The 57,671-nt window shown below is 50.5% G+C and carries 50 protein-coding genes and 1 tRNA gene (1 of these 51 running past the window's edge); 19 read left to right on the forward strand and 32 right to left on the reverse strand.

All coding sequences use genetic code 11. The annotated features are described in order from the left end of the window. Positions 1 to 183: 183 nt before the first annotated feature. The 3 genes from ACYVAD_RS16180 to ACYVAD_RS16190 form a co-directional block, all read right to left on the reverse strand. Positions 184 to 750, reverse strand: coding sequence for a 50S ribosomal protein L25/general stress protein Ctc (locus ACYVAD_RS16180; RefSeq protein WP_461140549.1), 567 nt, complete (start codon positions 748 to 750; stop codon positions 184 to 186). Between the two features lie 73 nt (positions 751 to 823). Next, positions 824 to 1,765, reverse strand: a complete 942-nt coding sequence (locus tag ACYVAD_RS16185) for a ribose-phosphate pyrophosphokinase (RefSeq protein WP_461140550.1) — start codon at positions 1,763 to 1,765, stop codon at positions 824 to 826. A 78-nt stretch (positions 1,766 to 1,843) separates the two neighbouring features. Further along, entirely contained in the window at positions 1,844 to 2,425 is a 582-nt protein-coding gene (locus ACYVAD_RS16190) for a phosphatase PAP2 family protein (RefSeq protein ID WP_461140551.1), read from the reverse strand. 229 nt (positions 2,426 to 2,654) lie between these two features. Between ACYVAD_RS16190 and ACYVAD_RS16195 the strand changes: the two genes are divergently transcribed. Next, positions 2,655 to 3,572, forward strand: coding sequence for a ketopantoate reductase family protein (locus ACYVAD_RS16195; protein WP_461140552.1), 918 nt, complete (start codon positions 2,655 to 2,657; stop codon positions 3,570 to 3,572). A gap of 121 nt (positions 3,573 to 3,693) precedes the next feature. Here the strand turns inward: ACYVAD_RS16195 and ACYVAD_RS16200 are convergent, their stop codons facing one another. The 4 genes from ACYVAD_RS16200 to ACYVAD_RS16215 form a co-directional block, all read right to left on the reverse strand. Further along, a complete protein-coding gene (locus ACYVAD_RS16200) occupies positions 3,694 to 4,608 on the reverse strand; it encodes a sugar phosphate isomerase/epimerase family protein (protein ID WP_461140553.1) in 915 nt (304 codons plus the stop codon). A gap of 114 nt (positions 4,609 to 4,722) precedes the next feature. Further along, complete coding sequence (gene trpS, locus ACYVAD_RS16205) at positions 4,723 to 5,700, reverse strand: tryptophan--tRNA ligase (RefSeq protein ID WP_461140554.1); 978 nt, start codon at positions 5,698 to 5,700, stop codon at positions 4,723 to 4,725. A 118-nt stretch (positions 5,701 to 5,818) separates the two neighbouring features. Next, positions 5,819 to 8,086, reverse strand: a complete 2,268-nt coding sequence (locus ACYVAD_RS16210; protein WP_461140555.1) for an NADP-dependent malic enzyme — start codon at positions 8,084 to 8,086, stop codon at positions 5,819 to 5,821. Positions 8,087 to 8,216: 130 nt separating this feature from the next. Then, positions 8,217 to 8,636: a hotdog fold thioesterase gene (locus ACYVAD_RS16215; protein ID WP_461140556.1), complete on the reverse strand. Its 420-nt coding sequence runs from the start codon at positions 8,634 to 8,636 to the stop codon at positions 8,217 to 8,219. 68 nt (positions 8,637 to 8,704) lie between these two features. Here ACYVAD_RS16215 and ACYVAD_RS16220 point away from each other — a divergent pair, with 68 nt between their 5' ends. The 5 genes from ACYVAD_RS16220 to ACYVAD_RS16240 all read left to right on the forward strand — a co-directional run bounded on the left by ACYVAD_RS16220 (position 8,705) and on the right by ACYVAD_RS16240 (position 12,619). Further along, positions 8,705 to 9,340, forward strand: a complete 636-nt coding sequence (locus ACYVAD_RS16220; RefSeq protein WP_461140557.1) for a histidine phosphatase family protein — start codon at positions 8,705 to 8,707, stop codon at positions 9,338 to 9,340. Positions 9,341 to 9,547: 207 nt separating this feature from the next. Further along, complete coding sequence (locus ACYVAD_RS16225; protein WP_461140774.1) at positions 9,548 to 10,642, forward strand: sensor histidine kinase; 1,095 nt, start codon at positions 9,548 to 9,550, stop codon at positions 10,640 to 10,642. A gap of 36 nt (positions 10,643 to 10,678) precedes the next feature. Beyond that, complete coding sequence (locus ACYVAD_RS16230) at positions 10,679 to 11,413, forward strand: LytR/AlgR family response regulator transcription factor (protein WP_461140558.1); 735 nt, start codon at positions 10,679 to 10,681, stop codon at positions 11,411 to 11,413. Between the two features lie 91 nt (positions 11,414 to 11,504). Then, positions 11,505 to 12,302, forward strand: a complete 798-nt coding sequence (locus ACYVAD_RS16235; RefSeq protein WP_461140559.1) for a DUF3298 and DUF4163 domain-containing protein — start codon at positions 11,505 to 11,507, stop codon at positions 12,300 to 12,302. A gap of 26 nt (positions 12,303 to 12,328) precedes the next feature. Then, complete coding sequence (locus ACYVAD_RS16240; protein WP_461140560.1) at positions 12,329 to 12,619, forward strand: hypothetical protein; 291 nt, start codon at positions 12,329 to 12,331, stop codon at positions 12,617 to 12,619. Positions 12,620 to 12,686: 67 nt separating this feature from the next. Here ACYVAD_RS16240 and ald read toward each other — a convergent pair whose 3' ends face one another. Continuing rightward, positions 12,687 to 13,817, reverse strand: coding sequence for an alanine dehydrogenase (gene ald, locus ACYVAD_RS16245; RefSeq protein ID WP_461140561.1), 1,131 nt, complete (start codon positions 13,815 to 13,817; stop codon positions 12,687 to 12,689). 171 nt (positions 13,818 to 13,988) lie between these two features. On the opposite strand from ald, the gene ACYVAD_RS16250 reads away from it, so the two are divergent. After that, positions 13,989 to 14,459: an Lrp/AsnC family transcriptional regulator gene (locus tag ACYVAD_RS16250; protein WP_461140562.1), complete on the forward strand. Its 471-nt coding sequence runs from the start codon at positions 13,989 to 13,991 to the stop codon at positions 14,457 to 14,459. 61 nt (positions 14,460 to 14,520) lie between these two features. Here the strand turns inward: ACYVAD_RS16250 and ACYVAD_RS16255 are convergent, their stop codons facing one another. The 5 genes from ACYVAD_RS16255 to ACYVAD_RS16275 all read right to left on the reverse strand — a co-directional run bounded on the left by ACYVAD_RS16255 (position 14,521) and on the right by ACYVAD_RS16275 (position 20,838). Further along, a complete protein-coding gene (locus ACYVAD_RS16255) occupies positions 14,521 to 15,291 on the reverse strand; it encodes an endonuclease/exonuclease/phosphatase family protein (protein WP_461140563.1) in 771 nt (256 codons plus the stop codon). 383 nt (positions 15,292 to 15,674) lie between these two features. Further along, positions 15,675 to 16,718 carry a fasciclin domain-containing protein gene (locus ACYVAD_RS16260; protein WP_461140564.1) on the reverse strand — a complete coding sequence of 348 codons (1,044 nt, stop codon included), beginning with the start codon at positions 16,716 to 16,718 and terminating at the stop codon, positions 15,675 to 15,677. 284 nt (positions 16,719 to 17,002) lie between these two features. Next, a complete protein-coding gene (acs, locus tag ACYVAD_RS16265; RefSeq protein WP_461140775.1) occupies positions 17,003 to 18,928 on the reverse strand; it encodes an acetate--CoA ligase in 1,926 nt (641 codons plus the stop codon). 48 nt (positions 18,929 to 18,976) lie between these two features. After that, the gene (locus ACYVAD_RS16270) at positions 18,977 to 19,231 is read right to left on the reverse strand and encodes a DUF6814 family protein (protein ID WP_461140565.1); all 255 of its coding nucleotides are present in this window, start codon (positions 19,229 to 19,231) and stop codon (positions 18,977 to 18,979) included. Positions 19,232 to 19,269: 38 nt separating this feature from the next. Then, a complete protein-coding gene (locus tag ACYVAD_RS16275) occupies positions 19,270 to 20,838 on the reverse strand; it encodes an MFS transporter (RefSeq protein WP_461140566.1) in 1,569 nt (522 codons plus the stop codon). A gap of 363 nt (positions 20,839 to 21,201) precedes the next feature. On the opposite strand from ACYVAD_RS16275, the gene ACYVAD_RS16280 reads away from it, so the two are divergent. Together ACYVAD_RS16280 and ACYVAD_RS16285 are read left to right on the forward strand one after the other, a co-directional pair. After that, positions 21,202 to 21,417 (forward strand): hypothetical protein, encoded by a 216-nt coding sequence (locus tag ACYVAD_RS16280; RefSeq protein ID WP_461140567.1) that lies wholly within the window; start codon positions 21,202 to 21,204, stop codon positions 21,415 to 21,417. A gap of 69 nt (positions 21,418 to 21,486) precedes the next feature. Then, positions 21,487 to 22,110, forward strand: coding sequence for a hypothetical protein (locus ACYVAD_RS16285; RefSeq protein ID WP_461140568.1), 624 nt, complete (start codon positions 21,487 to 21,489; stop codon positions 22,108 to 22,110). 3 nt (positions 22,111 to 22,113) lie between these two features. Here ACYVAD_RS16285 and ACYVAD_RS16290 read toward each other — a convergent pair whose 3' ends face one another. The 3 genes from ACYVAD_RS16290 to ACYVAD_RS16300 all read right to left on the reverse strand — a co-directional run bounded on the left by ACYVAD_RS16290 (position 22,114) and on the right by ACYVAD_RS16300 (position 25,691). Continuing rightward, on the reverse strand, positions 22,114 to 22,512 hold the full coding sequence (locus ACYVAD_RS16290; RefSeq protein ID WP_461140569.1) for a response regulator: 399 nt from the start codon (positions 22,510 to 22,512) through the stop codon (positions 22,114 to 22,116). An 818-nt stretch (positions 22,513 to 23,330) separates the two neighbouring features. After that, positions 23,331 to 23,414 (reverse strand) — tRNA-Thr (locus ACYVAD_RS16295). Between the two features lie 144 nt (positions 23,415 to 23,558). Then, a complete protein-coding gene (locus ACYVAD_RS16300) occupies positions 23,559 to 25,691 on the reverse strand; it encodes a DUF349 domain-containing protein (RefSeq protein ID WP_461140570.1) in 2,133 nt (710 codons plus the stop codon). A 95-nt stretch (positions 25,692 to 25,786) separates the two neighbouring features. Here ACYVAD_RS16300 and pdxH point away from each other — a divergent pair, with 95 nt between their 5' ends. Further along, entirely contained in the window at positions 25,787 to 26,428 is a 642-nt protein-coding gene (gene pdxH, locus ACYVAD_RS16305; protein ID WP_461140571.1) for a pyridoxamine 5'-phosphate oxidase, read from the forward strand. An 88-nt stretch (positions 26,429 to 26,516) separates the two neighbouring features. Here pdxH and ACYVAD_RS16310 read toward each other — a convergent pair whose 3' ends face one another. From ACYVAD_RS16310 to ACYVAD_RS16325, 4 genes are all read right to left on the reverse strand, one after another. Beyond that, a complete protein-coding gene (locus ACYVAD_RS16310) occupies positions 26,517 to 26,750 on the reverse strand; it encodes a hypothetical protein (RefSeq protein ID WP_461140572.1) in 234 nt (77 codons plus the stop codon). Between the two features lie 245 nt (positions 26,751 to 26,995). Beyond that, entirely contained in the window at positions 26,996 to 27,361 is a 366-nt protein-coding gene (locus ACYVAD_RS16315; protein WP_461140573.1) for a hypothetical protein, read from the reverse strand. Positions 27,362 to 27,588: 227 nt separating this feature from the next. After that, a complete protein-coding gene (locus ACYVAD_RS16320; protein ID WP_461140574.1) occupies positions 27,589 to 28,461 on the reverse strand; it encodes an N-acetylmuramoyl-L-alanine amidase-like domain-containing protein in 873 nt (290 codons plus the stop codon). Positions 28,462 to 28,523: 62 nt separating this feature from the next. Then, on the reverse strand, positions 28,524 to 30,248 hold the full coding sequence (locus ACYVAD_RS16325) for an alpha-amylase family glycosyl hydrolase (protein ID WP_461140575.1): 1,725 nt from the start codon (positions 30,246 to 30,248) through the stop codon (positions 28,524 to 28,526). A gap of 135 nt (positions 30,249 to 30,383) precedes the next feature. On the opposite strand from ACYVAD_RS16325, the gene ACYVAD_RS16330 reads away from it, so the two are divergent. The 5 genes from ACYVAD_RS16330 to pgmB all read left to right on the forward strand — a co-directional run bounded on the left by ACYVAD_RS16330 (position 30,384) and on the right by pgmB (position 36,953). Continuing rightward, positions 30,384 to 32,252, forward strand: coding sequence for a glycoside hydrolase family 13 protein (locus tag ACYVAD_RS16330; RefSeq protein WP_461140576.1), 1,869 nt, complete (start codon positions 30,384 to 30,386; stop codon positions 32,250 to 32,252). A gap of 142 nt (positions 32,253 to 32,394) precedes the next feature. Beyond that, complete coding sequence (locus ACYVAD_RS16335) at positions 32,395 to 33,987, forward strand: sensor histidine kinase (RefSeq protein ID WP_461140577.1); 1,593 nt, start codon at positions 32,395 to 32,397, stop codon at positions 33,985 to 33,987. Between the two features lie 439 nt (positions 33,988 to 34,426). Next, complete coding sequence (locus ACYVAD_RS16340; protein WP_461140578.1) at positions 34,427 to 35,458, forward strand: sensor histidine kinase; 1,032 nt, start codon at positions 34,427 to 34,429, stop codon at positions 35,456 to 35,458. Further along, positions 35,448 to 36,200 (forward strand): LytR/AlgR family response regulator transcription factor, encoded by a 753-nt coding sequence (locus ACYVAD_RS16345; protein ID WP_461140579.1) that lies wholly within the window; start codon positions 35,448 to 35,450, stop codon positions 36,198 to 36,200. Before ACYVAD_RS16340 ends, ACYVAD_RS16345 begins: the two co-directional genes overlap by 11 nt. Positions 36,201 to 36,278: 78 nt before the next feature. Continuing rightward, the gene (gene pgmB, locus ACYVAD_RS16350) at positions 36,279 to 36,953 is read left to right on the forward strand and encodes a beta-phosphoglucomutase (protein ID WP_461140580.1); all 675 of its coding nucleotides are present in this window, start codon (positions 36,279 to 36,281) and stop codon (positions 36,951 to 36,953) included. A 61-nt stretch (positions 36,954 to 37,014) separates the two neighbouring features. Here the strand turns inward: pgmB and ACYVAD_RS16355 are convergent, their stop codons facing one another. The 3 genes from ACYVAD_RS16355 to ACYVAD_RS16365 form a co-directional block, all read right to left on the reverse strand. Next, entirely contained in the window at positions 37,015 to 39,492 is a 2,478-nt protein-coding gene (locus tag ACYVAD_RS16355) for a DUF5686 and carboxypeptidase-like regulatory domain-containing protein (protein ID WP_461140581.1), read from the reverse strand. Positions 39,493 to 39,810: 318 nt separating this feature from the next. Further along, entirely contained in the window at positions 39,811 to 42,558 is a 2,748-nt protein-coding gene (locus ACYVAD_RS16360; RefSeq protein WP_461140582.1) for a TonB-dependent receptor domain-containing protein, read from the reverse strand. 243 nt (positions 42,559 to 42,801) lie between these two features. Continuing rightward, positions 42,802 to 43,179 carry a RidA family protein gene (locus tag ACYVAD_RS16365; protein ID WP_461140583.1) on the reverse strand — a complete coding sequence of 126 codons (378 nt, stop codon included), beginning with the start codon at positions 43,177 to 43,179 and terminating at the stop codon, positions 42,802 to 42,804. A gap of 260 nt (positions 43,180 to 43,439) precedes the next feature. Between ACYVAD_RS16365 and ACYVAD_RS16370 the strand changes: the two genes are divergently transcribed. Continuing rightward, positions 43,440 to 44,408 carry a sterol desaturase family protein gene (locus tag ACYVAD_RS16370; RefSeq protein WP_461140584.1) on the forward strand — a complete coding sequence of 323 codons (969 nt, stop codon included), beginning with the start codon at positions 43,440 to 43,442 and terminating at the stop codon, positions 44,406 to 44,408. A gap of 62 nt (positions 44,409 to 44,470) precedes the next feature. Here ACYVAD_RS16370 and ACYVAD_RS16375 read toward each other — a convergent pair whose 3' ends face one another. After that, positions 44,471 to 45,583 carry a carboxylate-amine ligase gene (locus ACYVAD_RS16375; RefSeq protein WP_461140585.1) on the reverse strand — a complete coding sequence of 371 codons (1,113 nt, stop codon included), beginning with the start codon at positions 45,581 to 45,583 and terminating at the stop codon, positions 44,471 to 44,473. A 293-nt stretch (positions 45,584 to 45,876) separates the two neighbouring features. On the opposite strand from ACYVAD_RS16375, the gene ACYVAD_RS16380 reads away from it, so the two are divergent. Beyond that, entirely contained in the window at positions 45,877 to 47,307 is a 1,431-nt protein-coding gene (locus tag ACYVAD_RS16380) for a Gfo/Idh/MocA family protein (RefSeq protein WP_461140586.1), read from the forward strand. Between the two features lie 72 nt (positions 47,308 to 47,379). Here ACYVAD_RS16380 and ACYVAD_RS16385 read toward each other — a convergent pair whose 3' ends face one another. The 6 genes from ACYVAD_RS16385 to ACYVAD_RS16410 all read right to left on the reverse strand — a co-directional run bounded on the left by ACYVAD_RS16385 (position 47,380) and on the right by ACYVAD_RS16410 (position 52,808). Continuing rightward, positions 47,380 to 48,231 carry a hypothetical protein gene (locus ACYVAD_RS16385; RefSeq protein ID WP_461140587.1) on the reverse strand — a complete coding sequence of 284 codons (852 nt, stop codon included), beginning with the start codon at positions 48,229 to 48,231 and terminating at the stop codon, positions 47,380 to 47,382. 189 nt (positions 48,232 to 48,420) lie between these two features. Further along, complete coding sequence (locus ACYVAD_RS16390) at positions 48,421 to 48,828, reverse strand: DUF983 domain-containing protein (RefSeq protein WP_461140588.1); 408 nt, start codon at positions 48,826 to 48,828, stop codon at positions 48,421 to 48,423. A 130-nt stretch (positions 48,829 to 48,958) separates the two neighbouring features. Further along, positions 48,959 to 49,828 carry a helix-turn-helix domain-containing protein gene (locus ACYVAD_RS16395; protein WP_461140589.1) on the reverse strand — a complete coding sequence of 290 codons (870 nt, stop codon included), beginning with the start codon at positions 49,826 to 49,828 and terminating at the stop codon, positions 48,959 to 48,961. 2 nt (positions 49,829 to 49,830) lie between these two features. After that, on the reverse strand, positions 49,831 to 50,751 hold the full coding sequence (locus ACYVAD_RS16400; RefSeq protein WP_461140590.1) for an RluA family pseudouridine synthase: 921 nt from the start codon (positions 50,749 to 50,751) through the stop codon (positions 49,831 to 49,833). 115 nt (positions 50,752 to 50,866) lie between these two features. Further along, a complete protein-coding gene (locus ACYVAD_RS16405; RefSeq protein WP_461140591.1) occupies positions 50,867 to 51,640 on the reverse strand; it encodes a LytR/AlgR family response regulator transcription factor in 774 nt (257 codons plus the stop codon). Positions 51,641 to 51,677: 37 nt separating this feature from the next. After that, entirely contained in the window at positions 51,678 to 52,808 is a 1,131-nt protein-coding gene (locus ACYVAD_RS16410) for a sensor histidine kinase (RefSeq protein ID WP_461140592.1), read from the reverse strand. 201 nt (positions 52,809 to 53,009) lie between these two features. Here ACYVAD_RS16410 and ACYVAD_RS16415 point away from each other — a divergent pair, with 201 nt between their 5' ends. Then, positions 53,010 to 53,852 (forward strand): SdiA-regulated domain-containing protein, encoded by an 843-nt coding sequence (locus tag ACYVAD_RS16415; protein ID WP_461140593.1) that lies wholly within the window; start codon positions 53,010 to 53,012, stop codon positions 53,850 to 53,852. A gap of 49 nt (positions 53,853 to 53,901) precedes the next feature. Here ACYVAD_RS16415 and ACYVAD_RS16420 read toward each other — a convergent pair whose 3' ends face one another. Next, a complete protein-coding gene (locus ACYVAD_RS16420; protein WP_461140594.1) occupies positions 53,902 to 54,264 on the reverse strand; it encodes a hypothetical protein in 363 nt (120 codons plus the stop codon). 156 nt (positions 54,265 to 54,420) lie between these two features. Between ACYVAD_RS16420 and ACYVAD_RS16425 the strand changes: the two genes are divergently transcribed. Continuing rightward, on the forward strand, positions 54,421 to 55,416 hold the full coding sequence (locus ACYVAD_RS16425; RefSeq protein WP_461140595.1) for a YhdH/YhfP family quinone oxidoreductase: 996 nt from the start codon (positions 54,421 to 54,423) through the stop codon (positions 55,414 to 55,416). Between the two features lie 84 nt (positions 55,417 to 55,500). Here ACYVAD_RS16425 and ACYVAD_RS16430 read toward each other — a convergent pair whose 3' ends face one another. Continuing rightward, positions 55,501 to 57,671, reverse strand: the 3' portion of a protein-coding gene (locus tag ACYVAD_RS16430; protein ID WP_461140596.1) for an MGH1-like glycoside hydrolase domain-containing protein. The gene runs 505 nt beyond the window's last position; only the last 2,171 of its 2,676 coding nucleotides appear in the window; its start codon lies beyond the right edge, outside the window; it ends in the stop codon at positions 55,501 to 55,503.

Genomic DNA, 57,671 nt, shown 5'->3' on the forward strand with positions numbered 1-57,671 from the left:
TACTCAATTACTAGCTATACGTTACCAAATCTTGTTCTGTTGCAAAAATGCGAAAAAAAGTTAGAAATCATGTAGCGACATCAATTAAAAGATAATTAAATACAATCTTATAAAAGAAGAATCCCTTTCGTCTCATGAGACGAAAGGGATTCTGTCGTAAAAAAAGTTGATCAGCGGTTATTATTAACCTTTGACCGTACCACGCAGTGCACGTGGGATTTCGATGCTAGCCACTGGGTTAGAAGCGGCTTCTAATAGTTCGATGTTTGATACTGGAATCTGACCAACACGAACCGACTTACCCAGGTCCAGGCCAGATACGTCTACATCAATGTAATTAGGGATGTTCTCAACCGTACCTTTCACGCGCAGTTTCCGAACGCGGGTAACCAGTTTACCCCCTTTTTGTACGCCAGGAGCCGTACCGACCAGACGAACGGGAACAGCTACCTTAACCATTTTGCCATCAGTTACCAGCAGGAAGTCAGCGTGCAGCAGCACGTCGCTTACTGGGTGGAACTGGGTTTCCTGAAGAATCGCCCGATACTCAGTGCCTTCGATGTTCAGCAGAACTTCGTACACGTTTGGCGTGTAAACCAGTTCCCGGAACAGGATAGCCGGTGCGTAGAAGTGGATTTGTTCGTCACCACCGTACAATACGCATGGAACATTACCCTCGGCCCGAATAGCTTGTGACTCCGTACGGCCGAGATTCGCTCGTTGATACCCTACAATCTCGATTTTTTCCATTTTACTTGGTTGCCCGGTAGCCCACTACCGGCCTTTGTTTTAGGAGAACCGGGCGTGGGCGCCCGGTATATCGTTATGACCGTATGAACAGTGAGCTAATGGATTCGTGATCGCGAATCCGGCCAATGGCCTTAGCAAACAGTTCAGATACAGATAAGACTCTAATTTTTGGATTCGTTTCCCTGATTGGTAGCGAGTCCGATACAACCAGTTCTTCCAGGACGGAGTTGGCAATGGTTTCGTGGGCTTTCCCCGACATGATGGGGTGCGTACACACCGCCCTCACCGATTTGGCTCCTTTGTCCAGAATAATCTGGGCTGCTTTCGCCATCGTACCACCGGTGTCGATCAGGTCGTCGACCAGTACGACATTGGCCCCTTCAACGTCCCCAATAACCTGCATGGAGGCAATTTCATTAGCCCGTTTGCGGTGCTTATCGCAAAGGACGATGTCGGCGTTAAAATGCTTGGCAAACGTGCGCGCCCGGTTAGCGCCACCTACGTCCGGCGATGCGATAACGAGATTGTCCAGTTCCAGACTACGAATGTACGGAACGAAGACAGAGGTACCCTCCAGATGATCGACGGGAAAGTCGAAGAAGCCCTGAATCTGTCCCGCGTGTAAATCGATCGTCATCAACCGGTCAACGCCCGCAGCAGCCAGCATATTGGCTACCAGCTTAGCGGCAATTGCCACCCGTGGTTTGTCTTTCCGGTCCTGCCGGGCGTATCCAAAGTAAGGAATAACGACCGTTACGTAGTGGGCTGATGCCCGACGGGCAGCGTCCACCATCAACAGCAACTCCATCAGGTTGTCGCCCGGAGGGGGTGTCGACTGAATCAGAAATACGTCGCAGCCCCGAATTGATTCCTCGAAACTGGGCGACATCTCGCCGTCGCTAAATCGGCGACAGGTATAACCGCCCAACTCCTTTCCGTAGTGGTGAGCAATCTTTTCGGCCAGGTAGTTAGACTGGCTACCTGAGAAAATTTTTACTGGATTGAATGACGCCATTGATGCCAGGCAAATTTCCCGCAAAGGTACGGAAAAAAGCGTAGGGTTGCCGAAACTGCTCCAAAGATTCTTTCGAGATTAAATTGCCTCCGGCGATGCAATCCGAAAACGAGGGGGTATTCGATGATAGAGCCGCATACAAACCCAGGCTGAAAAAACGCCGACTCCGGTGCCTGCCAGTATGTCGAGCGGGTAATGCACACCCACGTAAATACGGCTGTAGGTGACCAAGGCAGCCCACAGAAAAGTCCAGCGAAGCCAGGTGTACCGGTCGCCTAATAGGAGCCAGAGGATAGTGGCTAAGGCGAACGTAGTAGCCGCGTGCGACGAGACAAAACCAAACTGCCCTCCGCAGCCGAGGATGTGATGGATTTTTTCCTCAACGCCTGGTGTGTGGCAGGGGCGCAGCCGGTGAATCCAGGGTTTGAATAACGATGAGGATAACTGATCGCCTAGAGCCACAGCGGCAACAATCGTCAGAATTAACCCGACGGATAATTTCCGGAAGCGATAGATAAGCCAGAAAACCAGCACGGCGTAGAACGGAAACCAGTGGTTACGTTCCGTAACCCAGATCATGATTGTATCGAGCCAGGGAGCATTAATGCCATTCAGCCACAGAAATAAGTCCGTATCGAGTTGATTGAGTGTTTCGCGCATGGAGCGCAAAGATAAGCGGGAAAGGGGTAGAGGAAAACGAGGCAGATATCAGTAGGACAATGCTTTTAGGCGTCCAGGTAAAGTCGGTGATTTGTTCAGTAATCGTCGAGTCATTGGCAACGGAAAGATTTTTAAAAGAGGATGTTCTGGTCAAAACTGGAGGCAGGTAACCGTCGTTGGTTTTATAAGTAGTAGTTTTCGCCGATCAAGTTTATCACAAGTAATAGGCATGGAATACGTAATTGTCGGCGCAGGGGGGACAGGAGGGCTTATCGGTGGTTATCTGGCCAGATCAGGTAAGGACGTAACATTGATTGCGCGAGGAAACCATTTGCGGGCTATTCAACAGAAAGGGATAACCATCAAGACATACGGTGAGCTACCATTTACGGTCGATACGATAAAAGCCAAGGCTGAAGCGGAAATCGGCAAGGAGACCTTCGACGTGATTTTTGTTTGCGTAAAGGCATATAACTTGCCCGATATCATCCCGATGTTGCGTAACGCCAGCCGTAACGATACGCTGATTGTTCCCATTCTAAACTCACTCGAAGCGGGCAACTTCCTACGAGCTGCGTTGCCAGACCGACAGGTGTATGATGGCTGCGTGTACGTAACGGGCTTTCTTTCGGGACCGGGCGAGGTAAGTCAGAACAACAAAATATTCCGGATTGTATACGGACTGAATCATCCTGACGACAGTTGTCAGTCAATACGCGAACAGATGGAGGCCGACGTTCGGGAGAGTGGTATCGCAATCCAATACAGCTCAACGATCACAAGCGAGATCTTTAAAAAGCTGACCTTTACGTCGGCTTTTACCTGCGCGGCCGCTTACGATGGCAAACAAGCCGCTGACTTGCAGCAGCCGGGTAAATACCGGGAACTGTTCAAGGCCTTGCTCTTAGAATTGGATGCGCTGGCAAAAGGGGCAAACCTGAATATAAAAGCTGATATAGTCGCCGATAATTTCGCTATTCTGAACAGTCTGTCTCCCGACTTCACCACTTCTCTCCAAAAAGACCTAAAGCGAGGGAGTCCTGATGAACGCGAACAGCTCATTTTCGATATTGTCCGGCTTGCTCAGAAGCACAACGTTGACGTGCCGGCATATCGTAGGATTGCGGGGTACTTTGGGTTTGAGTAAAGAGCTAGAAGTCAACGTCTATAATCTGTTTTTGTTAATAACTAACGATTATAGACGTTGACTTCTAGCTCTTTACTGGGTTTATTTGGCAGGATCACTGAAAGCCTTGATCGATAAGTATCTACAAAACCAGAAATTGCCCCAAATAATTACGAGCCGTCAGGATCGCCGTTTGGACATCTTCAGGGCTACCTTCGTAGGCTTTGTCTTCCACTTCAATACAAACCGGGCCACGGTAGCGAACGTCAGTGAGGGCGGCAAAGAAGTCGCGCCAGCGCACGTCGCCGAGACCGGGAAGCTTGGGCGAGTGGTATTCCAGCGGGTTCGCCATGATACCCACGCGGTTCAGCTTATCGCGGTAGAGCTTTACGTCCTTCAGATGAATGTGGTGCAGCCGGTCGCGGTAGTCGTAGATGGGTTTTACCTCGTCCATCATCTGCCAGATCATGTGGCTGGGATCGTAATTCAGTCCCAGAATAGGCGAGGGGATAATTTCGAACATGCGGTCCCAGATGGCCGGTGTCGTAGCCAGATTTTTGCCGCCCGGCCATTCGTCGTCCGTAAACCACATCGGGCAGTTTTCGATGCCGAGCTTTACGTTATTTTCTTCGGCAACCTTTACAATCGCGGGCCAGTGTTCAGCGTAGAGCTTGAGATTATCCGTGATACTCAGCGACGGGTTCCGGCCAATGAACGTATTCACGACGGGCACATTCAGTTTGGCGGCTGCCCGAATGATTTTCTTGATATGTTCCCGAAAAAATTCAGCCCTTGCTGGATCTGGATCGAGTGGATTAGGATAGTAGCCCAGACCGGAAATCGACACGCCGTGTTGCTGAACCAGGGAGTTTGCCTGCGCTACATCCAGGTTGTCCACATCAATGTGGGTAACTCCGGCGTAACGGCGTGCGTCGCTACTATCAGCGGGCCAGCACATCACTTCAACGCATTTGAAGCGGTTTTCGGAAGCAAATTTTAATACGCCGTTTAAATCATAGTCTGCCAGGATCGCCGACGCAAAGCCAAGATTGAGCATAGGAATAGAAACAACGGTCAGTTTGACCAGGATATGGTTTAAAAATAACCGGTCGGGTGATACCTCTTATAAAAACAGCACCCGACTGGCTAGTACAGCTATTGACGAATAGGGCTAATTGTAACCCAGCTTCTCGCGAACCCGCTGGATGGTCTTTTTCGCTATAGCACGGGCTTTTTCTTCGCCAGCTTGCAGTTCGGCTTCCAGCGCATCGGGATTTTCGTGCATGTAGTAATTGAAACGTTCGCGCTCGGTAGCGAAGCGATCAATAATCAATTCGTAGAGGGCTTTTTTGGCCATACCGTAACCGTAATTACCACTTTCATACAACCGACGCATCTCAGCCACCTGCTCGTCTGATGCCAGTAGTGAATACAGCTGGAACGTAATATCGGTATCCGGATTCTTTGGTTCTTCGAGCGGGGTCGAGTCGGACTTGATCTTCTTAACTACTTTCCACAGTTCATTCTCGGGCAGAAATAGGTCGATGTAGTTATTATACGACTTACTCATCTTCTGGCCGTCGATGCCTGGAATGGTCATCAGCCGATCGTCTATCCGGGCTTCGGGTAGAACAAACACTTCGTCGTTGTACTGGTGATTAAACGCGCTGGCAATATCGCGGGTCATTTCGATGTGCTGCCGCTGGTCCTTGCCAACCGGAATAATTTCGGCATCGTACAGCAGAATATCAGCCGCCTGCAATACGGGGTACACGAACAGGCCTGCATTGACGGCACTGTACTTGTCCGACTTCTCCTTGAACGACGTTGCGTTATTGAGCATTGGAAACGGCGTAAAGCAGTTCAGGTACCAGCACAGTTCTGTGTGCTCCGCAACGCGTGACTGCCGCCAGAACGTATTCCTTTCAGTATCGAGACCAAAAGCGAGCCAGGTAGCGGCTACGGCGCGGATAAACTCCCGACGCTGATCACCGTCTTTGATGGTGGTTAATGAATGAAGATCGGCGATGAACAGAAACGACTCATTGCCGGGCTGTTTCGAGAGATCGATCGCGGGTTTGATAGCCCCCAGGATGTTCCCAAGGTGCGGTCGCCCGCTACTCTGAATACCAGTTAAAATGCGTGACATAGTTTGAAAAGGAGGAAAGGGAGGAGAGGAGGAAAGGGAGGAAGAGTGAAAAAAATAGATATTGTTACGTCTATTCCCTTCCCACATCCTCCCTTTCCTCCTCTCCTCCCTAATTTTTCTATTTCCCCTGCGCTTCCACGACGGCGATGGCAACCATGTTGACGATTTCGCGCTCGGACGAACCAAGCTGGAGCACGTATACCGGTTTGTTGATACCGAGCAGGATGGGGCCAATGGTATCGAATCCCGCCGTTTCGGACATAAGGTTATAGGCAATATTCGACGCCGAGAGGTTCGGGAAGATCAACGTATTCGCACCTTCGTCGGCTAGTTTGCTGAACGGATGATTCTGCTTCAGCAACTCCCGGTCGAACGCCAAGTGAGCCTGAATTTCCCCGTCGACGATCATGTCCGGGTGTTTCCGTTGCAGGATCTCGACCGCTTTGTTCATCTTCTCCGCATCTTCGCCTTTGGCGCTGCCAAAGTTGGAATACGTCACCAGTGCGATGCGGGGCTTGATATTGAAACGTTCTACGGCCCGAGCGGTCATCTCGGTGATTTCTACAATCTCTTCCGCCGTTGGATTGAAGTTAACAGTGGTGTCGGAAAAGAACAGCGGACCGCGTTTGGTCAGCAGAATGTACATCCCAGCGACTTTCTTTACGCCCGGTTCTTTGCCGATGATCTGCAGCGCTGGACGGATCGTATCCGGATAGCTGCGGGTCAGACCCGAGATCAGCGCGTCGGCCTCGCCCGTTTCGACCATCATCGCGCCGAAGTAGTTGCGGTAGTACATCATTTTCTCCGCTTCGGTGGCGCTGACGCCTTTACGTTGCCGCTTGGCAAAGTACACATCACCGAATCGCTTGATGAGTTCGCTTTGCTCGGGAGCGCGCGGATCAATAATCGAAATATTGCCCAGGTCAAGGCTGTTGTCCAGAATCAGCTTCTGAATCGTTTCAACGTTACCCAGCAGAATGGGGTGTGCAATGCCTTCATCGCGAACCTGTTGCGCAGCTTTCAGTACTTTAATGTTTTCGGCATCGGCAAAAACAACCCGTTTTGGATTCGCTTTCGCCAGGTTCAGGATACCCCGCGAAATCTGGTTGTCCTGGCCGATTCGCCGGGCGAGCTGCTGTTCATAAGCATCCCAGTCTTCAATGGGTTGCCGGGCTACGCCTGATTGCATGGCGGCTCTGGCAACGGCTGGAGCAACGCACGTCAGCAGCCGCGGATCGACAGGTTTGGGCAAAATGTAGTTACGACCGAACATCAGGTTGGCGTCGCCATAGGCCCGGTTGACGATGTCGGGAACCGATTTTTTTGCCAGTTCCGCCAGGGCATACGTAGCGGCCAGCTTCATTTCCTCATTGATCTCCGTTGCCCGAACGTCCAGCGCCCCCCGGAAAATATAGGGAAAACCGAGTACGTTGTTCACCTGATTGGGATAGTCCGAGCGACCCGTTGCCATAATGATGTCAGGCCGGGCGGCCATCGCATCGTCGTAACTAATTTCAGGGTTCGGGTTCGCCATGGCGAAGACAACCGCGTCTTTGGCCATCGACCGGATCAGATCCTGACTAATGATATTGCCCTTCGATAAGCCCACAAATACGTCGGCTCCTTCAAACGCGTCAGCGATGGATTGAATGTCGCGAGTCGTGGCAAAGGGACGGGTGATGTCGGTCAGGTCAGTGCGGTCAGCGCGCAGGGGTCCATTGACGTCGAACATCACAATGTTCTCCAGCTTCGCTCCCAGGGCTACATATTGCCGCGCGCAGGAAATAGCAGCCGCACCGGCTCCCATAAAGACAATCTTCGTTTCCTCGATCTTTTTGTCGACAATCTCCAGCGCGTTCAGCAGGGCTGCACCACTTACGATAGCGGTACCGTGCTGGTCATCGTGCATGATCGGAATGTTCAGCTCCTTTTTTAGCTTCTCCTCAATGGCAAAGCATTCCGGTGCTTTAATATCTTCCAGATTGACGCCCCCGAACGTTGGCTCCAAAACCTTGACGGTACGGGTAAATTCGTCGACGTCTTTGGTATTCAGCTCAATGTCAAATACGTCGATGTCGGCGTAAATTTTGAACAGCAGACCTTTCCCTTCCATAACGGGTTTACTGGCCTGAGCACCAATGTCGCCCAGCCCTAGCACCGCTGTCCCGTTACTGATAACAGCAACCAGGTTGCCCTTGGCCGTATACTTAAACGCGTCATCGGGATTGGCTTCGATGGCCAGACAAGGCTCCGCTACGCCTGGCGAATAGGCCAGAGAGAGGTCGCGCTGTGTACTATATTCTTTCGTGGGAACTACTTCAAGCTTCCCCGGACGTCCCTTAGCATGGTAGTCGAGAGCATCTTCGCGCCGGATTTTCTGTTGCATAAACGGTTTGTTTGATGCACTGCAAAAGCAGTAGTGCAATCGCTTTGTTAAGAGTGCGAAGGTAAGGAAAAGTCAGGGACTCAAGCCATCGTCACTCGGTTTGATGATGGTAGGGTAAACAAAATCAGTTTTACTGGCGACTAACGATCGCGACCGTTAGCCGGCTGATGCACACGAGTTTGTCGGCTTCGTCAGTGATGCGCACATCCCAGATATGAGTCGTTCGGCCTACATGAATAGGGGTACAACGACCGTAGACCCAGCCGCTACGTACCGGACGGATGTGATTGGCGTTAATCTCCAAACCCACCGCCTGCTGTGTTTTCGGATCGTCAAGCAGCATCCAGGAGGCTACACTCCCCAGCGATTCGGCCAGTACAACGGAAGCGCCACCGTGCAGAATGCCAAATGGCTGGTGCGTGCGGCCATCGACTGGCATACGGGCAATGAGATAGCCTTCGCCTGCTTCGGTAAACTCGATGCCCAGATGTTTAACGAGAGAGTCGACGTGCGTAAAGGCCAGGTTGGTTAGATCGAAATCGGCTTTCATTATGAGCAGGTTTTGCGTAATTTTGCGGTCAAATTTGGGAAAATTTGCCAATCGGCAATGTTCTACGGTTGATGCAAAAAACAATTTATCTAATTCGCCACGGAGAAACCGATTACAATCGGCGGGGTGTTGTCCAGGGAAGCGGTATCGACGCTGATCTGAATGATATGGGCCGTGCGCAGGCTATGGCTTTCTTTCAGGCCTATCAGCATGTTCCTTTCCAGAAAATATATACCTCTGCTCTAAAACGCACGGTGCAAACTGTCGAACCATTCATCGAGCTGGGAATCCCGTACGAGCAGTTGCCGGGGCTCAACGAGATTAGCTGGGGTATTATGGAAGGTAAAGTGCCGGGCAACGCAGACAACGCCTACTATCAGGGGCTGATGGAAGCCTGGTCGTCGGGGAACACCGCCCTGCCAACCGATAATGGCGAAAGTCCTGATCAAGTGATGGTACGACAGAAAGTAGCCATCGAACACATTCTGTCGCGTACCGACGAGGAGCTGATTCTGATTGCTATGCATGGACGAGCCATCCGAATTCTGCTTTCCTGGATGGTTAACCGGTCTTTGTCGGCCATGGATCAGTTCGAACATAGTAATGTTTGTCTCTACAAACTCCGTTATGATTACGATAGTCAGGAGTTTACCATTGAGCTTGCCAACGATACCTCGCACCTGCTTTCGCTGGCGATGGCGTAGGGGAGAGGAGAAAAGGAAGGAGGAGAGGGAGTAAAGGAAAAGAGAAGCGCGGTTGCCTGTCTCTTTATTTGTTCCCTCTTCTTTTTTTCCTTCCTCCCTTTCTTCCCTTCCTCCTTTCTATTCCCCTTTAATGTAGTATCCCATCCGTTTGCCGGGGAATGATGTATATTCGCTAATCGTACGAAAATGTGCGCTTAGCAAATGGGGATTGCCAAACAGAAAATATATTGGTTTTGTCAGCTGTTTGGCTGGACGCTTCTCATTCTGGTGGAGTATCTGGCTTACCTGCTGGAGTATGGCTTTGACGCGGATACGTTTTACCTCGCGCTGGCCAATATCTTCCTGGGGATTACATTAACGCACCTGTATCGGTTGATGATCAAGCGGTGGCGGTGGGTACAGCTTCCGTTTGTGCAACTGGCTCCACGGGTGCTTTTCTCCGTGTTTGTGCTATCGATCATTATGACGATGATTAACATGCCGGTCGACTGGCGAATTGTGCCCGATAAATTCGTTGAAGAACCCTGGCCGGTCATTGGCTACATTCTTAGCTGGGGAAAAACGATGCTGGCTTGGGTGCTTAGTTATACGGTGTACAATTACCTGGAACAGAACCGCAACGCAGAAATCGAAAAGATCCTGTTGAAAACCAGCATCCGCGAAACGGAAGCTAAAGTGTTACGTTCCCAATTGAATCCACACTTTGTCTTCAATGCGCTGAATAGCATCCGGGCGCTGGTTTACGAAAATCCAACCAAAGCACAGCAGGGTATTACGCAACTATCCAATCTGCTCAGAAACTCGCTGTTAGCCGACCGCCGGAAAACTGTTGAACTGCGCGAAGAAGTCAAAACGGTTGAGGATTACCTGGCTCTCGAAAAAGTACGGTACGAAGATCGGCTACGGTCGGAGATTGAACTCGATGGTCGGACGCTCTACTGGCAGGTGCCGCCCATGATGCTACAGACGCTGGTTGAAAACGCGATTAAACATGGCGTGTCGAAGGCCGTTGGTGGCGGATTTGTGGCGGTACAGTCATCCATCGAAGCGGATAAGCTGCGTATCGTTATCCGGAACACGGGCGTGCTGGGTGACAAAGGTGCGTCGGGCGGCTTTGGTCTAGCCAATACGGCTCAGCGACTCGAATTGCTTTACGGCCCCGAGGCCCGGTTCAACATTGAGCAGGAGGACGAGGGCGAAAATGGAGAACCCATAGTTTGTGCTGAAATTATCATTCCTGCGCAGTCCGAGACTCTTTTTCGGCGTCGTTCCAGCGCTGACCTGTTGACCGATCAGCGTTAAGATCGGAGATTTGCCTTTTCTAGTAACCATTCCCATATGAAAACCCTCATCATCGACGACGAACGGCTGGCACGTAACGAACTGCGCCGATTACTCGAGAACTTCCCTAAGATTCAGATTATCGGCGAAGCCGCCAATGCCGATGAAGCTCTTCCCATGATTGACGAACTGGATCCCGATCTCCTGTTTCTGGATATTCAGATGCCGGGCAAAAACGGGTTCGAACTGTTGCAGTCGATCGAAGGAAAAGCGCCGGAAGTGATTTTTACAACGGCCTACGATGAATATGCCATCAAAGCCTTTGAGTTTAATGCCCTGGATTATTTGCTGAAACCTGTCGAATTGGCGCGTTTGTCCGAAGCGATTCACCGGGTTGAGGAAGAACACGCAGCGCCCGAACCGTCTGGTTCGTCGACCGGTACAGCCGCTAAAGTGCTGGGCGAAAATGACCAGGTATTCGTAAAAGATGGGGAGAAATGCTGGTTTGTTAAGCTGGGAAAAGTGCGGCTTTTTGAATCAATGGGTAACTACGTGCGATTATACTTTGATGACCAGAAACCGCTTGTCCTGAAGTCGCTGAACGCACTCGAAGACCGGCTTGATCCCGCAACATTCTTCCGGGCGAACCGCAAACACATTATCAACCTCCAATGGATCGAGAAGATCGAACCCTGGTTCAGCGGGGGCTTGCTCGTTACGTTACGTGGGGGCGACAAAATCGAAATAAGCCGGCGGCAAGCAATTCGCTTTAAAGATTTGTTAAGTTTGTGATAGACAGTCGTGGGCAGGTCGCCATATCTGCCCGCCACTATTGCTAACTAACGATCTTTGGGTAACCAGGCTTGCCCGGTTACCGGCTTACATGAAATCAATTCTTTCGACTTTATTTATAGGTTCATTGTGCTTATTGGCCGCTTGTCAGAAAGAGCATGACAAAGCGCCAGCATTGAACCGCCAGGAGTACGCGTTTACTGGTGAAGCCCATTGCGATACGACAACCAACCAGGGCGTTGGTGTATCCGTTTCCTACTTCCTGCTGAATGATTCTGATGCGGGTACGCAACGAATAAACGACAGTCTACAGCGGTTCGCTGCCGGTACTATTGTTGACTGGCTGGACAGCACGACCATCGCCAACAACCCAGGCGTACGAACTGATTTGAAACAGGCAGCCAACCTCTTCGCGGCTGATTACCGGGCGGTAATGGAAGAGATGCGTCGGCTCAGTGGCTGCTGGGAACTAGAAACGAAGGCGGACACGGTGTACTGCTCTGCCAAGACGCTCACTGCTAAATTTGAGACCTATGCCTACACGGGCGGGGCGCACCCGAACTCGAATCTGTTCTACTACAACTTTGATCGTGACTCTGGCCGCTTACTTAACCTGAGTGAACTGGTGACCGACACGACGGCCCTGTTAGGTATAGTCGAAAAGGAATTTCGGCAGCAACAAAAACTCTCCCCCAAAACTAATCTGGAAGAGGAGGGCTACTTCCTACACGAGGGGAAATTTTTCCTGCCCGTTAATGTCGGAATGTCCCGCGAAGGCCTGTCGTTCTACTACAATCCATACGAGATTGCGGCTTATGCCGTTGGGCCAATCGAAGTAGTCGTCCCCTATGAGCGACTTAATGGCATTCTGAATAAAGAATGGTTTTGAGGGCAAAGGATTCTAATACGTAGTTTATGACATTCGAGGAGTTTTCTCAATCGCTGGCGCAGCCTCAGCCGCCAGTGGATATTCATCCGGTTGCGCAGGCGCTCTGGTACGACGCTCAGGGAGACTGGGAACATGCGCACGAAGTAGCCCAGAGCCGCGAAGGTACCCAGGCCTACGACCACTTGCATGCGTATCTGCACCGGAAAGAAGGCGACCGCTTCAACGCGGGGTACTGGTATCGCCGGGCTGGCGTTCCCGTTTACAGCGGTAGTCTGGATGAGGAGTGGGCTGCTCTGGTTAAGACCTACCTGAATTAAAAAAGCCGCACCCAGTAGAGTGCGGCTGACCTGTTGCTGATGAAGCTGAGTGTAATATCGGTACCGCTTACGCGGCAAATTCTTCTTTTAATACTTCGTTGACATTCGTCAGTGGCAAGCCGAATGCTTCGGCAACACCTTTGTACACCACTTTTCCGTCGACAACATTCAGACCCAGTTGCAGGTCCATGTTATCACGGCAAGCCTGCTGCCAGCCTTTGTTGGCGAGTTGCAGTGCGTAAGGGAGCGTTGCGTTCGTCAGTGCTACTGTGCTGGTATAAGGCACGGCACCCGGCATGTTAGCCACGCAGTAGTGCACGACGTCGTCAATGATGAACGTTGGATTTTCGTGCGTAGTTGGGCTACACGTTTCGATGCAACCACCCTGATCAACGGCCACGTCAACCAACACCGTACCCGGACGCATCTGTTTCAGCATCGCACGGGTAATCAGGTGGGGCGCTTTCGCACCTGGGATCAGAACGGCACCTACAATCAGATCGCAGACTTTAATCATCTCCCGAATGTTGTATTCGTTCGACATCATCGTCTGTACGTTCGGTGGCATAATGTCCGATAGATAGCGAAGTCGGGGCAGGCTGACGTCCATGATCGTGACGTGTGCACCCAGACCGGCCGCCATTTTTGCAGCCTGCGTACCAACGATCCCACCGCCCAGCACGAGTACGTTAGCAGGTTTTACGCCCGGTACGCCACCGAGTAGAATACCACGACCTTTCAGGGGTTTCTCCAGATATTTAGCGCCTTCCTGAATAGCCATCCGACCGGCTACTTCCGACATTGGAACCAGCAGAGGGAGGCTACGGTCGGGCCGTTCGACGGTTTCGTAAGCCAGACAAACAGCACCTTTCGCCAGCATGACGTTGGTTAGTTCTTCGGAAGAAGCAAAGTGGAAATACGTAAACAGAAGCTGGTTTTCTTTGATCAGATCGTATTCTGCCGCGATGGGCTCTTTTACTTTCATGATCATTTCAGCAATACTATACACTTCCTCAATGGTAGGAAGCATCGTAGCACCAGCTGCAATGTACTCCTCGTCTGGAAAACCACTGCCTTCTCCGGCGTTTACCTGAACGTAAACTGTGTGGCCAGACTTAACCAGTTCTGTAACACCGGCCGGGGTCAGCGCGACGCGATTTTCGTTGTTTTTTATCTCCTTGGGAACACCAATAACCATACCTGTTCGGCGCTAATAAAGATTCTGAATTGACGAGGTAAAGGTAGTGGTCCTCTACTTATTTTCTATCAGATGGACTAAATTTGGGAAAAAAGTCTACAGTATATATTTACGTAGGATTTTAGTCTAAACGAAATCCTGTAGTAAGTCAAATTCCGAACAAATGCCGCTATGGAAAATCTTGATAAAACAGACCTCGCTATTCTCGATCTTTTACAAGCCGACGCACACCTGACAATTCAAGAAATTGGACACCGGATTAACCTCTCGAAAACCCCCGTTCATGAGCGAATCAAGCGGCTTGAGCGTATGGGAGTGATTGATCGATACGTAACGTTGCTCGACAAAAAAAAGACGGGAAATCAACTGACGGCCTTCTGTCAGGTGACACTTGATCGCCAGACTCGCGACGCCTTTACGGACTTTGATGCGGTGATTAGTCAACTTCCCGAAGTGCTGGAATGTAATCGCGTATCAGGCATGTTCGATTACCTGATTAAAATCGTTAGTCGCGATATGGAGAGCTACAATCGGTTTTATCAGGAACATTTATCGGTGATTCCAGGGGCGCTTCAGATCAACAGCTTTTTCGTAATGTCCGAGATCAAGAACACAACCGTCCTACCACTGGAAGGGCGATAAAAATTCCTGCATCGACTGATGCAGGAATTTTTGTTACGTGTTTTTAGACTATAGCAGCGAGTCAGAAAGGACTTTCGAAATTGCGGATGCGTAGATCCGTGACGATTGCCCGATGATCGGAGCCCGGTTGATCGAGCGTCCACATAAAGATGGGTTTGCATAATGTGTTGCCAAATACGTGATCGAGTGGCAGGAGCGGGAACGGCAGAAAACTGGGCCAGGTCGGCTGGGTCATTGTCCGGCGGCCGGCTTGCAGGAGTTGATTGTTACGTATGTCGGCGGGCGAATCCAGAAAAACATCCTTGTAGATCGGCGAAAACATGGTGATGTTGAAGTCGCCGATGAGTACGGTTGGCAGCGCGTTGTGTCGGGTAATCCGGGCGGCTTCGGTAAGTTGCTCGTTTCGTTCATTAAACCAAGACGGTAGCACCGGCGTACGTGGGTGAACCGTTACCAGTGACAACGTCTTGCCCCGAATCTCTGTAGTCAGGTTGATGATACGCCTGATTTTTGCCAGTTTCTGATCGACACGGATTGGCGTCTTGCTACCCACCAGCGTCCAGCAGGGGCCTTTTGACCAGCAGGCAAACCAGTGAGGAAACTCTTGTCCTAATTTTGTCGTGACCAGTCGAATGGTGTGCGGCTGCATTTCCTGTAATACGTACAGATCAGCCCCCTGATTATGAATCAGATCAACAGTTGTCTTGTATTCATCACGGGTGAACAGCACGTTCGCGTGAACGATACGGGCATCGCCCAGCGGTGCTTGTGGTCGTGTCGATAAGTCGCCTGATAACCAGTTTGGGTTGAGTGGGATCAGATAGACCAACATTAAGATCCATGTACGGAGTGATGATTGTGCAAATTGGTTACCATAAAAAAATTTGGGTACAGCGCTTAAAAAAACGAGTCCTATGGCCAGCCATTTGTACTGCATATAAAAGTGGCTGAACAGCTCAAAAAAATAGTACCGACCTAGCAGGAAACCAAGCAGCCAACAGGTTAGTAATCCAAAGGTAAGCCAGTTGAACCAGCGGTTAACGCGATCGGGGTTAAGCCAGAAAGTTCGTTTGGGGGAGGAAAATTCGTCTGGTGTAGAGGATGGGAGCATTCCGAAAGGAGACATAACCGATATGTCTATCGATGGTGCCCAAACATACAAAAAACGCCGGACAGTCCCGCCCGGCGTTTTTATTAGGATTCAACAGACTTATTTTATTGTGGCAATAGCACTCGGTCGATGATATGAACGACCCCATTCGATGCTACCTGATCGGCAGTCGTGACGTTAGCCACTGACGTACCATTGCCTTTACCCAAGAGGGTAACTTTACCGTTCGAAACGTTCGTCCGGATGGTCGTTCCCTGGGCGGTAGCCAGGTCAGCTCCGTTCTGGAACGTCTGCGAGTAGGCGCTGAACTTCAATACGTGATACAGCAACAGATTCGAAATTGTCGACTGGCTGGCTGCCTGAATGGCGGCTACGTCGGCATAACCGGCTGCTTTAAACGCATCGTTCGTTGGCGCAAACACCGTCAAGCCATTTTGCGTAGCTGCATTAATGGCAGACTGGGTTGAAGCATCCGCGCGAGCAATGGCTGCGGCCAGGTAAGACAGATTTGTATTCGCTTTAACCAGGTCGGTAATATTTACCGTGGCAGGCATTAGTATGGTATTGATAACATGGACGACACTGCCTGTTGTCGGATTGTCGGGCTGAATGATCTTGCCTTTGTTGACGCTAATGTCGTCAGCACTGGCTTTATAAACTGAGATTGTGCTGTTTGAGAGCGCCGTCTGATAGGTCGTGTTAACCCCCGTTGGAATAGCCCCGCGGTCAATCCGGGAATTTACAATGTGGTTTCGTATAATCTGTTGCAGAGTGGTTACTGGCAGCGCGTTGATAGCCGAAGCATCGCCGTAACCAGCCGCTTTAAATGCATCGTCAGACGGAGCAAAAATTGTAATATTCGACTTATTGATCTCATCTGTCAAGCCTGCTCGTGCAATAGCTGCTTCCAGCAAATTCAGGCTGTTGTTCTGAGCGATAAACGAGACGGAGGCCACTACTGTAGCAGTGCCCGAACCTGGCGAAGCGGTTGTGCTGGTGCCCGGCGTAGTGGCTGTTCCTGAACCCGGCGGAGTAGTCGGATTAGGATCGATAGTGTCGTTCTTGTTGCAACTGGCCAGGAAGGGAGCGGTTGCTATGAACAGGAGCGCCGAGGCCCTGTATAATCCGGAACAAAGTGATTTAAGCATGTGTCGAGTAATGTTAAAGTAAACAGAATTTGAAAACTTTTGTACTAAACTTAGTTTTGCGGGAGTTGTTTAGCCGATTCCCTTATAAGTAGCTGATGGATCGATTATTAATTTTGTTAATGTCTGATTATACGATCGTTAGCCTTTTAATAGAAATGGCCAAAAAATGTTGATTAAGCGGTAGGAATGATGGCAAAAAAAGAGAGTCGAATCGTGTTTACAACGATTCGACTCTCTAGTAAATGGAGTAAGGTAATTACGTTTTTAGCGCGCTCCTTTACTGGTCAAAGTGCTCCTTCTTTGATTTCGTCAACAACAGCTGGATCGAGCAATGTGCTTATATCACCCAGGTTGCTGGTGTCACCCTCCGCTATTTTACGTAGGATACGACGCATGATTTTACCCGATCGAGTTTTTGGTAGACCTGATACGAATTGGATTTTATCTGGCTTGGCAATTGGGCCGATAACCCGACTAACAGTTGCCAGGATGTCCCGTTTCGTCAAGTCAGAATCGTCATGGTCGGTATGCTCCGTAATAACATAGGCGTAAATGCCCTGTCCTTTGACGTCGTGTGGATACCCCACAACGGCGCTTTCGACCACGCCCGTGTGCATGTTGATGGCGTTCTCAACTTCAGCGGTGCCAATGCGGTGTCCCGATACGTTCAGTACGTCGTCAACCCGGCCCGTGATGCGGTAGTACCCATCTTCGTCGCGCAGACAACCATCGCCGGTAAAATACAGCCCCGGATACGTAGCAAAATACGTCTGACGGCACCGTTCGTGGTCACCGTATGTCGTCCGCAGAATACCCGGCCAGGGGAATTTCATGCAGAGATTACCGCTAACGCCATTGCCTTCTATTTCTTTGCCATTCTCATCGACCAAAATCGGCTGAACACCGGGCAGTGGTAGCGTAGCAAATGCTGGCTTGGTTTTGGTGACGTGCGCAATGGGGGAAATCATCAGGCCGCCCGTCTCCGTTTGCCACCAGGTATCCACGATTGGACAACGATTCTTACCGATGTTGTCGTCGAACCAGTGCCAGGCTTCTTCATTGATCGGTTCGCCTACTGAACCCAGTACTTTCAGGCTGCTTAGATCATGACCTTTGACGTAATCCAGCCCGAAACTCATCAGCGACCGGATTGCCGTTGGAGCCGTGTACAAAATATTGACCTGATGTTTGTCCGTGATTTCCCAAAGCCGTCCTGCATCGGGGAAGGTTGGCGTCCCTTCGAATACTAACGAAGTTGCTCCGCAAGCCAGTGGTCCGTAAACGATGTAGCTGTGACCAGTGATCCAGCCAATGTCGGCCGTACAGAAGTGAACGTCTCCGGGTTCGTACTGAAATACGTTCTCGAAGGTATACGCTGCGTAGACCATATAGCCACCGCAGGTGTGCACCACCCCTTTGGGTTTGCCCGTCGAGCCAGACGTGTACAGGATGAATAACATATCCTCAGCGTCCATTTCTTCGGCGGGGCAATCGGCGGTTACCTGCTTTAGCTCCTGTTCCCACCATACATCGCGTCCTTTGAACATAGAAACTGGTGTTCGGGTCCGCGTCAGGACAATAACTCTTTTTACGCTCGGGCAGGCAATCAGCGCATCATCGACGGTTGCTTTGAGCGGAATTTCTTTGTTACCCCGGTAAGAGCCGTCGGCCGTAATCACCAGTTTGCACTGGGCGTCATTGATTCGGTCAGCAATACTCTGGGCCGAGAAGCCACCAAATACCACTGAGTGAACCGCCCCAATCCGGGCACAGGCCAGCACCGCAATGGCCAGCTCGGGCACCATGGGCATATAAATACAGATCCGGTCGCCTTTTACGACGCCGTTCCGTTTCAGGACGTTGGCAAAGCGGCAGACCTGATCATGCAGCATCCGGTAGGTCAGTGTAACGCCCGCTTCGTTAGGATCATTCGGCTCCCAGATAATGGCGGGTTGATCACCCCGCGTTTCCAGGTGCCGGTCAAGGCAGTTTTCCGTAATGTTGAGTTTACCACCAATGAACCATTTTACGTTCGGTTCCTCAAAATTCCATTGCAGGGTCTTTGTCCAGGGTTTACGCCACTGGAAATTCTGAGCTACTTCAGCCCAAAAGGCTTCGGGATCGGCTACGCTTTTCTGGTAGGCACTCTGGTATTCGTCAAAGGTTCGGATACGCATTAGATTCTGGACGTTACTGGGTTTTTCTTGTATTCGACGGCTAAAGGTATGACGGGTCGTCCGATATTGTAAAGAAGAACACTAAGTTTCCTGCCCAGAGGTCGCAGATTTAACCGTCTCTTCATCGTATTCACCCTGTAGCGCGTAGATCGCAAAGCAGCCCAGACCGCCAACAATGAGGGGCATCAGGATAAAGACAATGATGATCCCGAAAACCAGATCATCCGTTTTTCCTGATACCAGCTTGGGAAGCCCCAGGGACGTAACGCCGAAATAACCAGCCAGACCCGCGATCCCCAGCCAGAGAATACCCAGATAGCGTTTGATTTTATCCATGACAGGAACGAGAGAAATGAGATAGAACAAAACAGCATTTAGTCGACTACCTGTGGGCGGTTTTTGAGATACACCAGACCAATCAGGAAACTTACCCCAGCCACAATAATTGGATACCAGAGTCCTTCCAGGTACGGAGCGGCAAAGGGGAGGGGCGCACCGGAGCGCTGTGCCGCCTGATTCGCTTCATTCGCGCCGGTGGCCAGATAAGTAGCTACGGCGGGTAACAGACCGCCGAATACCCCATTACCAATATGATATGGCAAGGACATGGATGTGTAGCGGATTTGAACCGGAAACATCTCAACCAGGAAAGCCGCAATAGGACCGTAAACCAACGTAACGTATATCACCTGAATGAAAACCAGCCAGATCAGCGTCCACCGGTCACTGTCATTTAACGTAACGGTCCGCTTTACGTCAGGCTTGGCCGCTTCAGCCGCGCTCTTGATCTTGGTTACTTCGGTCGACGTAGTCCCGTCGGTATATTGCCGGGTAACCGTTTTTGTCTGAATGGTGCCGCCCGCAAGTTTGGGGTCCGGTGTGGTCGTTGTTGAAATAGTAGCGTTATCGGTAATTTCCTGCCGGGTGCCGATAGTAGTGGTCTGGTACATTTTCTCGTACAAGGGCCGGTAAGTAAGCAGGGCCACTAACATACCGAACAACATGATTCCTTTCCGGCCAATTTTATCCGATAGCCAGCCAAACACCACGAAGAAGGGGGTACCCATCAACAGGGCTACGGTCATCAGCTCGTCGGACTGGACAGCGTCGACATTGCAGACCGTTTTGATAAAATTCATGGCGTAGAATTGGCCTGTGTACCAAACGACGCCCTGACCCATGGTTGCGCCAAACAGCGCCAGCAGCACGAACTTGAAATTATATTTCCGACCAAAGCTTTCTTTGAGCGGATTTGCTGATGTTTTCCCCTCGGCTTTAACCTTCGCAAATAAGGGCGATTCGCTCATGTTACGCCGAATAACGTACGAGATTAGCACCATCAGAATCGACACCAGAAATGGTACCCGCCAGCCCCAGTCATCGAACGCGCTGGCTGACATCGATTTACGCGTCAGCAAGATGACTAACAGAGAAATAAACAACCCTGCGGTTGCCGTTGTCTGAATCCAGGAGGTCCAGTAACCGCGTTGGTTTGTGGGCGAGTGCTCAGCAACGTACGTAGCTGCTCCCCCGTATTCTCCCCCCAGCGCTAACCCCTGCAACAGCCTAAGAATGAGCACCAACGTTGGCGCTAAAAAGCCAATGGTGTCGTAGCTGGGAATGAGCCCAATAGCAAACGTAGCTCCGCCCATCAGCAGTAGTGTCACCATAAAGGTGTACTTACGCCCGATTAGGTCACCAAGTCTACCGAAAAACAAAGCGCCGAACGGACGTACAACGAAGCCGGCTGCGAACGTAGCCAGTGTTGAGAGAAAAGCCGCTGTAGGATTACCTTCTGGAAAGAACTTAGTGGATAGAACGGTCGCTAATGAGCCAAAAATGTAGAAGTCATACCATTCGATGAGTGTCCCAACCGATGACGCGCCGATAACGCTCATCAGGGTGCGAACGTTAGTTGTTGGTTTGGGAGAATCAGAAATCATGCAAAGAAGGGTTAAGGAGTACAAGCGCAGTTACTGACTGCTAATCCATTTTTACCCGATTTCTACTAGTTACCCAATTAAAATCGACGCTTTTTTATTGTTTTTGCTGCTGAGCCTATGTTCAGGTAGGAACTGAGTCAAACTGAACATCACAGAGTAGTTTACAAGTGTTAGGACCTGTATCCGTGCTGGTACACTTCGGATAGTCTCTCATTGTTTAAAGGATTGCCCAAAAAGAGTCGTATAGGGTTCAGATTTAGTTATTAACAACTAGTCCAGACGAGGAAGGAAGGCAGGACCTATTTTTCCTGAACAAGACATCTGTAACGAGGTTTTTACTGATACACGTTATGAACTTACAGTATGGCAGCTAATAAACTCATCGTCGTGACCGGCTTTGGCCTGCACGATCCCAGCGGCCGGACCCGCGCCTATCTCAATATTAGCCAAGAGGAAGCCGTCCGGCGATTCAAAGACTTTTACGAGACGCGCGACAGACCGCAAGTGGATATTATTGAGTTCGACGATGAACTAGCGTTCGATGTAGGCCGCACAAACCAGGTAATTGTCTCCACGTAGGATAAAAAAATAAACTCCTCGCTCAATCGGCGGGGAGTTTCCGTTTATCTTAGTAACAAAACTGCTTACATGAAGCATTTATTCCTGCTCCTTTTTCTAAGCCTGTATAGTGTCTGCCGGGCTCAGACATTGCCTCCGAATGTACTTGAAGAAAAGAATAGCGATAGCTACACGAACTATCATTTCTTGGTGGAAGGCCTGTCGCACAACCCCGACAGTATTCAGCATGCCACAAATAGTTTGCTGATTCAATACTGCTCGGCCAAGCCTTGTCATACCGTGTATTTCTGGCGTAGCGAAAAGGCGTACAACCTCTTCAATTACAACCAGGAAGTGTTGACGATGGAACAGTTCAACGAGGACAAAAAGCGCCTACGTAAAGCGGTCAACACCTGGAAAAAAGAAAACTGGGTATACGTCAGTGAAAGCCTGGCTGGCGTCTATACCGGACCGCCTACTTCAAAGCTAGAAATCGAGCCTTATCTGGATGGCGTGTATCGGCATTACGGCGGCAAACTCAGCCGTCCGGAACCCAATAGCGTTCGGATGAAAATTAAAGCACCAGCGGAAACGGATATCAAGCCTAAACAAGAACCGGAGTCTCCGATTAGTTCAATGGTTTATGGCTTTGTAGGAGTAGCAGCACTTCTGCTTATCGCTTACGTTATCCGTCGTAAAAACCACAGCGTATAAAGTTTACTGGAGCCAGGTTCGTCTGAATTGTTGAACCAGATGGCCTAGGCCACTCAACGACAGTGGTTTCGTAACGAACTCGTTCGCTTGTAAATTAAAGGCTTGTCGTCGATCGTGTTGACTGTCGGACGTTGTTAGAATGACAATGGGTGTTTGTGCGTAGAGCGAATTGTGGCGCAACACTTGTAGCGTTTCAAAACCATCCAACCGGGGCATGTTCAGATCGAGAATAATGAGGGAAGGCGGCAGCGGACTTTGGCTCAACGCTTCCAGCAGCTTCAGTCCATCATTGGCAAAATAAAGTTGGCAGTCTGGACAGTGCTCCTGAAAAGCCGTCTGCAGCAAATAATGATCGTCCTCGTCGTCATCGGCGATAAAAACATAATGGATCAACTGCTGCATAAGGCATTGCAAAGAGAACTGACAAGAGATTTTTAAAGTAGCTAACAGCTTAGATAGTACATCTCTTAAGGACCATAACTAGGTATGCGAAACTAGCAGAAAGCTTCAACTTTTACTAATCGTTCCGATCTATGTCCTAAACTCGACAGAATTTGTCCGAAATAGAAAAGTGAAGCGAAATAAGAATGAAGAAATTTGTGCTAAGCCTTGGCGGATTCCGCTTTGGTCTACACACCTATCTTTGTAGGATTGTGAGGGCCCGGATTGAAATATATCCGGGCTTTATACTTTCTGAGCCACTGGACTTCTTATTCCACAAGAAACCGTACCTTTGCCGAATCAAAAGGGGGTAACCCCTTATGGTGTGGATAGAAGCGGAAAGCAGACTGACGTTGTTGGTCTGCTTTTTTGTTTTGTCCTTTCAATAAGACAATGAGTGCCATAAAGCGAGGGCACATGCTGGTGATTAACCGCTGACGAGCTTCGCCACGCGTTAGCGTATCTTGATCAATAATTAAGCAGAATCATATAGGAAAAGGCTTCACTTTAAAGCGGAGCTTTTAGGTAGTAGAGCCAGTGGAGGGATTCGAATGGCAGCGGCCGACCGTCCCCGACGCGCTTGCGCATCCTGATTAGAAGTCAGACGGAGCTATACATGAAAAAAGGCTTCACTTAAGTGAAGCCTTTTCATAGTAGAGCCAGTGGAGGGATTCGACCGGCAGCGGCCGACCGTCCCCGACGCACTTGCGCATCCTGATCAGAAATTAGACGGAGCTACATATGAAAAAAGGCTTCACGTTAAGTGAAGCCTTTAGTAGAGCCAGTGGAGGGATTCGAACCCCCGACGCGCTTGCGCATCCTGATTACAAATCAGGCGGAATCGACCGCTATCCGACACTGGCCAACCCACGATCGTTTCCGAATCGTGATGCAAAAGTAGAGGTTTCCTGTATGTAACGCAAGCGTCGGTAAAAAAATCAGCTCAAAAAAAGAAGCCGGATACCACGTGTATCCGGCTTCTTTTTGTCTGTTGCGACGGTAACTTATTACGCCTGAGCAACTTTCAACTGGTGACGCAGATCATCCAGTTGGGTTTGCGCTTCGGCGATTTTTTTGTCAATATCCGCACGAAGTTTGTCTGCGTTTTTCGACCGGGCAAAGAATTCGATGTTATTGCGGTACGTAGCAATATCGTTTTCGATTGCCGTCATACGCCGACGGATGTCGTTTTCGCGTTTATTGCCACCACCGTCGCGGTCACCACGGCCGAAGTCGCGATCCCGGCTGCGAGTTACTTCGGCTTCGTTCTGGAGCATTACGCGCTCTTTTTCCTTCGCCGGAATTTTACCCGTAGCACCAACCAGCGCATTAACCGCATTGATGTAACGTTTTTGGGTGGACTGCATGTCCTTCTTCGGTACGAAGCCAATGCTGTTCCACTCTTTTTTGAATTCGTTCAGTTGCGAGAGGTCCGCGTTTTCGCTGGCAGCGGCTTCGATTCGCTCGATCAGAGCCGTCTTCTTCGCCAAGTTACCTTCAAACTCACGCTCTGTTTCCTGATTTTTCGAGCGTTTCTTACCAAAGAAAGCGTCGCAGGCAGTTTTGAAGCGATCGAAGATTGAGTTCTTCTGCTTCTCGGGTACTTGGCCAATGTTTTTCCACTGGCGCTGTAGCTCAATCACCTTCTGAGTTACCTCGGGCGATTCTTCTCCCGACGCCAGAATAGATTCGACCTGCTCACAAAGCTCTGTTTTAAGCCGGAGATTTTCTTCCCGCTTCGCTTCCAGTTGCTTAAAGAATTCGCCTTTGTTGTGGAAGAACGTTTTCAGAGCCGCCCAGAATTTCTTGCTCAGCTCCTTACCTTCTTCGCGGGGCATTGGCCCTTTGATCACGTTCCAACGGTCCTGTAGCGCCATAACATCCTTCGTCCGGTCGTTCCAGTCGTTGATGCTGTTTGACGTAAATGAAGTCAGCGGAACAAGCTCTTCGTAGATAGCCGATTTCTCTTCGTACAGCTGGGCGGATTCCTTCCGCTGCTCGTTGGTCTGATCACGGCGTTTGTCGTACAGTACGTCCAGAGCAGCTTTCATGCGGCCCCACAAAACTTCCTGTTCAGCCTTGGGCGCTGGCCCAATGTGTTTATATTCTTCGAAAAGAGCGTTGGCTTCGTCAATAACCTGCCGGGTAACCGGGGTTTCTTCCGAGGCTTTCGCCATAGCTTCAACTTTTTCGATGACCTCCGTTTTTAGGCCGGTGTTTTTCTTCCGGTCCAGTTCCTTTAGCTCGAAATAAATGTTCCGGTTGCTGTAATAGCGATCAACCAGCGCATGATACGTAGCCCAGAGAGTTGCGTTATGGGGCGAGTTGATGTTACCGGCAGCTTTCCAGTCGTCCTGAACTTTTTTGAACTCGTTCCAGCTCGTCTTGGGATCTCCCGCGTTGTTCTCGTCGTTTTCAACCAGTTCACGTAGCCGGGTCAGCAGTTCGGTTTTCGTGGCGAAGTTGCCGTCTTTCGCCTTATCCAGGTTCTGGAAATACGTATTTTTCTGACTTTTGATCTGCTTATAAAGCTCGTCGAAGCGCTGAACAGTTTCGTCGTACTTGTATTCGAACCCTTCCTCTGCCCCCGTATCGGCGACATAAGCCTGTAGAGCAGCTTCGCGTTCGGCCCGTTTCATCTGGTCGAACAGGGGCTTCACCTCTTTCAGCATCTGATCCGCTTTTTTGAAAGCGCTGGGCGTTACGTCAGTCCCGCTGATTGTAGCGAGCTGCGTTTCGAGCAACGATACGAAATCCTGCTTGGAAAACTGACTGTAATCAACCACTGATTCAGGTTCGTCAGCTTCTTCGATATCCGACGTTTCTTCCAGTTCAGCAACCGGACTGGTTGACTCATCGGTAGCAGAAACTTCCGGTTCGCTGGTAGGCTCGTCGGCCGGTGTTGGCTCGTCGTTGCTTACCTCGGACTGAACGGGTTCGGTTACTTCGGTTGAGGGTTGAGTGGATTCCGGCGAAACTTCGGCCGACGGCGTCTCGGCGGTTTCGGGCGTAGTTGTGTCGCCCTCCGTCGCCTGATCTGTTGGCGTCGTAGCTTCTTCGGGGGTATTGTTGACCAGCTCATCCGCTACCTGTGGAGTAGGTGTTGGCTGCTGGTTAATTTCCTGTTCTTCGTTTGCCATGTTGGGAACGTACCAATTACTTTTGCAAAAGTACGATAAAATGCGAATTTACCCGTCACTCCATTTGTCAAAAGCGGTTAATCCAACTCAACGCAATGTCTTCGACAATCAGCGATTTACGTAAAGAGTACACACTTAGAGGGCTCGACGCCGTTGATGTTGCCGAGAACCCTATTGTTCAGTTCCGGCGATGGTTCGATGCCGCCCTGGCTGCGGGTATCCCCGAGCCGAATGCCATGCATGTCAGTACGGTTACGTCCGAGGGGCGTCCGGATGGTCGAATTGTGCTGTTGAAAGGGGTTACAGATGCCGGTTTTGTGTTCTATACGAATTACGAGAGCCGAAAAGGACAGGAACTAGCCGCTCACCCGTTTGCCGCTCTTACATTTTTTTATCAACCTCTGGAGCAACAAATCCGGATCGAAGGCCGGGTTGAAAAAGTAAGCCCGGATGAGTCGACAACCTATTTCCATAGTCGCCCTCGGGGGAGCCAAATAGGAGCCTGGGTATCGAATCAGAGCCAGCCCATTAGTAGTCGGGAAGTACTGGAAACACGGCAGCAGGATTTAGAAACGCAATTTGCGGACCAGGAAATTCCTCGTCCGGCCCACTGGGGTGGTTATCGAGTTGTACCTGATACGATCGAATTCTGGCAAGGGCGTCCGAGCCGTCTGCACGACCGCATCCGGTATCGGAAAGCGAACGACAGTTGGACAATTGAACGCCTGGCCCCCTAATCAGGACGCACAGTTTCGATAATTGACGCAACAGAGGACGACCTTGTAGCCGTCCTCTGTTGCGTTAGGCCAGACGGGTTTCGGGCAACTATACGGTGCCTGTTTTCAGCAGACTTTTGCGCACTTTATCCGCAGCGGCTAGATCCGTTAGCGTGATATTTGCTTTCTGGCGCATGGTGGGAGAGGAGGTCAAGATTTCCGTCGCAATTTGGATAAGCAAGGCCGCTGTAGCGGGGCCATTAGCCCGGCGTCGAGTCGATCGGCTAGAGGCTGGCGTTGGAGTGCCTGAGGCTAGTTTACTTAAGGAGTATGTAGATTCCATCGGCTCGTTTTCAGTTGTTTACGTTCTGCTTTAATAACAAAAATTAGGACGTTTTCTGCTAAAAAAGGATAATTTTTTCATGAAAAAACGAGCGTCAAAACTGATTCTTTTTACGGAAATACCTCATCGCTTATTCTAAATAAACATAGTCTGCTGGTTGAGCGTCAAACGCCCTTGCTGACGTCATTTTGATAGGCGATGTGAAAAAAAATACTACCAATGCTAATGAAGGCTGCTTCGGGGAGTCAAAAAAGCTGGCTTGAGGTGGCATTCGTGCGATGGAGCAGCAAACTGAATTTGGGCCACCAGTGAGCCTCAACCAGATACAGCGTCATCTGCGGCACGCGCACACCACTGCCATTAGGGTGGGCAACGGGCTGCATGAACGGAACCGCAGCAACGACGTAACGGCCATTGGCTTGGGGATGATCCGGGAACGTTAGTTCGTGTTCTGTTTTGAATTGAAACGTATTACCGAATGCAGTCTCAAAATCAATCCAGGTGTCGGGGCCTAAAACACGAGCCTTATCGCGATCCCCCTCCTCATACACCACAAAACTCAGTAAAACTTCCGGCTTGGCTAAGATCGCGTTCCCCTGAAAAGTGCTCATGCTTTAGCTTGTTGTTTAGTGTTCAACTAAAGCATAAATATAATAAAAATATAGTATACGAGGGTGTCCAACTGGCTATTCTTAGGTATAATTTTTCCGGCTTGTAACTTACAGTTAAGTGACTGATCTGTAGATCTAATGGTATACGAATTCAATACCTTCCGCTGGCTGCAAAATCAGAAACTAATACAAAGGTCTTCTTTCTATTTTACAGAAAAGGCTGCCGTCTATTCCTGACGCACACCAGCCGTTAGAATGCCGATCGGCCGAAGTCGTGCTACCCGAATGCCGGATAACGCTCGGTGGTATTGGACGTAGTCACTTAGGGGGTATGACGTAATCACAACCGCGCCCTGCTCTGACGAGGCATGAAGCAGGTGCATCTTGCCGTCGGGTTGGCGAACCGCGATACCGACATGTTTCATATCCAGTCCGGGCCGGGCCGCCGTAAGCATCACAATATCACCTTCCTGTAAATGAGCTTCAGCCTGTCGAAGATGGCTTTTGGGAATAAATGAAAAAGGTTGCTGACTGATGAGTGCCTCGGTCTGTGTTACCTGCCGTAACGCGTCCGGGTCAGTTAACTGAGGATATTTATACGTAGCCGAGCTCATGTACGAAACCGCTTTGGCGACGGAAATACTACCGGGCAGGCTGCTGGTTACGTCGACCACAAACCCTTTACGTTCGTTATCACGTAGCCAATCCGAAAAGTAGTGCAACCGACTGCCATAGCCGTTGATACGGCCATCCCGATACCGTAGCTGAGTCAGGTAGTTCCGGAACAGTTGTTCGAATGATTGCTGGCCGGGTTTTTCGCGCACTTCATGTAAGGACAGTGTCAATGCCAGAACGTTTTCGACATAGGTGGTACAGTCAAATTGCTTTAAATTGACCACAAGCTGCTCCGTTGGATTAACATCGAGCGTATGCGCTACGTAAGGAAAGCCCAGGAATTTCTGGCCAAGTTGCACGAAGGTTTCGGTAGGTGTTTTACCGCCCGAATCAGCCAAGCGCTGTAAATCCGATGAGCCAGCCGACTGAGCCAGCACTACCGTCGAGGTAAGCCAGAAAAAAAGAAACGTAAACAGATGGGGCATTGAGTGGTGGTGAGCAGTGAACTACGGCGGATTCCGTTTTGGCGAAACCCGCCGTGAAGTTATCACTTAATTTCAAGGACGCGCACACCGCGGGGTGGGAGCGATAAGGAAACCCCCTCACGTCCGGCCGCTGTAACGGTCGTGTTTGTCAGGAAGATATCAGTAAATTGATACGTCTGGTTCGAATCCATGTTCATCACGCCAAAGGCATGGGACGGAATCCGAACGATGGTGTCGTAGTTCGTATCATTTGAGAAATTGCAGACAATCAGGAGTCGCTGGCGATTCGTGTAACGCAGGTAACTATAAATACGGTGCGCGTTGTAGTTCTCGCTCTGGCCGTTGTCGTTCGCGTATTGCAGATCGTAGAAATATCCGTTCTGGATGGCATCGGAGCCGTTTACCAGGTGATTCAATTGCTGATAAAAAGCTCGTAGTAAGCGCTGTTCGTTGGTGAGCAACGCCCCGTCGTAACGACCGCCGTTAATCCAGTTTTGCCAGTCAGGCAGACCCCAATAGTCGAAAATAGTCGTGCGCCCATCGTCACCGCTGAACCCTTCGCTGCCGTCGGCCCGCACGCCGATCTCCTGTCCGAAATACAGCAGAAACGGTCCGGTATGCATGGTAGCCGAAAGGGTCATGGCGGGGATTGCTGCCCAGGGGTCGTTGGTAAAGAACCGGGACGCAATTCGTTGTTCGTCGTGGGTTTCCAGAAAACGAAGCATGTGCTGGGCGTAATCGCCGGACTGATGCTGCCAGACCCGGGTAATATCGTAGCAGGAACCGTTGCCTTCCATCAACGCCCTTACCGTATCGTATAGCCCTACTTTGTCGTAGAGGTAGTCGAAACCTCCCTCGAAAATAAAAGGCCGGTACAGGTGCGGCTCGTAAATCTCCGCGATGAAGATGATCCGGGGATGTTTGATTTTTACCTGCTCAATGGCCCAGCGCCAGAACGCAACCGGCACGAGTTGAGCCATGTCACACCGAAACCCATCGACACCTTTGTCAGCCCAGAACAGGAGAATATCGAGCATCTGCTGCCAGGTAGCCGGAACGGGCGAAAAGTGCTGGCTGCCGTCGAAAATGTTCAAACCGTAATTCAGCTTGACCGTTTCGTACCAGTCGCTGATGTCGGGGGTGGACGTAATAGAGCCGCTACCCGTTACTTTCGCGGGAAACTCATGCAGCCGATTAGGGGCTGCTTCCTCGGACGAATCTGCTTCCGGTGAAACAAAGGTTTCGTTGGGTAGGTAATAAAAGTTGTTGCTGGGCGAGAAATTAACGGACGTATCGTCTCGGTCGCCTAGGTCAACGACACCAGCTGGCTTCGCGTCGGAGTGATACTGACGGGCTACGTGATTGGGAATAAAGTCCGTGATGACCTTTAGTCCGTAAGCGTGAGTGCGTCGAACCAGAGCCTCAAATTCGGCCATGCGGTCGGTTACGTTCTCCGCCAGGTCGGGGTCGACATCGTAGTAATCCTTAACGGCGTAGGGAGAACCGGCACGCCCTTTTACGACGGTTGGGTCGTCAGGACGAATACCATAGGGCGAATAGTCGGTTTGTGTAGCGTGTTCAACAATACCCGTAAACCAGACGTGCGATGCGCCGAATTGCTTGATTGCCATCAAGGCAGCGTCGTTGATATTGTTGAAGGTGCCGGAGCCATTGTCGGCCAGTGAGCCGTTGACTTTATTGGTTGTATTCTGGTTTCCGAACAGACGGGTGAAGATCTGATAAATGACCAGCTTATCCATCACCGGAGTCGTGGAGGAGGTATTCATGCAGGGAAAAATAACAAGGTACGGTACGAGGTTGCAAAACTAGGGCCTTTCTGTGCGATAATCCGTAGTTATTTTTGCATTTAATTGTTTTTAGTACGTTTGAAACGCTATTTTCAGTGCATAACAACTCCTTTCATGAGACAAAAAGTTTGCCATTTACTCATAGTACTTTTACTGATAGGACAGGGCTCTCTGGCTCAGCAGGCGTCCATTCAGCGAATTAATCCAACGAATTGGTGGGTAGGCATGAAGTGGAAGACGCTGCAACTTATGGTTTACGGCCCCGAAGCTGGTAAACTGACGTATTCAGTAGCTTACCCTGGGGTCAAACTGATGAAGACCCACACCGTCGAAAATTCAAACTATGCCTTCCTGGACCTGACCATTGCGCCAACGGCTAAGCCCGGTACGCTGAAGCTAGTGGGGAAACGGGGAAGTCAGACGCTGACGCAGCCGTTCGAACTGAAGGCGCGTGATAACGCTCCCAAGGGGCAGGGCGTGTCGGACGCTGATTTCATTTACCTGGCCATGCCCGACCGCTTTGCCAATGGTGACGAGAGCAACGATAAATTTGCTGATATGGCCGATCCCAACGCCGACCGCTCGAATCCGTTCTACCGGCATGGGGGGGATCTGGCAGGCGCAGCGAAGCATCTGGATTACCTGAAAGATCTGGGGGTGACAGCCATCTGGTTTACGCCCGTTCTGGAAAACAATCAGCCGTTGACCAACGAAGGCGGTTCGATGCGCTCGGCATACCATGGCTACGGTTTTACAGATCATTACGCCGTCGACCGGCGGCTGGGTGGCAACGACGCGTACAAGGATTTTGTGAAAAAGGCGCACGCGGCTGGCTTCAAAGTTGTGCAGGATGCCGTGTATAACCACGTGGGTATCAATCACTGGTTTTTGAAGGATCAACCGATGAAAGACTGGCTGCACCAGTGGCCAACCTACACGAATACCTCGTATAAATACCAGCCTGTAACTGACCCGCACGGGGCCGAAAGTGACCGGAACGTAACGGTTAATGGTTGGTTCGTGCCTTTTCTGCCCGATCTAAACCAAAGCAACCCCTACGTAGCGAATTTCCTGATTCAGCACGCGCTCTGGACGGTTGAGAACTTTGGCGTGGATGCCTGGCGCGTCGATACGTACATGTACAATGACATGCCGTTCATGAATAACTGCAACCAGGCATTGATGGACGAATATCCGAAGATTCACATCTTCGGGGAGTCATGGGTGAACAACGTGGTAGACCAGGCATACTATACCCGGAACAAAATCGATTTTCCGTTCAAGTCGAACCAGCCAGGGGGACTGGACTTTGTGGTGTTTAGTGCTATTAACGATGGCTTGAAGGTAAAATCGAATGACGGAGTAAACCGATTCTACGAAGCATTAGCGCAGGACGCGGTCTACGTTAATCCCAACAAGCTCGTTACGTTCCTGGATAACCACGACACCGATCGGTACCTATCGATGATCGGTGAGGACTTCGATAAGTATAAGATTGGGTTGACATGGCTGCTGACCACGCGTGGGATTCCATCCATGTATTACGGTACGGAAATCCTGATGAAAAACTTTAAAGATCCGTCGGATGCCGAAGTGCGCCGGGATTTTCCGGGTGGTTTTCCGGGGGATAAGGCAAATAAGTTTGAAGCCGCTGGCCGTACGGACCGCGAAAATGAAGCGTTTCAGTATGTCAGAAAACTGGCTATGTACCGACGCGATACCCCGGCCTTGCATTCAGGCAAACTCATGCAGTTTCTGCCACAGGATGGTACGTACGTTTACTTCCGGTACGACGATAAGAAGACAATTATGGTGGCGACTAACACAACCGAAAAAGATGTTAATCTGGACACATCCCGGTTTGTTGAGCGAATGAAAGGGTTCGCAAAAGCTCGAAACATTCTGACGGATCAAAACCTGTCGGATTTAAGTTTGATTAAACTGCCGGCCAAAACCGCAACGGTGCTGGAGCTGAATCGATAGGGCAAGAAATATCTTGCGGGCGGGAGGATGACGGATTGAGAGTTGTGTTGAAAATCAGGACTGTTCGTTATTTTTGTTTGGTAAGACTACCATTCAGTAAACTTTTCGGCACTCGCTCTTTATTGGTCATTCTTCCTCTACTATGAATCATCTTGTTCGATCTCCGCACGCTGCTGACCTGTCAGCAGGGCCAATTGTAGGGTCACCTCCTTCGCCTGGATTGGTTGAACTGGCACTGGCAGCCTACGAGACGGCGTTGAGCAGTGTAATTTCCATGGTTGCTATTCGGGATAAAGCCGGAACAGTCGTCGATTTTCTGATGCAGGCGGCAAACCCAACCGTTGAAAAAAGTCTATTTATGAAACCGGAGCAGATCATTGGCTCCCGGTTGCTGGAAACGTTTCCGGGAAATATTGAGTCTGGCCTGTTCGACATGTACGTGCGCATCGTTGAAACCGGCCACCCCGAAAGCGCTACCGAATACTACAGCGATGCCAATGGTCTGGAAGCCTGGTTCGCCGTATCGGCCGTGCGACCAAAGCCGGATACTGTGGTAACGTCATTTACGAATATCACGAATGCCAAACGGGCCGAGCAACTGGCGCAGCAACAGGCCGACCTGTTGAATACGGTATTGAACCACTCGCAAACGGCCATTTCGCTGCACACGGCCATCCGGGACAAAAGCGGTAATGTTGTCGATTTTCGAACTGTCGTTGCGAACAGGCAGGCTGTAGAATTATGGGGTGACCTGGCCGATGCTATTCTCCACAAAACATTCGCAGAAGCCCTTCCTTCTGCTCAGCAGGAGCGGGAGTTGCCCCGTTACGTTCGCGTAATCGAATCCGGTACGCCTGACCTGGATGAATTCTGCTGGGGTGATAGATGGTTCATGCGACTAACGGCTAAATCGGGCGATGGCGTCGTCATATCGAGCATAGATATCTCAGAAATTCGGCGGTATCGCCATCAACTCGAAGCGACGAACCTTGAATTGAAGCGGTCGAACGAAAACTTACGATCGTTTGCTTACGTCGCCAGCCACGATCTGCAGGAGCCATTACGCAAAATTCAGGCCTTCGGCGATATTCTGCGGGAGCGTTACGCGCCGGAGCTGGGCACCGACGGGAGCGATCTGGTACACCGAATGCAGTTGGCCGCCGAACGTATGTCGCTGCTCATCCGGGATCTACTGGATTATTCCCGCATTACTAGTCAGCGCGAGCAATTTCGCCCTTTTTCGCTGATCCGACTGATCGAGGATATCATCGAAGATTTGTGGCATCCTGTTCAGCAGACCGGTGCCCGGATCGAGATTACAGACTTACCTGAGCTCGCGGGCGATAGGCTTCAATTACGCCAGTTATTCCAGAACCTGCTGTCGAATGCGCTCAAATTTTGTCGAACCGATGCAGCAGGGAAACTCATTTCTCCTCATGTCCGGGTAACCGCCGAGCGGTTGGAAGGGGACTTGCCGGACGACTTGACAAAAGATCTGCTAGCGAAGCAGGAATACTGGGCCATAACCGTTGCCGACGATGGCATTGGTTTCGACCAGCGTTACGCGGATCGGATTTTTCAGGTGTTCCAGCGTCTTCACAGTAGGCAGCAATTCGCTGGGACAGGAATTGGTCTGGCTGTTGTGAAGAAAGTTGTTGAGCAGCATAACGGAGCGATTCGCGTGAAAAGCGCCGTTGGTCAGGGGGCTCGATTTACCGTCTATTTGCCAGCCTAAAATTCATGAAAAAAATCATCCCAGAGCGCCAACGATACTCTGGGATAATGTGGATAGAATCGAATTTGTATCGGTATATCAATCGGAGTCAGGTCGTTTTTTTTGCGGAATTAGCGTATCCGTCTGTCGTGACCTTATGTTTGCCGACGAACGCAGGCATCGACCAGTGATCGATGCTTGGTGCGCTCATCCACTGTTACGTTTGAGGAGGTTCTAAACAGGATTCTGTCGAGTAGCTTTTTGCCTGGGTTATTCTCCGCATGCTATCTAATCAGCCATATACCCGATTTATGGGACAAAAGAATCAATTGCAATAGTTGAAAACAACTACTGAGGTTCACTTTGAGTGCGAAACCGGGGTGTTTTGAGTACGAAGACCAGATTGTACATACGAGAGCTTGAGTAGCTTTGCGAGGTTCGTATAGATGTAGTTCTGGTAATGTTTTTCCCACTTATTCGTTGTCGTTTTACTGGACGGCTGCTGCTGGTAAAGTGGCTGGGAATTACGTTGATATTCTGCACCAGTAGTCAGCATGCGCCAGCGTTTTCTGTAATACAAAACCCCGCAGAGAACATTCTGGCGCACACTATCCGGCTGTCATTGCCAGAGGCACAAACACTGAATATAAACCTGAACCGACATACATATATTGCGGGTTTACAGCAGGACCTGGCACGTAATGAAGTGGCGGCTGAAAAGCAGGAGGTAGGGGATTACACGGTTATCAGGAAAATCCGACTGGTCGCCATTGGTATTTTGGGAGCATTGATAGCCATTATTATTGGTCTTAGTGTGGCTTTGTATTATCGTACCAAAAGCCACCGGGCCCAGTTGCACCACCTCTCCATTCTGACCGCGCAGCTCGACGATAAAGGCCAACGGATCGATCTACTAAATAAGGAGATCCAGCATCGAGTCAAGAATAATCTACAGATCATTTATAGTCTGTTGCGGATGCAGGAACGTAAAAGCCAGCACGCCGAAACGATTGAATCCCTGAAGATCGCCCGACTTCGGATTGAGAGCATTGCCAATCTACACGATCAATTCGCCGACGGTAAGCGGGAACTGAGTATCGCCCGTTTCTGCGATGACCTGATTCCGGCGATAATTACCGGTTTTACGGTTGATAAACAGGTGATAACGCGCATCAACACGATTGATAGACAACTGCCATCGAGTCAGTATTTACCCCTGGCGTTGATGCTGACTGAATGGATTGTCAATTCGATTAAACATGCCTCGCCCGCTGATGGGATACTGGAAATAAATGTTACCTTTAGTGAAATTGATAAACAGATTTGTCTTCAGTACTCCGATAACGGCCATCCTGGTTACGGAACGAGTCGATCAGGAGATGGACTGGGAACTGATATTATTAATTTACTGAGTCGCCAGCTTGACGCCGTGTTGACAACGCAGGAGCCGAACCCATACTATTACACACTCAGCTTTTCGAATGACAGATAAACTGCAAATTCTGATCGTTGAAGATGAAGCAATTATTGCCGAAAATCTCAAAATCACCCTCAATGATTTGGGCTATGAGGTGGCGGGAATTGCTTATACGTACCGGCAGGCGTTGACGGCGATTAGTGAGCCGGATACCGATCTGGTGCTGCTTGATATTAACTTGGGAAGCAAATCCTCGACAGAAAACGGCCTGGCACTTGCCGAACAACTGACAAAGCCGTTTATCTTCCTGACGGCCTATAACGATCGCCAGACAATTCTGGAAGCCACCCGCCGTCATCCAAGTGGTTACCTGATAAAACCGGTAAATCCGGCACTTTTGTTTGCCTCGATCCAGACGGCAATCGAACAGTACGCTGTTCAAAAAGAAGGACTGACGACAAGTCAGGAGCCGGAGGAACTACCTGCCTTCTTCTTTGTCAAGGTGGGGAACCGCAGTATAAAACTTTACTGGCGGGATGTGTACTGCCTGGAAGCCGGTAAAAACTACGTACAAGTACGGGTAAGTCACTCGCCTGTCGACTACACGATTCGGGGCACGTTAAACTTTGTTATGCATCAACTGGTGCCGCCAGCCCAGCAGGCCCGGTTACGTCAATTTAACCGAAGTACGTACGTAAACCTAGATTTCATCAGTGCCTTCGACTCCGAAGCCATTTATTGCGGTGACCGACGAATCGAAAATACCCGGATACCCTACAAAGAATTACAAAGTCAGCTGACAGACGGGAAAATATAAGGTTGCCTCCTCGATGGAGGAACTCTAATATTCCGTAGGCTGATTCGTACTTTTGTGGTTCGACAAGCTGACAACCACATGCCAATTCGTGCATTTTTATTTGATCTCGACGGAGTAATCGTCGATACGGCCATTTACCATTACCAGGCCTGGAAACGGCTGGCGAACGAACTGGGCTTTGATATTTCCGAAGAATTTAACGAAAAGCTAAAGGGAGTGAGTCGTACTGACTCGCTGGACCTAATCCTGGCGCACGGTAATCTCTCGTTGCCCGATGAAGAAAAAGCAAATCTGGCCAGTAAGAAAAATCAGTGGTATCTGGATCTGGTCAGCCGCATGACCCCTGAAGATGTGCTTCCTGGAGTGGCCGAATTTTTTGCCCAAATCCGTAAAACGAACCGGAGTGCAGGACCGTTGCTGACGGGACTAGGGTCAGTCAGCAAAAACGCTCCGTTGATTCTGGAACGCATTGGATTAACGCAGTTCTTCGATGTTATCATCGACGGCAATAAGATCAGTAAAGGGAAACCCGATCCGGAAGTATTCATCAAAGGCGCGGCCGAACTGGGCGTTGATTCATCCGAATGCGTTGTGTTTGAGGACGCCGTGGCCGGTGTTGAAGCAGGGAAGCGGGGCGGAATGTTCGTCGTGGGCCTCGGCTCGCTCGACGTACTCAGCCAGGCTGATATGGTGGCTCCTTCGCTGGAGAAATTGACCGTCGATCAAGTATTTGACCGATTCGAGCAGCAATAAAAAACACGAGCGCCGATGGCATAATGCCATCGGCGCTCGTGTTTTATGGTAATCAGGTAAGTTAAAAACTCAGCCAACCCGACAGTTTAATGGCAAAGGGCGTAACGGGGATTCCCGTTCGGCTTAGGTTGTCGCGGTACGTTAGTCGATGAATGGCATCAACGCGCAATACTTTAAAAATATGATCGATGCCGTAGCCAAGCTCCACGTAAGGCGTGCGATTGAGCGTATTGAAGCCTTCTACGGCACTACCCCGCGAATCAGTAGCCGGAATGGTGGCGATATTGGCCGCTGACGTACTACCGACTAACACTTTAGCCGTTACAAGCTCCCGCCATTTCAACCGACGGATCAACGGCAAACGATTAAACAGTAGGCCGCCAAAATTATGCTCGAACTGAACCGCAGCCCAGCGGTCGCAGACGAACTCGAAGTAGTTCATCAGGTTGTACGCATTACCGACGTAGAAACTGGATTCGTTGCCTAACGGGATGTACAGCAACGGATAGGGAACCCGCGAAGGAATGATGCCGCCTTCAACGGAGTAGAACGAGCGGCCCAGTACACCCATTCGGAACGAGTGTTTCATGTTCAGCGCCACGCGGTGGTAGGTAAAGTCACTGCCCAACACATTTCGAACGCCCATTGTGTAGCGTAACGTAAAAATCGGCTTGCGGATAGCGCCAGCGCTCACCCGAACGTTGTCATTCTGGAGCACGACTTCGTCGGGAGCAAAGCGCGTTTCAGCAATAAATTCCGTTACTCGATAATCATCCCGGATGGACTGGTTTTCGTCGTTTAACTGAGGCCGGAAAGCAAACGGAAACAGCGGCTCGAAAGTCCGGTTGCGCATCGCCAGGGTCTGGGTAAATCCCTTACCCAACTCGCGCCGGAAATATACCAGATGATCTTCCTGAAAGTAAGGCCGGCGGAGCGTACCGAAGCGCGTGTAAGCCGCGAACAGTGAGTTATTACCGATATTATCGCTCGACACACCTACCCGGTCCAGATCGTAGGTGTAGCGCACACCGATCACCGTCCAGGGTTTCCGGTTGAGAATGTATTCGATATTACCGCTATACTTGAATTGTTGATCACGAGTACCGTAAGCCAGATATCCGCTCAGAAGCCACTTCTTGCTGAACCCCGTATTCGTGCGCAGACCAATCCGGAAGCGGTTTCCCTCTACGCTGTTGTTGGCATAGGTGTAGAGCAGCGGTCCTATATCAATGTGTAGCGGATCGATGGGTTTGTAGCCAATAATCCCCAGCTTGATAATCTCACCGGCAATCTTCACCACCGGTATGTTGCGAACGGAATCAACAACCTGAATAGCACGCAGCTCGCTGCTCGACAGGGACTCGGGTCGGACGCTTTGCCAGTACGCAGGGTCATCGGCTTTGTAGTCGTCGGCCAGTTCAATGCTCGGATCATAAAAACCTACCTCTTTCGGCTGGTTCTCAACCAGGTTACTAGCTGCGGTAAAGAATCGGATCAGGGCGCCGGGGGCGTTTGGGATGGGCTGATCGGTGTCAATGGTTACCTGCGTTTGCGTCGGGAAATGAAGGCCGGAAGAAAGCGATTCCCAGTCCTGCTCCAGATGCAGTTCATCGACAAAATTGATGTTCGCTCGTTTGTCGACACGCACGTCTACCTGAACAAGTACATACTGCAACGTATCAATCCATACTGTACCAGTGAAAGCTAAATCGGTAGGGCGTTTGGGGGTGCAGTCAATTTTGTAGCAGACTGCTTTTCCTACTACCACCGTGTCTTTCAACTGAAAATTATAGACGGCTTCCCATTGTTTACCGATGGGAGACGGAATGTCTTTGCCCAGTACGTTGAGTGAGTTGCGGTAAAAATTGTACTGCTGAAAGGACGCGCCCGTTAATTGAGAAATCAACCCCCCATCGCTGACCCCGACTCCCGCTACGTGCGTTTTCAAGACATGCTCCTTTGTCTTCTCGGGTCTGGCGCGGGCGTAGAAGTTTGAGAACGTTTCGGATACAAAGACGGGCACAACGGGTTGCCCATTCTCATCGGTAACGGAGGGGAGTTTGCCGATCAGACGGCCAAGCGGACCAAATCGATTACTACGCTTCCGTTTCCGGTTAAAGTCGTTAACGTATCCTTCAATCTTTGTATAGCTGTCGTACTGGTAGGCGCTTAGCTGAGCCGGGTTGAACTGATCCCGGCGTTTGTCGACCTCGCGCAGGATACGGTAAGCAGGGTCGCCCCCCTTAGCATACACTCGTACTTCCTGTAAGCTGGTTGCGGCTGGGTAGAGTTGCGCATCAATAGTCTGTGCTGCCTGCGACAGCAAGGCGTAGGAACGGGTACGATACCCCAGGCTGAGAACCAGGACAGAGTCTGATAATCTACTGACCGATAACGAATAGCGACCTTCTGCGTCGGACGTCGTACCAGCACTCTGGCCTTTCAGGGCGACGCTGGCAAACGGGATACCTTCTCCCGTAGTGGCATCTGATATTCGTCCGTTGATAGTATATGTAGTCTGGGCCTGGAGCGGTGCCAAGAGGCACAATAATGAAACCAGAAGAGAAAAAGCAAGGAGAAGTGGCTTCATCAGAAACAAATCATAACTGAGCTAATTGAGGAATAACTATTTTTTAGTCAACTGAGTTTACTAAATCAACGAAAGCATTGAAATGTGACACAGAAACCGTAATTAATCCTGTTAAATAAGCCGTAGGCGCGTACAACCGGTACGTGCGTGCGCCCGAAAGCGTTGCACTCATTGTTGAAACGGGGGTAAAATGCAACGTCCCCAACAGAACTGGTTCTGTTGGGGACGTTATGATCAGGTTAGTTAGGAGTAAGTCAGATAGGGTTTCTAGCGCTGGCCACGGGGACGTCCACCGCCACCACCGCCGGGGGCACCACCACTCGGTGCGGCAGCACCTGAGTCGCCTTCGCCATCTTTCAGGTCACTGTCGTCACCTGAACCACGCCGACGCCGTGGTCCATCAAGGCTCATTTTACCCAGTCGGTGGCTGAATGTCAGCCGGACGCCTGCGTTGTAGAAACTGTTACGTGAGCTCTGGGTCAGGATGGGCGAGGACAGTTCGGTGCGCTGGGTGAATGGATGGTTGAAGATGTTCTCTCCGGCCAGTCCGAGGCTACTCCGTTTGTTATTGAATTCTTTACGTACACCCACGTTGTAAAAATACATACCGCCTTGTGTACCCTGCAGTTGTACCTGGTTGCCCCGGCCACCGCCGAACAACTGGAAGGCCCAGCCATTAGTCAGTGACATGCTGGCGTTGACCCGCCCGCCTAGTACCCAGCCCGAATTCGAAGCAGCATAGATCAGGTCACTGCTGTTATTTGTTAGATTGACGTGGTAAAAGTCGATGCCACCGCCAATCTGCAACTTTTTGAAGAGCATTCCATTGGCGAACAAGTTCAACCCGTACGCATCCTGATAGCCGATATTCTGATAGGTGGTTTTGATAACCTGCCCCAAAGCTGGGTTGACTACATTGCCGAAGGATGGGTCCGTTGCGCTAGTTACCTCACGAACAGCGGTGATTTCGCCGGTTGTCCGTCGGGCAAACACGGTAGCGTTCAGGTAAAGCCCCTTGATATTAGTGCTGGTACCAAACTCGACGTTGTCGGTTAGTTCGGGAGAGAGGGCAGGGTTACCTTGTGTAATGTTCGTGGGGTTTGAATAGTTCGTATTCGGGTTCAGGAACTGGATACCCGGCCGCTGAATCCGGCGGTTGTAAGCCAGTTTAATGATCTTGCCACCCTTCAACGCTTTAGAGATGTTGATGCTCGGTACGAGATTGCCGTAGTTCGGAATGGTATCGGCCGAACCCGCCGACTCATCCGTAAAGCGAGCGCTAACGGTCGTGTACTCATACCGCAGACCAGCCTTGATGGTGTATTTTGACTTGCTGGTGTAGGTATATGACACATACGATGCGGCAATGTTCTGGTCGTAGATCAGCGTGTTGGACGGACGAGAGTTATCGGCAATATATTCGCCGTTAGCACCCGTAGCGAAGAAGTACTGATAGCGGCTGTTTACGTTCCGGAAAACGCCCTTTGCACCAATTTCAAACAATTGATTGTCTTTGATCGGGGTCTGATAATCGACCTGCAAGTTCGACTCTTGGTTGTAGCTCAGGTTGTCGTTCCGTTGGCGCGACGTGATTGTTTCGAAATCAGCGCTGCTCAAAATATCGGCGACGAAGTTATTCGTGCGGTTGTTGCGGCTGAACAAGGCCAGCACGCTGAGCTCTTTCTGAGGCTTATACGTCTTGGTGAACGTAACGTTGGCATCAACTGTACCTGACAGATCCTTTGTCTGGACGTTTCGGTCGTTCTGCGTCGGGAAGTAAGCCGTTGGTGAATAACTGGTCGTTAGCAGGTTAAACTGATTCTGAAGCCCATTGCGCGCGCCGTAACGCAGACTGGCCGTTAACGAGGTAGTTTTATTGATGTCGTAATCCCAGCCCAGCTGATAATTACCAAACAGGCGCTGGCTAAGCGTATTGGCCGACTGGATGGTGCGGGTTGGAGCCGAGAAGGTTCTCGTGTCACTATTATACGAGCGGGTCGTCTGGTCGTTATAGAACGAACCGCGTACGTTGTACTCCGCCCGGCCGAAGCCACCCAGTGAGAACCCCATTTTACCTACCCGGTAGTTACCGTTCAGGCTCAAGTTCGTCCCCCGGTTGCCAACGCCCCCGTCAACATTCAGGGTTGCTCCCTGCAAATTATTTTTCTTCAGAACAATATTGATAATACCGCCCGATCCTTCAGCATCATATTTGGCCGAAGGGCTGGTAATTACCTCGACGGTCTTGATCATGTCCGACGGAATCTGCTTAAGCGCGTCGGCAACGCTGCTGGCCACGATCGTGGAGGGTTTATTATTGATCAACACCCGGATGTTGCTGCTTCCCCGTAACGTAACGTTACCGTCCATATCGACGGAGAGCATCGGCACTTTCCGCAAGATATCGCTGGCGTCACCGCCTTTGGACGTAATGTCGCGCTCGGCGTTATACACAAGCCGGTCTACTTTCTCTTCGATCTGAGCGGCCTGGCCCACTACGTTTACTTCCTGAAGAGTTCGAACATCAGGGCTGATCTTCACCGAACGCAGGTCAATGTCAGAGCCCCGTTCAATAGTGATCAGGTTTGACCGTTTGTCCTTGTACCCAATAAACGAGTATAACAGGCGATACCGGCCCGGTGCTACTTTAGTGATTGTGAATTTACCGTTGGCGTCAGTAGTGGTTCCGTCAATAGGCTTATTGGTTTGTGGGTTCAACAAGGCAATCGTCGCGAATTCGACCGGTTTGTTACTGACCGAATCGATCAACAGGCCTGAAATTTTTCCGTTACCCTTCGCTGCTGGGTCGATGGAAAAACCTCCCGGAGCCGGTGCTGAACGCTGGGGAATTGAATCACCTGCCGAACGAGGCATATTCGCAGGCCGGGCGCCTGCAGGTCGTCGATTTATACTGCTGGTGTCACCAGACCCCGTCGGGATCGCTGTGCCTGCCGGAATCTGAGCGACCGCGGTCAGGGAACCGGCAACCAGTAAAGAAAGAAAAATCGTTTTCATAACGAGTTACTACCTTAAGTCAATTAGCTACCCAAAATTGCCTTCCTACCTATGGTAGCCAAAACTAATCTGTCCGAATGCCCTTTTTTTATCGCTGAATCGGGCTCTTTCGGTGGGGAAAGAAAAGGTAGGAGCTAATTGGAAAAGTACAAAAATTAGTAAAGTTGTTTATCCGTGCGCGGTGCTGTTTTATACCTACGAATCGGTACTGATAGTAACTCGTAAGACTAACCGCTTTGTTATTTATTTTTCGGCCTGAGCCGTTACTTCAACCTCAATCAGGCAGCCGTAATGCAGCGTCTTGACGGGTACAATGCAGCGAACAGGCTTATGTTCGCCAAAAAAGAAGCTGTACCGTTCGTTCACTTTGTCCCAAAGGACGATGTCATCGATGTAAATACGCACCTGAATGACTTCGTTTCGGGTAACACCTGCGCTCGTAAGAATTGTGTCTACCTTGTTGAGAACCAGGTCTGTTTGTTTTTCAATTGATTCGGGAACGGTCTTGCTGACAGGGTCAACCGGCAGCTGGCCGGAGAGATAAAGCACTTTATTAAAGACAATGCCCTGGGAATAATGGCCGTTGGCGGGTGGTAGATCAGGGGAGGTTATACTATTCATTGGATTATCAGGAGATTTAGTTTGTCGAAACCGTAAAGACTTGTAAGAATTACTTGAAAATAGGCGAACAAAGGAGCTTTCGCCACGAGTCGGCGTAGTAAATATTTACAAAAAAAGATAAGTTCATGGGGAACATTCGTTAGTATTGAAGAGTAATAGAGAATAGAGAAACGACTCAACCCTCGCATAGCAGGCTCTTCAAGTACCAGTCCAGCCAACTTAGTTTATTTTTACGAGTCGGATCCTGTCAGTTTTCACGCATGGAGGAAATCAAAGCATTCTTGTCTAATTGGTCGCTCTTTGGCGCCGAACCAATCTCATACGAAACCATCAATTCGATCAGTGAAAATGCCCCGAACATAATTGTCTGGGCCGTACCAGTTATGCTACTGCTTACGGCACTGGAAATGGGCATATCTTACTGGCAGGAACATGATCACTATGATAAGGACGAAACCATTGGGTCAACGCTGGTTGGCGTTGGTAATCTGGTCATCTCTGCCGCCATTAAGGTAGGCATGATTTATCTGTTAGTTTATGTGTATAACCTGATCCCCTGGCGGATGGAGCTTCAGTGGTGGACGCTGATCCCTTGTTATATCATTTATGATTTGGGTAGCTACTGGGCGCACCGGGTGTCGCACGAATCTCGTTTTTTCTGGGCAACGCACGTGGTTCACCATTCGGCTCAGCATTATAACCTGACGGTGTCGTACCGGTTAAGCTGGATTCAGTATATCAAAGTAATTTTCTTCGTACCAGTTATGCTGATGGGTTTCCACCCGGTTATCTTCTTTGTGACCAATCAGCTGGCTACGTTGTTTCAATTCCTGCAACACACGGAATACATCCGGCGTATGCACCCAATCGTCGAGTATATCTTCGCAACCCCATCGAACCACCGGGTTCACCACGGCTCGCAGGAAGACTACATCGATAAAAACTTTGGTGCTACGTTCATCTTCTGGGACCGGATATTTGATACCTATACGCCCGAGAAGGACAAAGTGATTTATGGAATCACGACCAATATCGAAAACAAATCCAATCCGCTGCACATCAACTTCCACGAGCTGAACGATATCGTTCGTGATGTGAAGGAAGCGAGAACCCTACGGCAAAAATGGTTTATGGCCTTTGGCAGCCCGATCAAGGTTGACAAGATCAAGAAAGAAGTGGCGATGCAAAAGGCTCAGCGTCTTGAAGAAGAGCAGGCGATTGCTGCTTAAACCAAGCTCACCAGAAACAGGGAAGCCCGCCAATTGGCGGGCTTCCCTGTTTCTGATAGTTTCTACGTAGCTTTTGTGGTCTCGGCAACGACGAAATCAACCACGCTTTCGTAACTATTCGTCTGCTCATAAACGGCTCGTTGCCGCTCGGCACCAGAACCCTGATCCATGACCTGCCGAACGAGTTGGGCTACGGTTTCCCATTCGTCGTATTCTTCCAGGGCCGGTCGGATGTAAGCCAGTAATTTCTCGATTAACACGCGGGCTGGTACTAAGCGCTTTTCCTGTAAGTCCATCAGCTCACCCGTAAGACCAAAGCGCGCTGCCTGCCATTTCGCAGCCCGGAGAATTTCGGGCCGTACGTGGTCGATCGCTACGTAACGTTCGGCTTCCAGCGCACAGGTACGGGCGAGGCCACGCGCCAGACCAGCTACCATCACGGCTTCATCGATCGTGAGGCAAACATCGGTCACGCGAAATTCCAGCGTTTCATAGTGCATGGATGGGCGTACGTCCCAATAAATGTTTGACGCGTCGGAGATACCGCCAATGGCTGTCAACTCGTCGATCAACCTGTCGTATTCGGCGCGACTGGCGAACACGTGTGGGTTGCCGGACATGGGCCATCGTCCCCAGATTTCAGTTCGGTAACTCGCATAACCGGTATCGACACCCAGCCAGAACGGAGAATTACTCGTCAGTGCCAGCAGTGGGGCCAGCCAGGGCCGGACCCGGTTCATAACTTGAATGGCCAACTCGCGATTAGAAATTCCTACGTGAACGTGGCACCCAAATATCAGCTGCTCACGAATCAACTGCTGATAATCGGTCGCCAGGTCGGTATAACGTTCCTGGGGTGTCAGCCGTTGCTTGCTCCAATGCGAAAAAGGGTGCGTTCCCGCAGCTGCAATCTGACAGCCGTCTTTGTCGGCGGCTGCAATGACTTCGCCCCGTAACCGGCGCAATTCATCCCGAACATCAGCGAGTGATTGACAGACGGGCGTACCGATCTCGATCATTGACAGGTAGAGCTCCTGCGTAACCTGATCGCCAACGGCTGCCTTGGCTTCTGGTAAAATGGCTTGTGCGTGCGATCGGAGGGCACGCGAGTCGGGTTTGATAATTTGAAATTCTTCTTCGACGCCCAGCGTAAAATCTTCTTTCTGAAGAGCCACGTAACAATAGTGATTAAGGGTGAATGGGTGAGTACAACAGCAGACAGGGGTATTTTACCCGTCAATGATTGATATAACCAACAGAACATATATCCGGCTCGGCCATTCGTTAAAATAGCGTGAGGCCCTCTCCTGAGTAGAGTTGGTAGCGAATGCTGCTGACTACGGGGTGAGGAACTTTCTAGTCACTATTTCTTAATAAATATCGATGGTTTAAGGGTGTCAGGCACGACCTCGGCCAAATTTTCTTTATTTTTAAGCGGCTAAGCCAATCCTAATTTCCTTCGTTCTGCATGAAACACAACAAAAATCAGGAAGCCGATAAGAATTCTGGTAAAGAGTCCCGTCGGTCGTTTTTGAAAGCTATGGGTATCGCCGGTACAGCGGCAGCTGCGGCTCCGGCGGCACTTGCCAAATCAGCCAGTGTACCCACTCCACAGTACCTTAACCTCATTAAAAGCCATTCCAGTACGTCGGCAAATGACAAAGTTCAGCTGGCGCTCGTGGGTACGGGGGGCATGGGCATTGGCGATACGCAAACAGCCCTTATGGTCGATGGGGTGGCTATCGTCGGGGCCTGCGATTTATACGACGGTCGTCTGCGCCGGGCCAAAGAGCTCTGGGGGGATGCCTTACCGACAACCCGCGACTATCGTGAATTAATTGACCGGAAAGACGTGGACGCCATCATCAACGCAACCACTGACCACTGGCACGAAAAAATATCGTCGGACGCCATGCGCAAGGGTAAGCATGTGTACTGCGAAAAACCCATGGTACAGAAGGTGGAAGATGGTCATACCCTGATCAAAGTGGCGAAAGATACTGGAAAGGTTTTCCAGGTAGGCAGCCAGTTCGGTAGTTCGATTATTGTCGCGAAAGCTAAGGAACTGCTGAAAGCGGGCGAGATTGGAGAACTGGTTTTCGCCGAAGCGCAGTATGACCGACATAGTGCTATGGGAGCCTGGCAATACTCGATTCCACCCGATGCGTCTCCTCAAACGGTCGATTGGGATACGTATTTAGGAACCGCGCCAAAACGCCCCTGGGACCCGCTCCGTTTTTTCCGGTGGCGCAACTATCAGGACTACGGGACGGGCATCGCCGGTGACCTGTACGTTCACCTGCTTACGTCGTTGCACACGATTACGGGGTCGAAAGGACCAAACCGGGTGTATTCGAGCGGAGGAACCCGTTACTGGAAGGACGGCCGTGATGTGCCCGATATTCAATTGAGCATTTATGATTATCCGAAAACGGCTGAGCATCCGGAGTTCAACCTGACAACCCGCTCGAACTTCGTCGACGGGGGCGGTGGTGGCTACCTGGTTCGGATCGTTGGCACCGAGGGAGATCTGTCACTGGGAATGGATACGCTGACGATGCGGAAAAACAAATTCCCGAAGGCGCCGGGCATGTCGGTCGACAATTTTCCGAAAGATCAGAAAGAGCTGTACGTAAAGGCGTACAACGAAAAATACCCGCCCCATTACGAGATGGAAGATCCGAAGGAGTACAAGTTCTCGGTGCCAAAGGGCTACCAGGGCGACCGGTACGAGCACTTCGTGAACTTCTTCGAATCGATCCGGAATAAGAAGCCAAACGTAGAGGATGCTACGTTCGGACTGCGTGCCTGCGGACCAACGCAGTGTGGTAATATCAGTCTGTTCCAAAAAAAAGTGGTAGGCTGGGACCCCGTCAATATGAAGATCCTGAACGCCTGATCAACATAACAGTACGTAACGGCCCGATGATCGTAAATCATCGGGCCGTTACGTTTAAGTAAGACTAGTACGCTATTCTTGCGCCAGGTGATGGCGCGTGGCGTAGCGGTAAAAAAGGCTAACGCCAAGGCTCCAGCCTTCCCCGTTGGCGGTAGCTGTAGCCGTCTGCGAAGTACCCCGACTCGACCGATACAGCATTGTCGACGCTAACGACTGGCCAAGTCCCCAGTAACGTCGGACAAAAACGTCGAGCATGAGCCGTTTCCCGATCGGGGCTACGTAATCGACGCCTAGTTCCAACTGGCCACTTATGGTTCGGCTGCTCTGGGTCGTAACGTCGATCTGAATGGTATCAATGGCCTGGCGTTGCCGGGCGTACGTAACCCCTTTCAGCAAAACGTTTTCTCGGAAACGGGTATTACCGTTCAGCCTGCCGCCCCCCGAGAGCCAGATTCCGGAGCCAACGGCCTTGTTTGTCCAGACGAGACGGCGCTTGATTCGCCCAAAAACAGCCTGCTGGCTGGTTTGGTACGGAAAGTCCAGAACGGGGTAATTGTTAGGGACTGTCAGCTTCAGATTAGTAGGCGAACGTACGTAACCAAATTCGGCCGCCCATCCCCGGCTGACATAGCCAATCAAAATGTCCCAGCCCGTTTTCCAGACAGGAACGGCGCTGACCAACGAACGCAGGTTTCCCGTCTGGCGGCTCTGGTCATACCGAACAAGACCACTCAGACCAACGTACCAATGGGCCGTGGTTTGAGCCTCCCAGTTAGGCGAAATCAGCGAAGGCGCTTTGACCAGGGGGAGTCGGTACTCCGGGGGAACGTAATACGACGTATCTGCCTGACGAGTCTGAGCCTGCGTGGCATAAGCTGTTAGGAAAAGAAGGAGAGTCGAAAAGATCGACCTGCGCGAAGGCATGACGGTAGAGGTTAGAGCATTGACGCGAACAAAACTAGATTACGATTATTCTTTTGGGTAGTGATCGAAGGGTGAAGATACGCTTGGTTATACGCAACTTTTCCTAACTGTGTTGCAATAAACTGTTTAGAAACACAAACGCCCCGGACTTGATCTCAAGTCCGGGGCGTTTGTGTCAATCAATCGTGCTTATTTACCGGCATGCGCAGCCGCATCTGTCGTCAGGTGCGTTTTGGTGGGGGCGGGGCTGATGAAGATAGAGAGCCACGCCCGGCGCGCCATGCGAAAAAAGTAAGGGGTCAATAGAATCAACGTTGGCACCAATCCGATCAGGTAATAGTCGAGATCAACGTTCAGCAGTTGAACAAAGATGCCGAAGGTGACCAGGATGTAAGCGGTATAAAACGCGTAGCTCACGAACATGGAGCCCCAGTAAAAACCAGGTTCGGGCATCAGGTTTTCTCCGCAATGTGGACAACGGTCGTGCATTTGGTCGAAGTGACGGCTGAAGGCACTTTTCGTAACAAAGAAGTCACCTTCGTCGCAACGAGGGCATTTATTAAATACAATGCTATGGAGTTGGCTAGGTTTGGACATGGCTATCAACGGCTATATTGAGTAGTCGACAAGCTGGAACGAACACGTAACGCAACTGCTTATCGACCTGACAAAGGTACCGGATTGGGGCAGCAGAAAGAAAGACAAACCAGGATGCGAATGGTACAAATCAACGATCCAGGCCAAGCTGCTCGCGGAATAGAGCGGGCGTGTCACCCGTATGTTTTCGGAAGAACCGGACGAAGTAGGAGGGATCGTCAAAGCCCAGTTGAAAAGCAATTTCTTTGACCGACGAAGCTGTGTGCGTCAATAGCCGCTGCGCTTCGATCAGGAGCCGTTCCTGCCACAACTGACTCGCTGTTTTACCGAGAATCTTCCGGCAGATCGCATTGAGGTAATTAGGCGTGAGGTGCATCTGTTCGGCGTACTGACTCACCTCCCGAACCGTCAGAAACTGTTGCTCGAGCAAATCTTCGTATTGCCGAATCCGATCGAACAGATGCGCTTCGTGGCCTACCTGTTGCTCCTCATAAAGTCGATTGGCCGATTCAAGCAGGATATGGACAAACGACAGAAATACGTCGGCCCGATTGGGCTGGTGCCGATCGTATTCCTGGTAGGCATAAGGAAACAGGTCGCTGAAGAGCGTTGACTGGGATCCGGTCTCCAGCAGGGGCAGGTGCTGGTGCGAGTGAAAAAAGGGGTACTGGTGAAGCCGGTTGCCGAAACGACTTTTGAAGAAGTTCGCTTCGAAAAAGAGATTATACCCGGTTGTGTTGGTCGATAATTCCCAACTGTGTACCTGGCCCGGCGTGAGAAAGTACAGTTGATTGGGAGCAACGGTATACGTTTTGAAATCAATCGTGTGGGTGCCGCTGCCCTGGCTGATCCACATCACCAGGTAAAACCCGTGCGAGTGGGTTTTGTCGATCCCTTTCACCTCCTCAACCAGTCGCTCCAGACGGGCCATGTAGAACAGCGTGGCTGGTTCGTGACGGGGAAAGGAGGTGAGCTGATACGTTGGGATCTGACTGTCCACGGTTATTCCGGCTGCTTGAAAAACGCTTGGAAGACCTTGGGCAATGGGGCCACAAACTGCAGGCGTTCGCCCGTGATGGGATGTTCAAAAGCCAGTCGTTCGGCGTGGAGGCCCAGTCGGTTGATTGGGTTGCTCTGCGCTCCGTATTTGGTGTCGCCCACGATTGGATGTTTAATATCCTGCATGTGGACCCGGATCTGGTTTTTACGTCCTGTTTCCAGTTCTAGTTGCAGCAGGGCGTAGCCGTCCTCAGTTGTTTTCTGCACCGAATAATTTGTGATAGCCAACTGACCGTGGTCCGGATTCTGGCTGGAGTAAACAATCAGGGCTTTGCTTTCCTTCAGGTAGGACGTAATCGTACCTGAAGGCGGCTCAGGAATACCCTCCACAATGGCTACGTAAGTGCGTTCCTTAATCGTATCATTCCACGACTCCTGCATTAGCCGTTGCACCTGCTCCGACTTGGCAAACATCATGACGCCCGACGTATCGCGGTCGAGCCGGTGGATGATAAACAGTCGGTTTTTGGGGCTTTCTTTCTTGATGTAGTCACTCAGGATGCTGTAGGCCGTGCGGTCGCGCTCTTTGTTGCTCGCCATCGATAGCAGACCCGACTGTTTGTTGATGACAATCAGGTGTTGATCTTCGAACAACATGGTCAGACCGCGGTACTGAGTTGTTTCGGGGGCACGGTTGCCTGCTACAGTCACAACCTGGCCGGGTTGGAGGGGATGGTTGTACTGCGTAAAGACTTTACCGTCAACCAGAATCTGCTTGTTCTTCAGCAGGGACTTGATGTTGTTCCGGTTTTTATGGGAGAGTTTCTCGACAAGAAACGTCATCAGTTCGGCCGGGGCCGTAACCGCTAAATCCGTGTTGGTGCGTTGCCCACGTCGTACGCGGGGCTGATCGGTTTTGCTCATTGGGTACCTGTTGATGCCTGATTCGTTCTGCTATGAACGACGACCGGGGCAAAGGTACAACGCAGACGGGAACGGAATGGGTTTCCTAAGTGGATTCCAGCGGATCAGCGGTAACTTACTTACCCAACCACTCCTTGAACTCGGTAATCCGGTCGCCACTCACAAAAACATCCTGGCGGGACTTGGGCTGCATATCCAGCTTGAGCTTACCGGCCGAAAACGTGTGGATGGTCTGGATTGCGGGCAGCGACACCAGAAACTGGCGACTGATCCGAAAAAACTGCCGTGGGTTGAGTAACTGGGTCAGTTTATCCAGGCTGTAATCAACCGGTAGATGCATTCCCTCATTCGTCACCAGAAAAACGACCTTGTCCTGAAGATAGAAATACGCAATATCGTTGGTGTTAATGCTCCGGATTTTTGTGCCGACCGTGATCATGAACCGGTCTTTATACTCGCTGCTTTTGGGCTTGTTAATAAGCTGTAGCAAAGTCTCCAGATCAGGATTGCTGGCCTGACCGAACTGCTGTTTTAACGACTTGTACTTCTCGATAGCTGCAACCAGATCGCCGTAGTTAATCGGCTTCAACAGATAATCGATACTGTTGACCTTGAAGGCCTGAATCATATACTCATCATAAGCCGTCGTAAAGATGACCGGCGTTTTCATATTCGTTTGCTCGAAAATGCTGAATCCAAGATCATCTTCCAGGTGAATATCCATGAAAACCAGATCGACTACCGGATGACTGGACGTATTGAACCAGGCGACAGCTTCCGCAACCGATGGAATCCGGGCCAACACGTTGATGTTCGCATCATATTTATGAAGCAAACCCTCCAATCGCTTGGCTGTCAGATTCTCATCTTCGATAATGAGTACATTCATGCGTTACGTTGATTAAATTTCCTACCCACCCGTTCGGTTATAACAGCGGAATTTTAACGACAAACTGGTCATCGCTTTCGCCTACCCAGACAGAACGTGTTGTCAAAAGGGCGTAGCGGTTAATGATATTTTTTAGGCCCACTCCCGTCGAGATGTCAGGTTGGGGGCGAACCTGTAGATTATTACGTACGATAAGGGTATCGCCGTCCAGTTCGATGTAAACCTGCAAGGGTTCTTTAACCGACATACGGTTGTGCTTGACGGCATTTTCAACCAGAAGTTGCAGCGTAAGCGGAGCAATACTGTACCGGCTTTGATCAGCTTCGGGGATGTCGACAATGACGTCAAACTTGTCTTCGAACCGGATATTAAGCAAAAACCGATACGCCTGAATAAACTCCAGCTCGGTTTTCAACTGAATACGATCGTTATCCTTTTGTTCTAGAATGTACCGGTAGGCCCGTGAGAGCTGATCAATAAATTTCTCGGATAGCTCGGCATCTACGTACACCAGCGATGAGAGAATGCTGAGGCTGTTGAACAGAAAATGCGGGTTAACTTGGCTTTTGAGGGCAGCAAACTGCGCCTGCGCACTTTCCTTTTCGAGCCGTTCTGCCCGGAGCTGGATCGCTTCCAGCCGACGTTCAGCCCGTCGGTTAGCGGATAAGTAAAAGACGGATAACATAGCAATGACAGTCAAACCGTTATTAGCGCGGGAACGCTGTTTTCCCCGTCGTTTACGTTCTTCGGCTACTTCGGGCGTTGGAATTGTCTTACGTCGCCCGCCGTCTGCTTCGCGGTAGTAACCGAACCGTTTTTCGAGGGCCCCATCCAGCGAACGCCAGGCACTATAAAATCCCAGGTTAAATCCTACGGCTAAGCCACTGGCTATCAGTAAAATGAATATCTGAGCGGGCCACTTTAGCTCGATCAGGAAACCTTCACCAATCCCCCGGAAAACTTTGCGGTGCAACCACTCCGTTACGTTGATCCAGAGGAAAAAAAAAGTAATACTCAATACTGATTCCAGTATCCAGAAAGGAAACGCTTTTAACACCAGCGCCCAGGTAAACTCTGACGTATTGATGTAAATACGTATCGGCAGGTAAACCACAAAAACGCTCAGCGCAAGTTGCCACTTCTGCTGAGTAGACAAACGGTACGTCATTCGAGGGCAGATTTCGCAACAAAACTAAATAGGGCAATTTAGGCACAAAAAAGAAAGCTGGGGAATGACCTGATTCGTATTCTGAATGACTAAATATTGCTTTGTAAGTCAACCGGCGAAACAGAGGGCAATAGAACTAAGCCTGAAACATGTTGACAAATGGAATAATCAGGCTTTATTTAGCCATTTATCCACCAGCCAATGCCTGTTCTCAAGCCAATAGTATGTGTCGCCTTATTGTCGTTACTGGGCTGTAACTCATCGCCCAGTACTACCCAGAAGCCAGCCGCTGACCGCGTCTTGCCACCGTTTACGCTTCCGTATGCGTTAAACCAACCCGATGCCAAGGCTACGTTGCCGAAAGAGCTAAAAGAGATTTCCGGACTGACGTATTACAAAAACGATCAGTTACTGTGCGTCGAAGATGAGAACGCCGTCGTTTATGTCTTCGATACTAAGAAACAAAAGATCGTAAAGGACTTCGGTTTCGGAGGGTACGGTGATTTCGAAGGGATTGAGTACGTAAACGGCGACATCTACGCGTTGGAAAGTAATGGGACCTTACACCGTTTTAAGCCCGAATCGACCCAGATCAATCGGGTTCAGACAGATTTGCCGAAGAATACCGAAGTTGAAGGATTAGGCTATAACCCCAAAACGAACCGGCTCCTGATTGCGGTCAAAAAAGGGAATGAGCGGAGTGATAAGGCAATTTATTCGTACGATATCCGTCACCGGACCGTGTACAAGGACGTACAACTCAACGACGCGCAGTTGAACGACGCGAAGATCAAACCGAGTACTTATCAGCCTTCAGGGATTGCAGTTCACCCCATTACGGGCGAGTGGTACATCCTTAGTTCCGTCGCGAAACGGCTGATAATTACGAACTTTGAAGGCAAATTGATAGCGGCTGTTCCACTCGATTCACCGTTGTTTCGTCAACCCGAGGGAATTTGCTTCGCGCCTAACGGTGATCTATATATTGCCAGCGAAGGCGACGGCAAGAAGGGCTACATCCTGACATTCAGATACAAAAAATAACCGCGCTTTCGGGTTGAGAGCGCGGTTGTGTCAATTAGTTCTTCGGGAATTAGCTGACCAGAAAATTCATGGCCTGCTTGAGCGTGCGTTCGTTGCCGGTCTCTGGGTCGGTGTACGAACGTTCCCCAACCTCAATATCGACCTGTTTGCCAGTCAGTTGTTTAGTATCAAGCTCCTTGCCTTCGACTACGTCAATGCCTGCCATCTCGAACAGACTGATGATACTGGGCATCCCAGCCGGTGATTGATAGAAACGGTGCGATACGTAGCCATCTTCGTTTTCGAAGCGGCAGGCAAAAAACGGAATGCCTTTGTGCTCACTTGTACCCTCATCAACGCTGGTGATCGTGACGGTGTGAACCCCATCGGCCAGCAGTGGTTTATCCTGTCCTTTTTCTACGGCAATTTTCATGACCTTCTGTCTATGTTTTTTATGTATTATAAACAGGGATAACGTATAATTGTTTTGTATTCTAGTTGGTAATTGATGCGATTGGTGCCACAAGCGTGGGAACGGGCGAGAAAGAACAATTAGCTACCTTGCTGCTAGTACACAACGTTTAGCCCAATGGAAAATACGTTTCAAGGAATATTAGTAACCGAGAAAGACAGTTCGTTCAGCAAAGAAGTGCAGACGATTGACCTGGATGCACTATCTAAAAATGATACGCTGATTCGCGTGCGCTATTCGTCTCTAAACTACAAGGACGCGCTGTCGGCAAACGGCAATCGGGGTGTTACGCGGGTATTTCCACACGTGCCGGGTATTGATGCCGCCGGAACAGTGGTAAGCTCCAAGAGCGGAGCCTGGCGAGAAGGCGAGGAGGTAATCGTCACCGGCTTTGATCTGGGGATGAACACCTGGGGGGGCTTAGGACAATACATCAGCGTTCCTGCCGACTGGTGTATTCGGGTACCGGAAGGGCTCAGCCTGCGCGATGCCATGGCGTACGGAACGGCCGGGCTGACAGCCGGTTTGTGCGTCCATAAATTACTTCAGGCCGGACTATCGCCGGATAAAGGTTTGATTGCCGTCAGTGGAGCAACGGGTGGCGTCGGTAGTGTCAGCCTCGGTATTCTGGCGAAACTTGGCTTTGAGACGGCTGCGATTACGGGCAAGGTTGACTCCGCCGATTATTTCACGAATACGCTGGGCGTCACTGAAATCATCGATCGGACGACCTTTATCGATGAGTCGAAAAAACCTTTGTTATCGGCGCGTTTCGCCGGCGCTATTGATACGGTGGGTGGCACCGTACTAACGACTTTATTACGTTCGCTGCATTACAACGGAGCCGTAGCCGCCTGTGGCATGGCGCAAGCAGGCGATTTACCCATGACCGTTTTTCCATTTATTCTTAAAGGTATCAGTTTATTGGGGGTCGATTCGGCCCAGTGTGCCATGGATACCCGGCAGTGGGTGTGGTACCAACTGGCCAGCGATTGGCGCCCTGCTCACCTACATGATCTGGTAACTGAAATAGCGTTATCAGAAGCAGCGGGGGTTATGGATGCCATGCTGGCCGGTAAAGCTCAGGGACGTACGGTGGTACGGTTAGACTAAACCTAAGACAAAAGACACAGGATGTAGGAGACCAGATCGTCCGTCCTACATCCTGTGTCTTTTGATTTTTGTCCCTGAGTGTCTCTACTTCGAAGCCAGAACCGTTTCCTTTTTTGTCTGGTACTTGTAAAGGTATTCGATCAGATCGGCAACCAGGCCCGTCCATCCCGTCTGGTGATTCGCGCCCAGGCCCGATCCGTTATCGCCGTTGAAATACTCGTAAAAGAGGTATAGGTTCTGGAAATTAGGATCATGCTGCATTTTCTGCTGATCACCGTAAGCCGGTATCCGACCGCTGGCATCCCGACGAAACAGGTTGATGAGTCGCTCGGTTACCTGCATCAGGGCATCTTTAACGCTCATAACCTGGCCCGAATGCGTGGGATACTCGATTTCCAGATCGTCGCCGTAATACTGGTAGAATTTCAGCAGCGAGTCGATCAGCAGGAAATTAACCGGGAACCAGATCGGGCCGCGCCAGTTGGAATTACCTCCGAACATACTCATTTCGGACTCGGCTGCAACGTAACGAACCTGAAAAACTTCGCTGTTTAGTTCGAACTGATAAGGGGTTTTTTCGTGGTATTTTGATAGCGCCCGGATGCCATAGTCCGACAAAAACTCGGTTTCGTCGAACATCCGTTTCAGGATCATTTTCATGCGGTGGCCACGTAACAGGCTGAGTAGGTGCGTTTCGCCCTTGCCTGGCTCGTGCCAGCGCGATACCAGCGACGCCAGATCCGGCCGGTTGGTCAGTACCCACTCGACCCGGCGTTTGAAGTCGGGTAACTGCGAGAGTAACTCTTCGTCCAGAATCTCGACGGCAAACAGCGGAATCAAACCCACCATTGAGCGGATTTTCAGCAGTCGTGCATTCTGATCCGGCGTATGCAGTACGTCGTAATAGAACTGGTCGACCTCATCCCACAGGCTGATGCCTTGCTTGCCAAGGTTGTTCATGGCCGAGGCAATGTGCAGGAAGTGCTCGAAGAACTTACTGGCCATGTCCTGGTAAGACGGTCGGGTCAGCGAGATTTCGCAGGCAATCCGGAGCATGTTCAGCGTGTACATGGCCATCCAGCCCGTACCGTCGGCCTGCTCGATTCGGCCGCCCATGGGCAGCGGCTGCGAACGGTCAAAAACCCCGATGTTATCGAGACCCAGGAAGCCACCGCCAAAGATGTTGTTACCTTCAACATCCTTGCGGTTGACCCACCACGTGAAGTTCAGCAGCAGCTTGTGGAACACCCGTTCCAGGAAGGCTACGTCGCCAACGCCGTTCTGCTCTTTGTCAATTTCGTATACCTTCCAGGTTGCCCAGGCATGGACGGGTGGATTCACATCACTGAAATTCCACTCGTAGGCCGGAATCTGCCCGTTCGGGTGCATGTAGTACTCCCGCAGAATAACCGCCAGCTGCCGTTTGGCAAAGTGGGGGTCAAGCCGGGCGAGTGTAAGGGTATGGAAGGCCAGGTCCCAAGCGGCAAACCAGGGATATTCCCATTTGTCGGGCATCGACAGGATGTTCGCCGTGTACATATGCCGCCAGTTTTCGTTTCGGGCGTATACACGACCCTGAAACGGAATTGGCATCTGAGGGTCACCCTTCAGCCATTCATTGACATTGTAGTAATAAAACTGCTTGTTCCAGAGCATGCCCGCGTAGGCCTGCCGCTGGATGTTGCGCAGTTCCTGATCGGTTACGTTACGTTGCAGATCGTCATAAAACGTATTAGCTTCTGTCAAACGGTCCTGCCAGATGCTGTCAAAATCAGCAAAGGCGTTAGGCAACGTAGTTTTGTCGCTGAACCGCAGCCGGATAGTGGTGCTGCCTTTAGCGGGGACAACACGGGCGTACTGCGCGGAAGCTTTTGTTCCGATCTGATTCGGGTTGATAAAGCTTTTTCGATTGCCTGACGTAACGTAATTATTAATGCTGTCTTTGGGATACTTCGATAGGTTAGGCCGACCGTACAGGCGTTCGGTATTCGTATCGTTATCGCAGAACAACAGGGCATCGGCGTTTTCGCAGTAGAGCTTGAATTTGCCCATTTGCTTATGGCTCACCTCGATCTGCGTGTTAGAAATGCCGTTCATCATCGGTCGGGCGCTGAACTGTTCATACCCCCAGGCCCAGGTGTTCCGGAACCAGAGGGTAGGCAGCAGTGTAAGCGGAGCGTCCTTGTCCGAACGGTTATGAGCCGTTACCGTAACCAGCCAATCGTTCTGGTCAGCTTTGGCGTATTCGATGAAAA

Source organism: Spirosoma pomorum, from assembly GCF_054776615.1.

Excerpts from the sequence above, each read along its gene's own strand:
- ACYVAD_RS16275 (WP_461140566.1), bottom strand. The coding sequence starts at position 20,838 with ATGATTTCTGATTCTCCCAAACCAACAACTAACGTTCGCACCCTGATG.
- pgmB (WP_461140580.1), top strand. The coding sequence starts at position 36,279 with ATGCCAATTCGTGCATTTTTATTTGATCTCGACGGAGTAATCGTCGAT.
- ACYVAD_RS16255 (WP_461140563.1), bottom strand. The coding sequence starts at position 15,291 with ATGTTGGTCTATCTGATCCCACTCAACCCAAACTGGTTATCAGGCGAC.
- ACYVAD_RS16370 (WP_461140584.1), top strand. The coding sequence starts at position 43,440 with ATGGAGGAAATCAAAGCATTCTTGTCTAATTGGTCGCTCTTTGGCGCC.
- ACYVAD_RS16385 (WP_461140587.1), bottom strand. The coding sequence starts at position 48,231 with ATGCCTTCGCGCAGGTCGATCTTTTCGACTCTCCTTCTTTTCCTAACA.
- ACYVAD_RS16360 (WP_461140582.1), bottom strand. The coding sequence starts at position 42,558 with ATGAAAACGATTTTTCTTTCTTTACTGGTTGCCGGTTCCCTGACCGCG.
- ACYVAD_RS16335 (WP_461140577.1), top strand. The coding sequence starts at position 32,395 with ATGAATCATCTTGTTCGATCTCCGCACGCTGCTGACCTGTCAGCAGGG.
- ACYVAD_RS16425 (WP_461140595.1), top strand. The coding sequence starts at position 54,421 with ATGGAAAATACGTTTCAAGGAATATTAGTAACCGAGAAAGACAGTTCG.
- ACYVAD_RS16260 (WP_461140564.1), bottom strand. The coding sequence starts at position 16,718 with ATGCTTAAATCACTTTGTTCCGGATTATACAGGGCCTCGGCGCTCCTG.
- ACYVAD_RS16235 (WP_461140559.1), top strand. The coding sequence starts at position 11,505 with ATGAAATCAATTCTTTCGACTTTATTTATAGGTTCATTGTGCTTATTG.
- ACYVAD_RS16325 (WP_461140575.1), bottom strand. The coding sequence starts at position 30,248 with ATGAATACCTCCTCCACGACTCCGGTGATGGATAAGCTGGTCATTTAT.
- ACYVAD_RS16210 (WP_461140555.1), bottom strand. The coding sequence starts at position 8,086 with ATGCAACAGAAAATCCGGCGCGAAGATGCTCTCGACTACCATGCTAAG.
- ACYVAD_RS16420 (WP_461140594.1), bottom strand. The coding sequence starts at position 54,264 with ATGAAAATTGCCGTAGAAAAAGGACAGGATAAACCACTGCTGGCCGAT.
- ACYVAD_RS16240 (WP_461140560.1), top strand. The coding sequence starts at position 12,329 with ATGACATTCGAGGAGTTTTCTCAATCGCTGGCGCAGCCTCAGCCGCCA.
- ACYVAD_RS16230 (WP_461140558.1), top strand. The coding sequence starts at position 10,679 with ATGAAAACCCTCATCATCGACGACGAACGGCTGGCACGTAACGAACTG.
- ACYVAD_RS16185 (WP_461140550.1), bottom strand. The coding sequence starts at position 1,765 with ATGGCGTCATTCAATCCAGTAAAAATTTTCTCAGGTAGCCAGTCTAAC.
- ACYVAD_RS16390 (WP_461140588.1), bottom strand. The coding sequence starts at position 48,828 with ATGTCCAAACCTAGCCAACTCCATAGCATTGTATTTAATAAATGCCCT.
- ACYVAD_RS16250 (WP_461140562.1), top strand. The coding sequence starts at position 13,989 with ATGGAAAATCTTGATAAAACAGACCTCGCTATTCTCGATCTTTTACAA.
- ACYVAD_RS16320 (WP_461140574.1), bottom strand. The coding sequence starts at position 28,461 with ATGCCCCATCTGTTTACGTTTCTTTTTTTCTGGCTTACCTCGACGGTA.
- pdxH (WP_461140571.1), top strand. The coding sequence starts at position 25,787 with ATGTCTTCGACAATCAGCGATTTACGTAAAGAGTACACACTTAGAGGG.
- ACYVAD_RS16330 (WP_461140576.1), top strand. The coding sequence starts at position 30,384 with ATGAGACAAAAAGTTTGCCATTTACTCATAGTACTTTTACTGATAGGA.
- ACYVAD_RS16340 (WP_461140578.1), top strand. The coding sequence starts at position 34,427 with ATGTTTTTCCCACTTATTCGTTGTCGTTTTACTGGACGGCTGCTGCTG.
- ACYVAD_RS16310 (WP_461140572.1), bottom strand. The coding sequence starts at position 26,750 with ATGGAATCTACATACTCCTTAAGTAAACTAGCCTCAGGCACTCCAACG.
- ACYVAD_RS16195 (WP_461140552.1), top strand. The coding sequence starts at position 2,655 with ATGGAATACGTAATTGTCGGCGCAGGGGGGACAGGAGGGCTTATCGGT.
- trpS (WP_461140554.1), bottom strand. The coding sequence starts at position 5,700 with ATGTCACGCATTTTAACTGGTATTCAGAGTAGCGGGCGACCGCACCTT.
- ACYVAD_RS16190 (WP_461140551.1), bottom strand. The coding sequence starts at position 2,425 with ATGCGCGAAACACTCAATCAACTCGATACGGACTTATTTCTGTGGCTG.
- ACYVAD_RS16410 (WP_461140592.1), bottom strand. The coding sequence starts at position 52,808 with ATGACGTACCGTTTGTCTACTCAGCAGAAGTGGCAACTTGCGCTGAGC.
- ACYVAD_RS16280 (WP_461140567.1), top strand. The coding sequence starts at position 21,202 with ATGGCAGCTAATAAACTCATCGTCGTGACCGGCTTTGGCCTGCACGAT.
- ACYVAD_RS16400 (WP_461140590.1), bottom strand. The coding sequence starts at position 50,751 with ATGAGCAAAACCGATCAGCCCCGCGTACGACGTGGGCAACGCACCAAC.
- ACYVAD_RS16415 (WP_461140593.1), top strand. The coding sequence starts at position 53,010 with ATGCCTGTTCTCAAGCCAATAGTATGTGTCGCCTTATTGTCGTTACTG.
- ACYVAD_RS16290 (WP_461140569.1), bottom strand. The coding sequence starts at position 22,512 with ATGCAGCAGTTGATCCATTATGTTTTTATCGCCGATGACGACGAGGAC.
- ACYVAD_RS16285 (WP_461140568.1), top strand. The coding sequence starts at position 21,487 with ATGAAGCATTTATTCCTGCTCCTTTTTCTAAGCCTGTATAGTGTCTGC.
- ACYVAD_RS16180 (WP_461140549.1), bottom strand. The coding sequence starts at position 750 with ATGGAAAAAATCGAGATTGTAGGGTATCAACGAGCGAATCTCGGCCGT.
- ACYVAD_RS16300 (WP_461140570.1), bottom strand. The coding sequence starts at position 25,691 with ATGGCAAACGAAGAACAGGAAATTAACCAGCAGCCAACACCTACTCCA.
- ACYVAD_RS16215 (WP_461140556.1), bottom strand. The coding sequence starts at position 8,636 with ATGAAAGCCGATTTCGATCTAACCAACCTGGCCTTTACGCACGTCGAC.
- ACYVAD_RS16365 (WP_461140583.1), bottom strand. The coding sequence starts at position 43,179 with ATGAATAGTATAACCTCCCCTGATCTACCACCCGCCAACGGCCATTAT.
- ACYVAD_RS16345 (WP_461140579.1), top strand. The coding sequence starts at position 35,448 with ATGACAGATAAACTGCAAATTCTGATCGTTGAAGATGAAGCAATTATT.
- ald (WP_461140561.1), bottom strand. The coding sequence starts at position 13,817 with ATGGTTATTGGTGTTCCCAAGGAGATAAAAAACAACGAAAATCGCGTC.
- ACYVAD_RS16405 (WP_461140591.1), bottom strand. The coding sequence starts at position 51,640 with ATGAATGTACTCATTATCGAAGATGAGAATCTGACAGCCAAGCGATTG.
- ACYVAD_RS16315 (WP_461140573.1), bottom strand. The coding sequence starts at position 27,361 with ATGAGCACTTTTCAGGGGAACGCGATCTTAGCCAAGCCGGAAGTTTTA.
- ACYVAD_RS16200 (WP_461140553.1), bottom strand. The coding sequence starts at position 4,608 with ATGCTCAATCTTGGCTTTGCGTCGGCGATCCTGGCAGACTATGATTTA.
- ACYVAD_RS16270 (WP_461140565.1), bottom strand. The coding sequence starts at position 19,231 with ATGGATAAAATCAAACGCTATCTGGGTATTCTCTGGCTGGGGATCGCG.
- ACYVAD_RS16380 (WP_461140586.1), top strand. The coding sequence starts at position 45,877 with ATGAAACACAACAAAAATCAGGAAGCCGATAAGAATTCTGGTAAAGAG.